Origin of the sequence: Nonomuraea sp. NPDC049486 (assembly GCF_040676925.1) — a bacterium.
GTDB lineage: Bacteria > Actinomycetota > Actinomycetes > Streptosporangiales > Streptosporangiaceae > Nonomuraea > Nonomuraea ferruginea.
Genome location: NZ_JBFAPV010000015.1, coordinates 1 through 57,671, shown reverse-complemented (window position 1 = coordinate 57,671; position 57,671 = coordinate 1). Strand labels below are relative to the sequence as shown.

Annotated in this window: 44 protein-coding genes (1 of these 44 running past the window's edge); 9 read left to right on the top strand and 35 right to left on the bottom strand. The window is 71.9% G+C overall.

The genetic code is table 11. The features are described from left to right. The 12 genes from AB0K05_RS34760 to AB0K05_RS34705 all read right to left on the bottom strand — a co-directional run. A protein-coding gene (locus AB0K05_RS34760) for a hydantoinase/oxoprolinase family protein (RefSeq protein WP_364234904.1) crosses the window boundary here: on the bottom strand, positions 1–1,569 show its 5' portion. 483 nt of this gene lie to the left of the window's left edge; the window shows 1,569 of its 2,052 coding nt (coding positions 1–1,569); its start codon is at positions 1,567–1,569; its stop codon lies off the left edge, out of view. 8 nt (positions 1,570–1,577) lie between these two features. Continuing rightward, positions 1,578–3,506 carry an ABC transporter ATP-binding protein gene (locus AB0K05_RS34755; RefSeq protein ID WP_364234901.1) on the bottom strand — a complete coding sequence of 643 codons (1,929 nt, stop codon included), beginning with the start codon at positions 3,504–3,506 and terminating at the stop codon, positions 1,578–1,580. Further along, positions 3,503–4,369, bottom strand: coding sequence for an ABC transporter permease (locus AB0K05_RS34750; RefSeq protein WP_219546262.1), 867 nt, complete (start codon positions 4,367–4,369; stop codon positions 3,503–3,505). Before AB0K05_RS34750 ends, AB0K05_RS34755 begins: the two co-directional genes overlap by 4 nt. Beyond that, entirely contained in the window at positions 4,369–5,379 is a 1,011-nt protein-coding gene (locus AB0K05_RS34745) for an ABC transporter permease (RefSeq protein ID WP_364234897.1), read from the bottom strand. The genes AB0K05_RS34750 and AB0K05_RS34745 overlap by 1 nt, the downstream gene beginning before the upstream one ends. Positions 5,380–5,381: 2 nt before the next feature. Then, positions 5,382–7,043: an ABC transporter substrate-binding protein gene (locus AB0K05_RS34740; RefSeq protein ID WP_364234894.1), complete on the bottom strand. Its 1,662-nt coding sequence runs from the start codon at positions 7,041–7,043 to the stop codon at positions 5,382–5,384. A gap of 145 nt (positions 7,044–7,188) precedes the next feature. Beyond that, entirely contained in the window at positions 7,189–7,740 is a 552-nt protein-coding gene (locus AB0K05_RS34735; protein ID WP_364234891.1) for a gluconokinase, read from the bottom strand. Then, positions 7,730–8,959, bottom strand: a complete 1,230-nt coding sequence (gene manD / locus AB0K05_RS34730) for a D-mannonate dehydratase ManD (protein WP_364234888.1) — start codon at positions 8,957–8,959, stop codon at positions 7,730–7,732. The genes AB0K05_RS34735 and manD overlap by 11 nt, the downstream gene beginning before the upstream one ends. Positions 8,960–8,983: 24 nt before the next feature. Further along, positions 8,984–9,607, bottom strand: coding sequence for a bifunctional 4-hydroxy-2-oxoglutarate aldolase/2-dehydro-3-deoxy-phosphogluconate aldolase (locus tag AB0K05_RS34725; protein WP_364234885.1), 624 nt, complete (start codon positions 9,605–9,607; stop codon positions 8,984–8,986). Between the two features lie 2 nt (positions 9,608–9,609). After that, positions 9,610–10,758, bottom strand: a complete 1,149-nt coding sequence (gene dgoD, locus AB0K05_RS34720) for a galactonate dehydratase (protein WP_364234882.1) — start codon at positions 10,756–10,758, stop codon at positions 9,610–9,612. 4 nt (positions 10,759–10,762) lie between these two features. Further along, positions 10,763–11,578, bottom strand: coding sequence for a carbohydrate ABC transporter permease (locus AB0K05_RS34715; RefSeq protein ID WP_148033094.1), 816 nt, complete (start codon positions 11,576–11,578; stop codon positions 10,763–10,765). Continuing rightward, positions 11,575–12,507, bottom strand: a complete 933-nt coding sequence (locus tag AB0K05_RS34710; RefSeq protein ID WP_148033095.1) for a sugar ABC transporter permease — start codon at positions 12,505–12,507, stop codon at positions 11,575–11,577. Before AB0K05_RS34710 ends, AB0K05_RS34715 begins: the two co-directional genes overlap by 4 nt. 57 nt (positions 12,508–12,564) lie before the next feature. Next, a complete protein-coding gene (locus AB0K05_RS34705) occupies positions 12,565–13,803 on the bottom strand; it encodes a sugar ABC transporter substrate-binding protein (protein ID WP_271276388.1) in 1,239 nt (412 codons plus the stop codon). Positions 13,804–13,987: 184 nt separating this feature from the next. Between AB0K05_RS34705 and AB0K05_RS34700 the strand changes: the two genes are divergently transcribed. Further along, positions 13,988–14,749 carry an FCD domain-containing protein gene (locus AB0K05_RS34700; protein WP_222709044.1) on the top strand — a complete coding sequence of 254 codons (762 nt, stop codon included), beginning with the start codon at positions 13,988–13,990 and terminating at the stop codon, positions 14,747–14,749. Between the two features lie 55 nt (positions 14,750–14,804). Next, positions 14,805–15,425 carry an L-threonylcarbamoyladenylate synthase gene (locus AB0K05_RS34695; protein ID WP_364234879.1) on the top strand — a complete coding sequence of 207 codons (621 nt, stop codon included), beginning with the start codon at positions 14,805–14,807 and terminating at the stop codon, positions 15,423–15,425. 6 nt (positions 15,426–15,431) lie between these two features. On the opposite strand, the gene AB0K05_RS34690 is transcribed toward AB0K05_RS34695, so the two are convergent. Next, a complete protein-coding gene (locus tag AB0K05_RS34690) occupies positions 15,432–15,893 on the bottom strand; it encodes a DUF1772 domain-containing protein (RefSeq protein ID WP_364234876.1) in 462 nt (153 codons plus the stop codon). Positions 15,894–15,972: 79 nt separating this feature from the next. Between AB0K05_RS34690 and AB0K05_RS34685 the strand changes: the two genes are divergently transcribed. Together AB0K05_RS34685 and AB0K05_RS34680 are read left to right on the top strand one after the other, a co-directional pair. Beyond that, positions 15,973–16,632 (top strand): helix-turn-helix domain-containing protein, encoded by a 660-nt coding sequence (locus AB0K05_RS34685; protein ID WP_364234873.1) that lies wholly within the window; start codon positions 15,973–15,975, stop codon positions 16,630–16,632. Positions 16,633–16,859: 227 nt separating this feature from the next. Next, positions 16,860–18,311 carry an MDR family MFS transporter gene (locus tag AB0K05_RS34680; protein ID WP_364234871.1) on the top strand — a complete coding sequence of 484 codons (1,452 nt, stop codon included), beginning with the start codon at positions 16,860–16,862 and terminating at the stop codon, positions 18,309–18,311. Positions 18,312–18,341: 30 nt separating this feature from the next. Here AB0K05_RS34680 and AB0K05_RS34675 read toward each other — a convergent pair whose 3' ends face one another. Both AB0K05_RS34675 and AB0K05_RS34670 read right to left on the bottom strand, forming a co-directional pair. Then, positions 18,342–19,157 carry a ChbG/HpnK family deacetylase gene (locus AB0K05_RS34675; protein WP_364234868.1) on the bottom strand — a complete coding sequence of 272 codons (816 nt, stop codon included), beginning with the start codon at positions 19,155–19,157 and terminating at the stop codon, positions 18,342–18,344. Positions 19,158–19,168: 11 nt separating this feature from the next. Continuing rightward, positions 19,169–20,923, bottom strand: coding sequence for an MFS transporter (locus AB0K05_RS34670; RefSeq protein ID WP_364234866.1), 1,755 nt, complete (start codon positions 20,921–20,923; stop codon positions 19,169–19,171). Between the two features lie 271 nt (positions 20,924–21,194). Between AB0K05_RS34670 and AB0K05_RS34665 the strand changes: the two genes are divergently transcribed. Further along, on the top strand, positions 21,195–22,388 hold the full coding sequence (locus AB0K05_RS34665; protein ID WP_364234863.1) for an MFS transporter: 1,194 nt from the start codon (positions 21,195–21,197) through the stop codon (positions 22,386–22,388). Here AB0K05_RS34665 and AB0K05_RS34660 read toward each other — a convergent pair. The 3 genes from AB0K05_RS34660 to AB0K05_RS34650 form a co-directional block, all read right to left on the bottom strand. Further along, on the bottom strand, positions 22,376–24,601 hold the full coding sequence (locus AB0K05_RS34660; protein WP_364234861.1) for a cellulose binding domain-containing protein: 2,226 nt from the start codon (positions 24,599–24,601) through the stop codon (positions 22,376–22,378). The two genes, AB0K05_RS34665 and AB0K05_RS34660, sit on opposite strands and share 13 nt — an antisense overlap. A 172-nt stretch (positions 24,602–24,773) precedes the next feature. Next, positions 24,774–25,817, bottom strand: coding sequence for a LacI family DNA-binding transcriptional regulator (locus AB0K05_RS34655; RefSeq protein ID WP_148033105.1), 1,044 nt, complete (start codon positions 25,815–25,817; stop codon positions 24,774–24,776). Between the two features lie 24 nt (positions 25,818–25,841). Next, complete coding sequence (locus AB0K05_RS34650; protein ID WP_364234859.1) at positions 25,842–27,137, bottom strand: aspartate aminotransferase family protein; 1,296 nt, start codon at positions 27,135–27,137, stop codon at positions 25,842–25,844. Between the two features lie 177 nt (positions 27,138–27,314). Between AB0K05_RS34650 and AB0K05_RS34645 the strand changes: the two genes are divergently transcribed. Then, positions 27,315–29,036 carry a DUF4132 domain-containing protein gene (locus tag AB0K05_RS34645; RefSeq protein WP_364234857.1) on the top strand — a complete coding sequence of 574 codons (1,722 nt, stop codon included), beginning with the start codon at positions 27,315–27,317 and terminating at the stop codon, positions 29,034–29,036. On the opposite strand, the gene AB0K05_RS34640 is transcribed toward AB0K05_RS34645, so the two are convergent. The 15 genes from AB0K05_RS34640 to AB0K05_RS34570 form a co-directional block, all read right to left on the bottom strand. After that, complete coding sequence (locus tag AB0K05_RS34640; protein WP_364234854.1) at positions 29,014–30,624, bottom strand: ABC transporter ATP-binding protein; 1,611 nt, start codon at positions 30,622–30,624, stop codon at positions 29,014–29,016. The two genes, AB0K05_RS34645 and AB0K05_RS34640, sit on opposite strands and share 23 nt — an antisense overlap. After that, entirely contained in the window at positions 30,621–30,878 is a 258-nt protein-coding gene (locus AB0K05_RS34635; RefSeq protein WP_364234852.1) for a hypothetical protein, read from the bottom strand. Before AB0K05_RS34635 ends, AB0K05_RS34640 begins: the two co-directional genes overlap by 4 nt. Beyond that, the gene (locus AB0K05_RS34630) at positions 30,827–31,429 is read right to left on the bottom strand and encodes an ABC transporter permease (protein ID WP_364234849.1); all 603 of its coding nucleotides are present in this window, start codon (positions 31,427–31,429) and stop codon (positions 30,827–30,829) included. The genes AB0K05_RS34635 and AB0K05_RS34630 overlap by 52 nt, the downstream gene beginning before the upstream one ends. 276 nt (positions 31,430–31,705) lie before the next feature. After that, on the bottom strand, positions 31,706–32,611 hold the full coding sequence (locus AB0K05_RS34625) for an ABC transporter permease (RefSeq protein ID WP_219546280.1): 906 nt from the start codon (positions 32,609–32,611) through the stop codon (positions 31,706–31,708). After that, positions 32,608–34,203, bottom strand: a complete 1,596-nt coding sequence (locus AB0K05_RS34620) for an ABC transporter substrate-binding protein (protein WP_271276399.1) — start codon at positions 34,201–34,203, stop codon at positions 32,608–32,610. The genes AB0K05_RS34625 and AB0K05_RS34620 overlap by 4 nt, the downstream gene beginning before the upstream one ends. Continuing rightward, a complete protein-coding gene (locus AB0K05_RS34615; protein WP_271276400.1) occupies positions 34,200–35,291 on the bottom strand; it encodes an LLM class flavin-dependent oxidoreductase in 1,092 nt (363 codons plus the stop codon). Before AB0K05_RS34615 ends, AB0K05_RS34620 begins: the two co-directional genes overlap by 4 nt. Continuing rightward, the gene (locus AB0K05_RS34610; protein WP_364234845.1) at positions 35,288–36,322 is read right to left on the bottom strand and encodes an LLM class flavin-dependent oxidoreductase; all 1,035 of its coding nucleotides are present in this window, start codon (positions 36,320–36,322) and stop codon (positions 35,288–35,290) included. Before AB0K05_RS34610 ends, AB0K05_RS34615 begins: the two co-directional genes overlap by 4 nt. Next, entirely contained in the window at positions 36,319–37,470 is a 1,152-nt protein-coding gene (locus tag AB0K05_RS34605) for an LLM class flavin-dependent oxidoreductase (protein WP_271276402.1), read from the bottom strand. The genes AB0K05_RS34610 and AB0K05_RS34605 overlap by 4 nt, the downstream gene beginning before the upstream one ends. Then, positions 37,467–38,786, bottom strand: a complete 1,320-nt coding sequence (locus AB0K05_RS34600) for an NtaA/DmoA family FMN-dependent monooxygenase (RefSeq protein WP_271276403.1) — start codon at positions 38,784–38,786, stop codon at positions 37,467–37,469. The genes AB0K05_RS34605 and AB0K05_RS34600 overlap by 4 nt, the downstream gene beginning before the upstream one ends. Continuing rightward, positions 38,783–39,694, bottom strand: coding sequence for a glutathione S-transferase C-terminal domain-containing protein (locus AB0K05_RS34595; RefSeq protein ID WP_271276404.1), 912 nt, complete (start codon positions 39,692–39,694; stop codon positions 38,783–38,785). The genes AB0K05_RS34600 and AB0K05_RS34595 overlap by 4 nt, the downstream gene beginning before the upstream one ends. Before the next feature lie 13 nt (positions 39,695–39,707). Then, entirely contained in the window at positions 39,708–40,226 is a 519-nt protein-coding gene (locus AB0K05_RS34590) for a flavin reductase family protein (protein ID WP_271276405.1), read from the bottom strand. A 318-nt stretch (positions 40,227–40,544) separates the two neighbouring features. Further along, a complete protein-coding gene (locus AB0K05_RS34585) occupies positions 40,545–41,021 on the bottom strand; it encodes a (2Fe-2S)-binding protein (protein ID WP_148033116.1) in 477 nt (158 codons plus the stop codon). A 15-nt stretch (positions 41,022–41,036) separates the two neighbouring features. Further along, positions 41,037–43,349, bottom strand: coding sequence for a molybdopterin cofactor-binding domain-containing protein (locus AB0K05_RS34580; RefSeq protein ID WP_271276406.1), 2,313 nt, complete (start codon positions 43,347–43,349; stop codon positions 41,037–41,039). Next, positions 43,349–44,569 (bottom strand): oxygenase MpaB family protein, encoded by a 1,221-nt coding sequence (locus AB0K05_RS34575; RefSeq protein ID WP_271276407.1) that lies wholly within the window; start codon positions 44,567–44,569, stop codon positions 43,349–43,351. Before AB0K05_RS34575 ends, AB0K05_RS34580 begins: the two co-directional genes overlap by 1 nt. A 40-nt stretch (positions 44,570–44,609) precedes the next feature. Beyond that, positions 44,610–45,824, bottom strand: coding sequence for an oxygenase MpaB family protein (locus AB0K05_RS34570; protein WP_364234840.1), 1,215 nt, complete (start codon positions 45,822–45,824; stop codon positions 44,610–44,612). A gap of 193 nt (positions 45,825–46,017) precedes the next feature. On the opposite strand from AB0K05_RS34570, the gene AB0K05_RS34565 reads away from it, so the two are divergent. Together AB0K05_RS34565 and AB0K05_RS34560 are read left to right on the top strand one after the other, a co-directional pair. Next, complete coding sequence (locus AB0K05_RS34565) at positions 46,018–46,671, top strand: TetR/AcrR family transcriptional regulator (RefSeq protein WP_271276414.1); 654 nt, start codon at positions 46,018–46,020, stop codon at positions 46,669–46,671. 100 nt (positions 46,672–46,771) lie between these two features. Continuing rightward, entirely contained in the window at positions 46,772–46,906 is a 135-nt protein-coding gene (locus AB0K05_RS34560) for a hypothetical protein (protein WP_271276409.1), read from the top strand. Positions 46,907–46,963: 57 nt separating this feature from the next. Here AB0K05_RS34560 and AB0K05_RS34555 read toward each other — a convergent pair whose 3' ends face one another. Continuing rightward, positions 46,964–53,011 (bottom strand): RHS repeat-associated core domain-containing protein, encoded by a 6,048-nt coding sequence (locus tag AB0K05_RS34555; RefSeq protein ID WP_364234836.1) that lies wholly within the window; start codon positions 53,009–53,011, stop codon positions 46,964–46,966. 204 nt (positions 53,012–53,215) lie between these two features. Next, entirely contained in the window at positions 53,216–56,476 is a 3,261-nt protein-coding gene (locus AB0K05_RS34550) for a LamG-like jellyroll fold domain-containing protein (RefSeq protein ID WP_364234834.1), read from the bottom strand. A 482-nt stretch (positions 56,477–56,958) separates the two neighbouring features. Between AB0K05_RS34550 and AB0K05_RS34545 the strand changes: the two genes are divergently transcribed. Next, positions 56,959–57,671 (top strand): RICIN domain-containing protein (locus tag AB0K05_RS34545; RefSeq protein ID WP_364234832.1); only part of this gene is annotated, 713 nt, incomplete at its 3' end.

Below are 57,671 nucleotides of genomic sequence, written 5' to 3'. Positions count from 1 at the left end.
CGCGGCGAGCGAGGCCGCCGCCTCGGTCGCGGCCTCGGCGAACACCGACTCCAGCGCGGCCAGGTCGGCGTCCTCCAGGGTGACCATGACGGTACGCGACACGTCGTCCACGATGTCGGCCGCCAGCATGCCCCACGCGGAGAACCCGGACGGCGCGAACGGGACGATCACCTCGGGGATGCCCATCTCGCGGGCGAGGAGCGGCGCCAGCAGCGGCCCGGCGCCGCCGAACGCCAGCAGCGAGAAGACCCGGAGATCATGGCCCCGCTCGACCGTGATCTGCCGGACCGCGCCGACCGTCCTGGCCAGCAGCACGTCGAAGATCCCGGCCGCGGCGGCCTCGACGCCGAGCCCGAGCGGCTCGGCGATCTGCTCGCGCAGCGCGTCCCTGGCCGCCTCGTCGTGCAGGCGCATGTCGCCGCCGAGGAAGCGGTCCGGGTCGACGTAGCCGAGGGTCACGGCGGCGTCGGTGACCGTGGGCCGGGTGCCGCCGCGGCCGTAGCAGACCGGGCCGGGGTCGGCGCCGGCGCTCTGCGGGCCGACCTTGAGCAGGCCGCGGTCCAGGTGGGCGACCGAGCCGCCGCCCGCGCCGATGGTGCGGATGTCGTAGGCGGGGATGAGCAGCGGGAAGTGCTCCAGCTTCGCCTCATAAGCCGCCACCGCCGCGCCCCGCTCGATCACGCAGGTGTCCAGCGACGTGCCGCCGATGTCGAAGGTCAGCAGGTTGTCGCGGCCGAGCGCGGCGGCGACGTGCGCGGCTCCGACGATGCCGCCGGCCGGGCCGGACAGCACGGTGTGCATGGGCGAGGTCTTGGCCACCCCCGAGGTCATCGAACCGCCGCCGGACCGCATGATCAGGAACCGGCCGTCGAAGCCGTCCTCGGCCAGGCCCGCCTCCAGGCGGTCGACGTAACGCTCGAAGATGGGGCGGATGTAGGCGTCCAGGACGGTGGTGCTGGTCCGCTCGTACTCGCGGTACTCGCGCACGATGTCCGTCGACACCGACACGGTGACCTGCGGGTACGCCTCGCGGATGAGCCGCGCGGCCTGCTTCTCGTGCTCGGGGTTGAGGTAGGAGTGCAGGAAGCAGACCGCGATCGTCCGGACCCCCTGCTCCTCCACCAGGATCCGGGCGGCCTCCCGCACGTCGTCCGGGTCCAGGTCCTCCACGACGCGGCCCTTGTAGTCGAGCCGCCCCCGCACCCCGATCGTGGCGGCGCGCCGGACCAGGCTCTCCGGGCGCTGGTACTGGAAGTCGTACATGTGGTCCGAGGGCACGTTGCCCCGGCCCAGCAGGAAGACGTCGCGGAAGCCCTCGTTGGCGATGATCCCGGTGGTCTCGCCGCGCCGCTCCAGCACCGCGTTCAGCCCGAGCGTGGTGCCGTGGATGAACAGCTCCACCTCGCGCAGGTCGGTGCCGAGCAGTTCGACGACGGTGAGCACGCCCTCCCAGGGGCGGGCCGGGGTCGTCGGCGCCTTGCGGAAGCGGACCGCGTGGGTGCGCGTGTCCAGCTCCATGGCGTCGACGAAGGTGCCGCCGATGTCGACGGCCAGCCTGATCGCGGGCATGGGATGTGTCACCTCTCTGGTCCTTCGAGATCGGGAAGCGCGCCGGCGCGGCGGCAGGCCACGCGGGCGCGGCCCAGGGTCCGCAGCTCCTGCTCCTCGGTGCGGCAGGCGTCCTCCGCGAACGGGCAGCGCGGCGCGAGCGCGCAGCCGCCGCCCGCGGCGGCCTCCTCCGGGTCCTTGGTCAGGCGCACCCGGCCGGTCTCCTCCTCGCCGTCCAGCGAGGGCACGGCGGCCAGGAGCGCCATCGTGTACGGATGCCGCGGCCGGGCGAAGACCTCCTCGACCGGGCCCTCCTCGACGATCCGGCCCAGGTAGAGCACCACGACCCGGTCGCAGAAGCCGCGCACGGTGGCCAGGTCGTGCGAGATGAACACCGAGCCGCGGCCCCGCTCGGCCGTCACCTCGCCGATCACCTTCAGGATCTGCGCCTGTACGGTCACGTCCAGCGCGGACGTGGGCTCGTCGAAGACGATCAGGTCGGGCTCACCGGCCAGCGCCCTGGCGATGCCGACGCGCTGCGCCTGGCCGCCGGACAGCTCGTGCGGGCGGCGCTCGGCGTACGTCCCGTCCAGGCCCATGCGCTCCAGCACCGCCGCGACCCGCCGGGCCCGTTCGGGCGCCTTGACCCCGGCGGCGCGCAGGGGCTCGGCCACCGCGTCGGCGACGGTGCGGCGCGGGCTGAGCGAGCCGATCGGGTCCTGGAACACGAGCTGGGCGCGGCAGCGCAGGGCGCGCAGCTCCCGCCCGCGCAGACGTGACGGCTCCTGCCCGGCCAGCGTGACCACTCCCCGCGACGGGGTGATCATGCCGAGCATGAGCCGGGCCAGCGTGCTCTTCCCACTCCCGCTCTCGCCGACCACGCCCACGGTCTCCCCCGCCCGCACAGTCAGACTGACCCCACGCAGCGCATGGTGCCCCCCCGCCCCGAACCGGCTCCCGTACACCACATGCGCATCCTCAACCCGCACAACCTCATCACCGGAACCGGCGGAAGGGACGGATTCGCCGGACTCGCCGGACTCGGCAGACACCCCCGCACCTACGGGCCGCGCACGGTCGGCGGGATCGGCGCAGTCGGCGGAACCTGCGGCCTGCCCGGCCTGCCCGGCCTCCCCGGCCTCCCCGGCCTCCCCGGATTCCCCGGACTCGGCGGGGTGGGGGGTTGGGGTGGGGAGGGTGGGGACGGCCGCGAGGAGGGTGCGGGTGTAGGGGGCGGCTGGGGTGGTCAGGATGGCGGTGGTGGGGCCGTGTTCGACGATCGCGCCCGCGTTCAGGACGACGAGGCGGTCGCAGATGCGGGCGATGGACGCGAGGTCGTGGGAGATGAGGAGCACGCCGCGGCCCTCCTCGTCGGCCGCCTCGCGGAACCGGAGCAGGATCTCGCGGGTGAGGGTGACGTCCAGGCCGGTGGTGGGCTCGTCGGCGATGAGCAGTCCAGGGGCGCAGCCGGTGGCGAGGGAGATCATGACGCGCTGCGCCTGGCCGCCGGAGAGCTCGTGCGGGTAGCTGCCGAACCGCCGGGCCGCCGCGCGGATGCCGACGCTCTCGAACAGGTCCACCGCCGCCGAGCGCGCCTGGGAGGCGTCCATGCCCTGGTGGGTCACCAGGCGGTCGGTGAGCTGGCGGCCGATGACGCGGGTCGGGCTGAGCGCGCCGCGCGGGTTCTGGAAGCAGATCGCCGCGCCCGCGCCGCGGTGCGCCGCCAGCGCCGCGGCGTCCATCGTCAGCACGTCCCGATCCTCGAAGAGGACCTGGCCGGTGGCGCGGGCGCCGTCCGGCAGGAGCCCCACGACCGATCTGGCGATCATGCTCTTGCCGCCGCCGCTCTCCCCCACCAGCCCGACGACCTCGCCGCGCGCGACCGTGAGGTCCACGCCGGCGAGTGCCTGTACGGAACCGATGGCGACCTTCAGGTCCCGGATGTCGAGCAGGGTCATCGGGTGACCCCCGCGCGTTCCTGCAGCCCTTCGCCGAGGAGGCTGAACCCGAGGACGCTGACCAGCAGGAGCAGGCCGGGCGGCACCGAGGTCCACCAGCGCCCGGCGACCACGTCCGCCGAGCCGAGACTGATCATGGCCCCCCACTCCGCCGTCGGCACGGTGACGCCGAGACCCAGGAAGGACAGCCCCGCCAGGGTGAGCATGGCCCAGCCGCAGTTCAGCGGCGCGATGACGCGTACCGGGGTGAGGCTGTTGGGCAGCACGTGCCGCCAGAGGGTGCCCAGGCCGGACGATCCCGACGTCCTGGACGCCTCCACGAACGGCAGTTCCCGCACCGTGCGCACCTCGGCCCGGACGAGACGGGCGTACGCGGGCGCGTTGACCAGGGCGATCACCAGGATCAGCTCGGGCACGCCGCCCCCGAGCAGGGCGGCGACCGCCAGCGCCAGGATGAACGCCGGGAACGCCTGGAACACGTCCAGGATCCGCATCAGCACGTCGTCGACCAGCCCGCCGCGGTACCCGGCGACGATCCCGAGCAGCGTGCCGAGCACCACGGCCAGGGCGACCGACGCGACGGCGACGCCCAGGTCCAGGCGGCCCGCATGCAGCACCCGGCTGAGGATGTCCATGCCGTTGACGTCGGTCCCCAGCGGGTGCGCCCCGCCGGGCGGGGCCAGCGAGGCCGCCGCGTCGATCTCCTCGGGTCCCCAGCGGACCAGCAGCGGCCCGATCAGCACGGCGAGCACGACCAGCCCAAGGATCACCGACCCGGTCCGGATCAGCGTGGTGGCGAAGCCGCGGTCCGCGGCGGCGGCGCGCGGCGGGCCGGCCTCCCCCGCCGTGGTCAGGTCGGCCATCAGATCCTCACTCTCGGGTCGAGGACGGCGTGCACCACGTCCGCGATCAGGAAGATCAGCGTGTAGCACAGCGCGATCACCACGACCGACGCCTGCACCACCGGGTAGTCCCGGAACAGCAGCCCGCGCAGCGCCCACTGCCCGAAGCCCTGCCAGGAGAAGACGTACTCCACCAGCACCGTCGACCCGATCGCGAACCCGAACACCAGCGCCGCCAGCGCGGGCAGCCGCACCAGGGCGGCGCGGGCGAGATAGCCGCGCAGCAGCGTGCGCTCCGGCAGGCCGTGCGCGGCGGCCGCCCGGTAGGCCTCCGAGCCCAGCACCTCCAGCGCCGAGGCGCGCACGCTGCGCATCAGCGGCGCCACGATGACGACGACCATGGTCGCCACCGGCAGCACCAGGTGGCCGGCGGCCGACGCGAACGCCGGGCCGTTGCCGGTGAGCACCGCGTCCAGCAGGTCCGCGCCGGTGATCAGCGACAGGTTCGTGTCCGGGTCGACCCGGCCGCTGGGCGCCGGCACCCAGCCGAGGCCGCTGTACACGACCAGGATGAGCACCAGGCCGAGCCAGAACTCCGGCAGCGAGTTGCCCACCAGGGCCAGCACCCGCAGCGTGTGGTCACCGGCGCGGCCCGCGCGGCGCGCGGACCAGATGCCGAGCACGGTGGCCAGCACCGTCGCGATCGTCACGGCGATCACGACGAGCTCCAGCGTGGGCCCGAGGCGGACGGCCATCTCGCCCATCACCGACTGGCCGCTCTGGATGGACAGGCCCAGGTCACCGGTGAACAGCCCGCCCAGGTAGTCCACGAACTGCTGCCACATCGGCTGGTCCAGCCCGTAACGGGCACGTGCCGCCGCCGCGTCGGCCTCCGTGGCGTTGGGGCCGAGGATCGTCCGGATCGGATCGCCGGGCAGCACGCGGACCAGCACGAACGTCACCACGACGACGCCGAGGAGGACGGGCACGGCCTGCAGCAGGCGCCGTGCGGTGAATCGGGCGATCCGCACAGTTATGCCTTGGTCAGGTAACGCAGGCGGGCCAGGCCGTCCATCGGCTGGACCCAGCCGGCGACCTCCTCGCGCACCGGGAGGGTGAAGTTCGGCTGGCAGATGATCGCCCACGGCACGTCGGCCGCGAGGATCTCCTGCACCCGGGCCCACAGCTTGAGCCGCTCGGCCTCCTCCACCGTGGTGTGCGACTGCTCGAAGATCTTCTCGATCTCGTCGTTGACGTAGTTGGAGTAGTTCAGGTTGGCGCCCTTGGTGAAGCTGGTGCCGAGCATGTACTCGACGTCGTTGACCCACAGCTGCCCGGCGGTGAGCTGCAGCGGGATGCTCTTCTTCTCGCGGCGCTCGCCGAGGGTCGCCGGGTCCAGCGGGGCGAGCTTCAGCTCGATGTCGGCCTTCCTGGCCTCGCTCTGCACCAGCACGGCGATCTGCTGCTGCTCGGCGTTGTCGGCCTCGAAGACGAGCTCGGAGCTGATCGACGGCTTGCCGGCCTCGGCCAGCAGGGCCTTCGCCTTGTCCAGGTCGTAGGCGTAGGGGTAGCCGGTCTCGGCGTAACCCGGCATGTCCAGCGGCACCAGGCTCTTGGCCGGGCGGGCGTCGCCGCCGTACACGTTGCTGATGATCTGCTCGTACGGAACCGCGCAGGCCAGCGCCTGGCGCACCTTGACGTCGTCGAACGGCGCGGTGGCGACCGACATCTGGATGGCCACCTGGTTGTTGCTGGGCGCCGAGATCACCTTGATGCCTTGGGCGTCCTTCAGGTCGGCGACGTCGCGGCGGCTCATCCCGAGGGCGATGTCCACGTCGCCCGCCTCCAGCTGGAGGCGCTGGGTGGCGGCGGCCGAGACCACGGTGAGGCGGATGGTGCTCAGCCTGGCCGGGTCCTGGCCGGGGTAGCCGGTGTTGGCGCTGAGCTCGATCTCCTGGCCCTGGACCGCCTTGGAGACCTCGAAGTAGCCGCCGGTCGGCGGGTTCTTGGCGAACCACTCCTTGGCCCAGGGGTCGGCGTCGGTGGCGTGCTTCTTGGCCTCGGCGGAGTCGAAGACGTACAGGGAGATGGCCTGGATCTGCCGGGTGAGCGCGCTGGGGAACGCCTGGTGGAACTCCACCGTGTAGTCGTCGACCACCTTGACCTGGTCGGCCTCGGTGAGCCCGATCAGCCGGTAGACGCCCGCGACGTTGGCCTTGGCGGCGAACGCCCGGTCCTTGGACCATTTGACGTCGGCCGCGGTCATCTCGTTGCCGCTGGCGAACTTGACGCCCTTGCGCAGCTTCAGCGTCCAGACCTTGTTGTCGGCGTCCGGCTCGAACGACTCGGCGAAGGTGGGGGCGATGCTCTCGGTGTCGAGGATCTGCGCCCCGCCGACGTCCTTCACGCCGTAGTCGATCATGTAGGGGAAGACGTTCTTGAACAGCATGAGCGCGGTGAGGTCGAACCCCACGAAGTCCTGGTCCCAGCTGCTGACGTAGCCGCCCACGGCGATGCGCAGCGCGCCGCCCTCCCCGCCGGACGCGGCCCCCGACGGCTGCGGCTGCTCGCCCCCCTTGGTCCCGGCGGCGCACCCGGCGGCGAGCAGCAGCGCCACGCCGCCGCCGAGCCGCAGCGCCGACCTGCGCGACATCGGCAGCGAGCCGGCGGCGACCGCACGTGAGAATCCGGCCATGGGGGTCCTCCTGGGGGACACGGAAGAGACGACGTGTTCAGTCAGGCCTTCCGTTCACTGAACGCTCCCGCGTGCCAGTTCACCGGTCAGAGTCCTGTCTATCTCTGACGTTGTACCGGTAACCGGGCATTAAGGACAAGGACGTTCAGATAATTTCACCAGAGGGAAACATCCCGGCGGGCAGGCCGAGACGGGTGAGCGCCGCCGCCACCAGCTCGTCCGGTGACAGCGCCACGTCCAGCACCATCCCGGACTCGTCCGGATCGAGGTGCTCCAGGATCTGCTGCTGCGAGTCGAGCAGGCTGGCCGCCATGTAGTGGCCGGTGCGGCGGGTCATCCGGTCCCTGATCAGCTCCGGGGCCCCGTCGAGGTGGACGAACTCCACGTCCGGCGGTCCCTGCCGCAGGACGTCGCGGTAGGCGCGCTTGAGCGCCGAGCACGCCAGGACGGTGGAGACGCCTTCGGCGTGCCGGTCGGCCATCCAGGAGGCCAGGTCGCGCAGCCACGGCCAGCGGTCCGCGTCGTCCAGCGGGACGCCGGCGCGCATCCGGGCCACGTTCGCCTCCGAGTGGAACTCGTCCGCCTCGGCGAACCGCAGCCCGGTCGCCTCGCTGATGCCGCGGGCCACGGTCGTCTTGCCCGCGCCCGACACGCCCATGACCACGATGTGCCGGGTGGGCGGACGGTCACCAGTCATGGACGGTGCCGTCCTTGAGCCGGTTGAACGGCAGGTAGGCCGCCTGGTACGGGAAGCGCGCCGCCGCCTCCTCGTCGAGCTCCACGCCGATCCCCGGCAGCTCGCCGGGATGCAGGTAGCCGTTGGTGAAGCTGAACGACTGCCGGAACACCTCGTCGGTGGCCGGGCCGTGCCGCATGTACTCCTGGATGCCGAAGTTGTGGATCGCCAGGTCCAGGTGGAGCGCGGCGGCCATGCCGACCGGCGAGATGTCGGTCGGGCCGTGGATGCCGGACTTGATCTGGTACTGGGCGGCGTAGTCGAGGAGCTTGCGCATGGCGGTGATCCCGCCGGTGTGGGTGACGGCGGAGCGGACGTAGTCGATGAGCTGCTCGCGGATCAGGGTCTGGTAGTCCCACACGGTGTTGAAGACCTCGCCGATGGCCAGCGGGGTGGTGGTGTGCTGCCGGACCAGGCGCAGCGCCTCCTGGTTCTCCGCCGGGGTGCAGTCCTCCAGCCAGAACAGGTCGTACGGTTCGAGGTCCTTGCCGAGCCTGGCCGCCTGGATGGGGGTCATCCGGTGGTGCCCGTCGTGCAGCAGCGGCAGCTCGGGGCCGAACTCGTTCCGCACCGCCTCGAAGACGCGGGGCAGGTGGCGCAGGTAGGCGCGGGTGTCCCAGTCCTCCTCCGCGGGCAGCGGGGTGCGCCGGGCCGGCTCGTAGTCGTACCGCATGCCTCCGACGCCGGCCTGGGCGGCGACGCCGTACACCGCGTCGACCCCCGGCACGGAGGTCTGCACCCGGATCGACCGGTACCCCAGCTCCAGGTGCAGGCGGATCGAGTCGAACAGCTCCGGCAGGTCGCGGCCCGAGGCGTGCCCGTACGCCATGATCCCGTTCCGGGAGGCTCCGCCGAGCAGCTGGTAGAGCGGCATCCCGGCGGCCTTGGCCTTGATGTCCCAGAGCGCCACGTCCACGGCGGCGATGGCGGCCATGGTGACGGGGCCGCGCCGCCAGTACGCCGAGCGGTAGAGGAACTGCCAGGTGTCCTCGATGCGGTGCGGGTCCCGTCCGATCAGCAGGGGGGCGACGTGGTCGGCCAGGTACGACGCGACCGCCAGCTCCCGCCCGTTGAGGGTGCCGTCGCCCAGCCCGGTGATCCCGTCATCCGTCGTGATCTTGAGGGTCACGAAGTTGCGGTCGGGGCTGGTGACGATGACGTCCGCTGCGGTGATCTTCACGTGGATGCCTTTCTCAACGAGGGGTCACGACGTCGCGGCCAGGAAGGCGCGGGCCCGCTCGCGCAGGGCGTCCAGGTCGCCGCCGGACGCCGCGTCGCCGACCAGCGGCCCCCCGACGCCGGCCGCGATCGCGCCGGCGGCGAGGAAGCCGGGCAGCTCGGCCAGGCCGACGCCGCCCACCGCGACGAACGGGAGGCGCGGGAACGGGTCGCGCAGCGCCTTCAGGTAGGCCGGGCCGCCCAGCGAGGCGGGGAAGAGCTTGACCGCGGCGGCGCCCATCCGCGTCGCGGTGTACGCCTCGGTCGGGGTGAGCGCTCCGGCGGCGACCGGGAGCCCTCGCCTGGCCGCCGCGCCGATGGAGTCGACGACGGCCGGGGTGACGACGAACTGCGCGCCGGCGGCGGCCACGTCGGCGACGTCCGCCTCGGTGAGCACGGTGCCGGCGCCGACCAGCGTGCCGGCCGGCGCGGCGGCCCGGATGGCCGCGATGGCGTCGAGCGCGCCGGGGGTGGTCAGGGCCACCTCCAGCACGCGGACGCCCTCGTCGAGGAGCGCGGTCCCGGCGGCGACGGCGGCCGCCCCGCCGGAGCCGCGGATGATCGCCAGCAGCCGGGTGTCGGCGAGGGTGGCGGTGAAGTCGGATGTCATGGTCACCATTCCGCGTAGGAGCCGTCCCGGTGCCGCCAGACGGGGCCGCGCCAGGCGTGTCCCCGCTTGCCGGCCGAGCGCACCGCCTGCTCGTCGACCTCGACGCCCAGGCCGGGCCCGGTGAGCCGCTCGACGTACCCGTCGACGAAGGTCAGCGGGGTCTTGTCCACGCAGTAGTCCAGCATGTCGGCGCCCAGGTTGTAGTGGATGCCGAGGCTCTGCTCCTGGATCAGGTAGTTGGGCGTGGCGAAGCCGACCTGCAGGCAGGCCGCGAGGGCGATCGGGCCGAGCGGGCAGTGCGGGGCGAGCTGCACGTCGTACACCTCGGCGAGCGCCGCGATCTTGCGCACCTCGGTGATGCCGCCGGCGTGCGAGAGGTCCGGCTGGGCGACCGCGATGCCGGCCTGGAGGACGGGCAGGAACTCCTGCCTGCTGTAGAGCCGCTCCCCCGTCGAGACGGGGATGGTGGTCGAGCGGACGAACTCGCCGATGAGGTGCGAGTTCTCCGGTACGACCGGCTCCTCCAGGAACAGCGGCCGGTACGGCTCCAGCAGCGGCGCCACCCGGCGGGCGCTGGCGAGGGTGAACCGCCCGTGCAGGTCGACGGCGACGTCACGGTGGTCGCCGAGGACCTCGCGGGCGGCGGCCACCCGGGCGACCACGCCGTTCAGCTCGGCGACCGACGCGACCGGGCTCATCCTGCCCGAGGCGTTCATCTTCACCGCGGTGAGCCCGGCCTCGACCTGGGCGGCGACGTGGTCGCGGACCTCGCCCGGCTCGTCGCCGCCGACCCAGCCGTACACCCGGATCCGGTCCCGGACCGGCCCGCCGAGCAGCTGGTGCACCGGGGCGCCGAAGTGCTTGCCCGCGATGTCCCAGAGCGCCTGGTCGAGGCCCGCCACGGCGCTGGCCAGGATCGGGCCGCCGCGGTAGAACGAGCCCTTGGTCAGCACCTGCCAGTGGTCCTCGATCCGCAGCGCGTCCCGGCCGATCAGCAGCTCCGCGAGCTGGTCCACGGCGGTCCTGACGGTCTCGGAACGCCCCTCGCAGGTGGCCTCGCCCCAGCCGACGATCCCGGAGCCGGTCTCCACCCGGACGAAGAGCCAGCGGGGGGCGACGAGGAAGGTCTCGACGCGCGCGATGGTCGTCATCGGCTCAGCCCTTCGTCGCGCCGGCGGTGAGGCCGGAGACCACGTACTTCTGCACGAACAGGGCGATCACCATGATCGGCAGGGTGACCACGGTGGTCGCGGCCATCAGGCCGCCCCAGTCGATGCTGGCGTACCCGACGAAGTCGAAGATCGCGACGGGCAGCGTCTTGGTGTCGGCGTCGGAGAGCACGAGCGCGAACATGAAGTTGTTCCAGGAGAAGATGAAGGACAGGATCCCGGCGGTGGCGATGCCCGGCACCGACAGCGGCAGCGTGATGCGGCGGAACGCGCCGATGTGGGTCAGCCCGTCGACCAGCGCCGCCTCCTCCAGCTCCGTCGGCAGGCTGTCGAAGTAGCCCATCATGATGTAGACCACCAGCGGCAGCGACACGAACATGTGGCTGATGATCAGCACCTCGTAGCCGCCGACCATCCGCAGGTTGGAGAAGACGTAGTACCAGGGCACCAGGAGCGAGACGCCGGGGATGATCCGGGCCATCAGCACCACCAGCGCGGACTTGCGCATGTTGAACCGGCTCATCGAGTAGGCGGCCGGCAGCCCGAGGATCAGCGACGCCACGGTGGCGGCGAACGCCACCCAGAGGCTGTTGACGATGAACGTGACGTAGTTCGCCTGCTGGAGCACCTTGCCGAAGTTGTCCAGGGTGGGCGAGAACACCAGGGCCTTGCCCGGGTCGTAGATGTCGACGTTGGTCTTGAACGCCGCGGCGACCATCCAGACCAGCGGCGCCACCAGGGCGAGCACCACGACGGTGAGCGCCGCCACCCGGAACACCCGGTACGCGAGACTGGGCCTCATCGCCGCGCCTCCTTGCGCCGGGCGGTCAGGGCCCACATCGCCCCGATGATGATCAGGAAGAACAGGATGAGGACGGTGGAGGAGACCCCGTACTCGTTGTAGTCGAAGCTGAGCCCGTAGGCGTACACGTTCAGGGTCTCCACCTCGTGGAACGAGCCGCCGCCGCGGCCCTTGGTGGCGTAGAGGATGTCGAAGGTCTTCAGCGCGTCGATGCCGCGCAGCAGGATCGCCACGGTCACCGTGGGCATCAGCAGCGGCAGGGTGACGTGCCGGAACCGCTGCCAGGTGCTGGCGCCGTCGATCCTGGCCGCCTCCTGCGGCTCCTCCGACAGCGAGGTGAGCCCGGCGAGCAGGATCAGCACCACCATCGGCGTCCACTGCCACACGTCGATGAAGATCGTGGTGGGCAGGGCGGTGTGCTCGCCGGCGAGCCACGGCTGCGGCCCGATGCCGATCCAGCCGAGCACCTGGTTGGCCATGCCGATGTTCGGGTCGAAGATGAGCCGCCACATCATGCCGACCGCGACCGGGGTGGCGACGAGCGGCAGCAGGATCGCGACCCGCACCCACTTCTGCCCCTTGAACGGCCGCCAGAGCAGCAGCGCGATCGCCATCCCGAGGACCATCTCGAACAGCAGCGCGACGCCGGTGAACGTGGCGGTCCGGCCGACGGCGGGCCAGAACCTGGTGGTGTCGGACAGCACGTCGAGGTAGTTCTGGAAGCCGACGAACTCGCTCTCGGCGCGGACCGATCCCTCGGCGTCGGTGAGGCTGAGGTACCCGGTCCAGGCCAGGGGGAACACGAGCAGCGCGGCGACGAAGGTCATCGCGGGCGCGGCGAACAGCCACTTGCGGTGGTCGTTGACCCAGCGCACCCAGCCGGGCGTGCCGGAGGCGCCGCTCGGCGCCTTGCTGGTGATCGTTGCCATGAGGTCTCCAGGGGTGGGCGGGCGGCGGGCGCTCGGCCCGCCGCCCGCGCGTGCCGCTTACTCGGCCTCGTCGTCCAGGAACTGCTGGAAGGCGGTGTGGGCCGTGTCGGCCGAAGCCGCGGCGTCCTTGCCGGTGATCGCGTCGACGATCGGCTGGCCGACGATCTCACGGGCCTCGGCGACCTTCACCACCAGCGGCCGGTCATGGCCGACGCCGTTCTCGGTGCTGGCCGCGATGGCCTCGGCCAGGTCCTCGGGGAAGGTCGAGACGCCCTCGGGGTCGGCCCAGACCGAGGTCCGGGCGCCCGGCACGCCGGACTTCTGCTGGGCGAGCGTCTGCTCCTTGCCCGTGGCCCACTCGATGAACTTCCAGGCGTTCTCGGTGTTCTCGGAGGCGTCGTTGATGCCCAGCGCCCACGACGGGATGTTGTACGGCTTCGAGCCCGCCGGGCCGGCCGGGAACGGCGCGAAGCCCACCTGGTCCGACACCTTGGACTTGTCCGCGTCGGTGGCGTTCTTGTAGAGCGAGTTCGCCTCGGTGTAGAAGGCGGCCTTGCCCTGGGTGAAGATCGCCATCGCCTCGGGCCAGCCCATGTCGGTGCTGACGTTCGCGGGGCCGTAGTCCTTGATCAGCTCGCCGTAGTAGGCGTACGCCTGCTTGGCCGCGTCGGTGCCGACCGCCGACTTGCCGCTCTGGTCGACGAAGTCGCCGCCGAAGCTGTAGAGGAAGCTGGAGAACTGGGTGACCGCCGCGGACTTGCCCGTACGGGCGACGAAGCCGGCGACGTCAGGCTCCGACTCCTTGATCTTGGCGGCGGCGGCCTTCAGCTCGTCCAGGGTCTTGGGCGGGGCACTCAGGCCGGCCTTCTCCAGCAGGTCCTTGCGGTAGTAGAGGACCTCCTGCTCGGTGATGATCGGGATGCCGACCGGCTTGCTCTCGTACGTGGTGGACTGCGCCGGGCCGGGCTGGAAGTCGCTGAAGTCCCAGCTCTCGGACTTAACCTGCTCCGTGAGGTCGGCCAGGTACTTGTTCCTGGCGAAGAGCTTGCCCTCCTGCAGGGGCCGGTACATCATCACGTCGATGTCGGCCGAGCCGGCGTTGAGCTTGACGTTGTACTGGTCGGAGAGCTGGTCCTCGCCGAGCTGGGTGATCTCCACCTTGAGCCCGGTCTGCTTCTCGAACTCGGGCAGTGCCTGCTTGACGTTCTCCGTCCACACGTGGTTGGCCAGGGTGACCCGGACCGTGTCGGACGCGCCGCCGCCGCCGTCGCCTCCGCCGCAGGCGGTCAGGCTCATGGCGACAACCACGGCCAGAGAAGTACCGGTTATCGATCGACGTCGCACGTCATCTCGCCTTTCTGGCATGGCCGCCGCCCCCCTGAAGGGCGCCACACTCGTCTAACATCTGACTAATGCCGGGATGTTAGGGCAAAAAAGCTGATTTATTCAAGGCTTGGCGTCAACTGATATGCTTTCAGCCGTGAACCAGTCCTCCCCAGGGGGCGCACCCACTCAGCGATCCCTTGCCGAGGCTGGGCTGCACGCACGAGTCCTCGACCATCTCGGCACCGCCATCTGCAACGGCGACGTGGCCGCCGGTTCCGTCCTGAGCATCGAAGACCTGGTCGACCGCTACCAGGTCTCCCGCTCGGTCATCCGCGAGGTGCTGCGGGTGCTCGCCTCCATGGGGCTCATCGAGACCCGGCGCCGGGTCGGCATCATGATCCAGGCCGCCGGCGCGTGGAGCGTCTTCGACCCGCAGGTGATCCGCTGGCGGCTCGCCTCCGGCGGGCGGATGGCGCAGATGCGCTCGATCACCGAGCTGCGGACCGCGATCGAGCCGCACGCCGCCTGGCTGGCCGCCGAGCGGATCGGCGACGACGAGGCGAGCGAGCTGGTCGGGCTCGCGGCCAAGATGTGGGCCGCGGGGAAGGCCGGCGATGAGTCGCGCTTCCTCAGCCTGGACATCGACTTCCACCGCCGGGTGCTGGCCGCCTCGGGCAACGAGATGTTCGCCAAACTGCAACTGATCGTCGCCGAGGTGCTGGCCGGACGTCACCACTACCACCTGATGCCCCACTACCCCCACGAGCAGGCGCTGCAGCTCCACATCGACGTGGCCCAGGCGCTCCAGCGGCGCGACGGCGAGCGGGCCAGGCAGGCCATGGTCGACATCATGGAGCAGGGGTTCGCCGAGATGCGGTCGATGTGGGAGCGGACGGCCGAGCCCGGCGGCGTGTGACCCCGTACGGGGGCCGCGTGTCGTGTCACCCCTTGCCCGCTCCTAAGATCCAAGGGTGGCGAAGTACCTGGACGTACACCCGGACAACCCCCAGCCCCGACTGATCAACCAGGTGGTGGATCTGCTGCACGCGGACGGGCTGATCGCGTACCCGACCGACTCGTGCTACGCCCTGGGCTGCCGGATCGGCAACAAGGACGGCATCGACCGGATCAGGGAGATCCGCGGCCTCGGCGACGAGCACCACTTCACGCTGGTGTGCCGGGACTTCGCCCAGTTCGGTCAGTTCGTGCACGTGAACAAGGCCGTGTTCCGCCTGGTCAAGGCGGCGACTCCCGGCGGTTACACGTTCATCCTGCCCGCCACCAAGGAGGTGCCGCGGCGGCTGCTGCACCCCAGGAAGAAGACGGTCGGCGTGCGGATCCCCGACCACGTCGTCACCCAGGCCCTGCTGGCCGAGCTGGGCGAGCCGCTGCTGTCGAGCACGCTGCTGCTGCCGGACGAGACCGAGCCCCTGACGCAGGGCTGGGAGATCAAGGAGCGGCTCGACCACGCGGTCGACGCCGTCATCGACTCCGGCGAGTGCGGCGCCACCCCGACGACCGTCGTCGACTTCTCGCAGGGCGAGCCCGAGATCCTCCGTCACGGCACGGGGCCCACGGACCTGTTCGAATAGCACCTTTCAGTCGGCGGTCCGGGCGACGATCAGGCACGCGAACGCCGCGAGGGCGAGCCCGGTCCGTACGAGGTGCAGGTTGAGCCACCGCTGACGGATCTCGTCCCAGCCGGCGGGCAGCGCGTCGGGGTCCCAGGCGTTCGCGACCTGGTTGAGGGGTTCCATCCCGGCGACGGTGAGGGCGACCGTGAGGACGACCAGGATCAGGGCGGCCGCGCTCAGGCCGAAGACGAGCCATCCGCGCTGCCATGACAGGACCGCGACGACGAGCAGGGCCGCGACGCTGATCAGCAGGAGCGGCGGCATGCGCTGGCCGTAGTCGGCGTTGAGCGCCTGCCAGTAGCGGACGTACGCGGGCCCCGGAATCCGGCCGACGGACGGGGCGAGCACCACGAAGAGGACACCGCCCGCGTACACGCCGACCAGTAACAGGGCCACCATCCTGGACGCGCTGAGAGCCAGGGACATAGCATGCCTTCCTTTTGGCTGGATCAGCACTTTTTCATTAGAGATGAATCCAGTCAATATATCTGGAAGCATGATGGCGATGACTGAGCCGAGGAAGCGCCGCTCGTACTCCAGCAGCCTGCGCCGCGAGCACGCGCAGGCGACCCGGCTGCGGATCGCGACGGCGGCGCGGGAGCTGATGGTCGGCAAGGGGTACGCCGACACCACGATGGCGCAGGTCGCGCGCGACGCCGGCGTGGCCGTCCAGACGCTCTACACGTCCTGCCCCGGCGGCAAGCCCGCGCTGGCGAAGCTGGTCTACGACATCACGCTGGCCGGGGACGCCGTGCCCGTGCCGCAGAGCGACCGGCCGGGGGTCCGGGCGATCATCGAGGAGCCCGACCCGGCACGCAAGCTGGCCCGGTACGCCGCGATGGCCACCTCGATCCTCCGGCGCGTCACCCCCGTGCACCGCGTGCTGCGCGCGGCGGCCGCCGCGGCCCCGTCCGACACCGGGCTGCGCGACGTGCTGGCGGGGATCGAGCGGGAAAGGCTGACCGGAAGCCGCGGACCGGCCGAGCATCTGCACGCTCTCGGCGCGCTGCGCCCGGGCCTCGGCCCCGGCGGGGCCGCCGCGCAGATCTACGTGCTCACCTCGACGGAGAACTTCGAGAAACTGACCGAGGTGTGCGGGTGGAGCGAGGCCGAGTACGAGGAATGGCTCGCCACCGTGCTCGCGGCGGCCCTCCTCGCCCCCTGACCCCTACGGCGACTCCTTGACGAAGCCGCTTCCCTATCTGGAGTGCATAGTTTTCTCGAGCGGAAAATCGGGTGACATTTCCTGGCGGGTGGCGGAAGGCTGGGCGTCGTCGATGAGTTTTGTCAGTGGCGTCCGTCAGTCTGTACATGACCACGACTTCCAGTGAGTCACAGTGCCGGGATGCCGGCCATGACCATGTCTCGCCTGACTATCCCGATCGAGGTACCGTGTCCAGCCGACTGCTCGACCCACCTGCCAAGCCCGTGGCCACCACCCCGGGCCGCACACCGGCCGTGATCCGGTTGCTGGTGCTCGCCACGTTCGTGGTCATCCTCAACGAGACGATCATGATCAACGCGATCCCCCAGCTGATGGCCGCGCTGCACATCACCGAGCAGACCGCGCAGTGGCTCTCGACCGCCTTCATGCTGACCATGGCGGCGGTGATCCCGATCACCGGCTGGTTCCTGCAGCGCGTCACCACCCGCGCCGCCTACTCGACCGCGATGGGCCTGTTCCTGGCCGGCACGGCGCTGGCCGTCGTCGCGCCGTCGTTCGAGGTGCTGCTGGCCGCCCGCATCATCCAGGCGTCCGGCACCGCCGTGATGATGCCCCTGCTGATGACCACGCTGATGCGGGTGGTGCCCCAGGAGGACCGGGGCCGGGTGATGGGCAACGTCACCCTGGCCATGTCGGTCGCGCCCGCGATGGGCCCGACGGTCTCGGGGGTGATCCTCCAGTTCGGGTCCTGGCGTCTGCTGTTCGCCGTGGTGCTGCCCATCGCCGCCCTGATCGCGTGGGGCGGCCTGAAGAGGCTGGAGAACGTCGGCACTCCCCAGCTCGGCAGCGTCGACTGGTTCAGCGTGGCAGCCGCCGCGACCGGCTTCGGCGGCCTGGTCTACGGGCTCAGCCGGTTCGAGGGCGGTGACGTCCGGGTGGCCGCCGCCATCGTGGCGGCCGGGCTGGCGACCATCGCCGTCTTCGTCTTCCGCCAGCTGTCGCTGCAGAAGCGCGGCGTGCCGCTGCTCGACCTGCGCACCCTGCGCCACCGCACCTACACGATCGCGCTGATCATGATGGCGGTGTCCTTCATGGCCATGCTCGGCTCGATGATCCTGCTGCCGCTCTACCTGCAGAGCGTCCGCGGGCTCAGCGCCCTGGAGACCGGGCTGCTGGTGATGCCGGGCGGCCTCGCCATGGGCCTGCTCGGCCCGGCCGTCGGCCGCCTGTTCGACAAGTACGGCGGCCGGGTGCTGGTCATCCCCGGCGCGATCGGCATCATGCTCACGCTCGCCGGCTTCACCCAGGTCTCGATGACCATGCCCTACTGGCAGATCCTCGGCCTGCACACGCTGCTGTCGGTCTGCCTGGCAGCGACGTTCACCCCGGTGTTCACCCTCGGGCTCGGCGCGGTCCCGCCGCGGCTCTACTCCCACGGCAGCTCGATCCTGAGCACGCTGCAGCAGGTCGCCGCGGCCTTCGGCACCGCGCTCGTGATCACCGTGATGAGCACGCGCTCCGAAGCGCTGGCGGCGGCGGGGGTCACCGAGGTGCTCGCCGACCTCGGCGGCATGCGGCTGGCCTTCGTGATCGGCGCGGCGCTGTCCGTGGTCGTGGTCGTCACCGCCCTGCTCCTCCCGGCCCGCGCCGCCTCCTCCGGCGAGGTGGACGCCGCGTAGGGCTCGATCGTCCGTACGGGGAAGCCCGCGTCAGGGCCACCAGCCCGCGACCACCTCGACGTCCTCGCGCCGGAGGGCGTCGTGCCAGACCGGGTCGCGCAGCAGCCGGGCCTCCCAGGACCGCACGACGCCGTCCGGTCCCTCGACCGCGTCCTCGCGTGACGGGTGCAGGAACAGCTCGCTCGTGCCCTCGGGGAGGGCTGCGAGCCGGCGGAGGTAGTCGTCCCGGAGTCGCTCGTACGCGCCGAGTTCAGATGCGGTGCTCCGGTTGGTCGCGATCGTCTCGGGGATGGCCACGCCGAGCGCGACGGCGTGCGCGACGGCGCGCTCGTGGAGGGCCGCGAGCGGCGGCGGGAGCGGCCCGCCGAAGTACGGCGCCGGGTCGCGGGGCAGCCTGAAGGCGAGGCCGTGGCGCGCGCACCACTCCAGCGCCTCGGCGAGCCACGACCTGCCGTGCAGGCCGTAGAGGGTGCCGGCGTGGGAGTCGGCGGCCACGGGGGTGAAACCCCGCTCCCGCATCCACCGCAGCTGCGCGTCCGCCTCCCCGATGACATCCTCGGCCTCCCCGCGAGCGCCCAGAGCCATCGGATCCTCGCTGAGCGTCCCGTCCGGTTCGACCAGGCTGGCCGCGCCGTCGAGCGGCCGCCACCGGGGGACGCCGCGCTCGCTCGTGAGCGTGACGTGCACCCGAGGCAGTACGCCGAGCTTCCGTACTTGTCCGGCCGCCTCCTCCGCGACCGGCGAGACGCAGATGAGCGTCGTCGCGCTGACATGCCCCTCGGCGAGCAGCGACACGATCACCTCGGTCGTCCCGCTCTCCCGCCCGAGGTCATCAGCCGTGATCACGACCCGGCGCCTCACCGCGGCCCCTCCACAGCCTCGTCCGCGACCCCGGATGACGGCTCCGCCACAGGCTTGACGGACGCCCCGCCCCCAGAACCGGGAGGCGGCTCCGCCGCCGCGCCGGGGGGTGGCCCATCCACCGAACCGGATGGCGGCCCGGCCACCGAACCGGTGGGTGGCTCCGCCGCCGAACCTGGAGGCGGCCCGGCCACCGAGCCGGATGTCCCGCCCACAGAACCGGAAGGCGGCTCCGCCGCCGAACCGAGGGGCGGCCCATCCACCGAACCGGATGGCGGCCCGGCCACCGAACCGGTGGGTGGCTCCCCCGCCGAACCTGGAGGCGGCCCGGCCACCGAGCCGGATGTCCCGCCCACAGAAGCGGAAGGCGGCTCCGCCGCCGAACCGTGTGGTGGCTCCGCGGCCGAGCCGGGGGATGGTTCGGAGGCTTCCGGGGGTGTTTCGAGGGGGACCGTGACGAAGCGGGCCGCGATCGCGCCGATCGTCGTCAGGATGAACGGGTAGACGCACAGGTACACGCGGAACGCGAGGCCGGGGTCGGCGCCGGGGTCGTCGCCGGAGTTGTAGCCGAAGAAGACGCCGAGCGAGGTGAGCGAGAGCCCGGTCACGATCCCGTTGAGCCGGCCGAAGAAGCCGAACGCCGACAGGAAGAGCCCTTCGCGGTGTTCCCCGTTGCGCGCCGCGTCGGCGTCCAGCACCCGCGCCACGATGAGGTCGTTCGTCGCGAGCATCCCCGACCACCCGGCCCCGACCAGCACCCCGGCGGCGATCGCGGTGACCAGGTCGGTGGCGAGGAACAGGGCGGCGAAGCTGGCCGCGAGGACCGCGAAGGCGACCCGCCAGGCCCACAGGGCGCCGCGGCGCGCGACGACGCGCGTCCACACCACGAGGCCGCCGGCCGAGACGAGGATGACGATGCCCTGCAGGTAGAGCGCGTTGCCGACCGGGAGCCCCAGCGAGTAGCGGACGTACAGCTGGATGCCCGAGAGCACGAGCGCCATGGCGATCCCGTAGCAGGCGCCGGTGAGCCCGACCGTCCAGAACATCCGGTTGCGCACGATCGACCACACGCTGCGCAGCAGCGGCGGCCGTTCGCGGGTGGAGTAGCGGGGGTTCTCGCGGGCGCCGAGCGCCATGAACACGATCACGACGAGCGCGATCACGCCGTAGATGATCGCGGTGGTCTGGAAGCCCTGGGTGGTCTCCTCGGTGCCGAACACCTGCGTGGTGAGCAACGGGGTGACCGCGAGCGAGATGACCAGCGCCACGAGCTGGAAGCCCTGGCGCAGCCCGTTGGCGACGGCGCGGTCACGCTCGCGCGGGTAGAGCTCGGGGAGCAGCGCTCCGTAGTTGGCGTTGAGCATCGAGTCGAAGGCCTCGCAGAGGATCGCGAACACCGCGAACCAGAGCAGGAGGCCGATGCCGTCCAGCGAGGCCGGTGCGGAGAAGAAGCCGATCATGCAGGCCGCGAGCATCGGCGCGCCGACGAGCAGCCACGGCCGGCGCCGGCCGAACCGGCTCCGGGTGCGGTCGGAGAGGTGGCCGAGCACGGGGTTGTCGATCGCGTCGATGATCGCGTAGATCACCATGACCACGCCGTAGGCGCGCACGTCGAGCCCGAGGATGTCGACGTAGAAGAGGATCATCGATCCCTTGATCATGTTGATCGGGATCGATGTGCCGAACATCCCGATGGCGTAGCGCCACGCGGGCGTCCGCGCCGGAGCGGGGGCCGTACCGGGCCGGGACAAGCGATCACCTTCCCTGCTGGTGCGACGCCCCACCGGATGCAACGCTCGATGGCTGCTCACACGTGTTCGACAACTCGCATAAGAAGATGCAGACAAGTGCCGTACGGCGTCAATAGCTGGGATCTTGTCGCGTACATCCGGCCCGGCACGACAAGATCGGATCGGGGCAGAATGTGCATCAACGTCCCCATTAACATGCATCTGTACGCTCGGTGGGCGCGGAAGCCCCAGACCTGCCGGACTGTCCGCACCCCCACGGAGATCTCCCCGCATGGACTTCGCCACGCGCCGGCGCCGGCACGCCCTGTTCCTGTTCTTCTTCCTCCCCGGGATCGCGCTGTCGTCATGGGTGACCCGCACCCCCGACCTCCGCGACCGGCTGGAGGCGTCCACCGCCCAGATGGGCCTGGTGCTGTTCGGCCTGTCGCTCGGCTCGATGATCGGGATCCTGTGCTCCGGCCGCTTCGTCTCCCGTTACGGGACCCGGCCGGTCATCGGCGCGGGCACCGGGCTGATCGTCGCGAGCACGGCGGTCATCGCGGCGGGCGCCCTGACGTCGTCCGCGCTCCTGGTCACGGCGGGCCTGTTCGCGTTCGGCGCGGGCATGGGAGCGGGCGAGGTCGCCATCAACGTCGACGGCGCCGACGTCGAACGCATCAGCGGCACGACGACGATGCCCACCATGCACGGCTGCTTCAGCCTGGGCACCGTCATCGGCGCCTGCGCGGGCATCGCGGCCACGGCCGCTCGCCTCCCGGTCCACTGGCACCTGGCCGCGGTCACCCTCATCACCGCCGCGATCCTCTGGTACGCCATCCGCGCCATCCCCGCGGGCACCGGGAGGAGCCTGCCGGACGAGACCCGCACCGGCCGGTCGAAGCCGCAGGTCTGGAAGGACGGCAGGCTTCTCCTGATCGGCGCGATCGTGCTGGCGATGGCCCTGGCCGAGGGTGCCGCCAACGACTGGCTGCCGCTGCTCATGGTGGACGGGCACGGCTTCAGCGCCGCGTCCGGCTCCCTGGTCTACACCGGGTTCGCCGCCGCCATGACCGTCGGCCGCTTCTGCGGCGCCTTCTTCCTGGACCGCTACGGGCGGGCCGCCGTCATGCGCGCCAGCGCCGTCTTCGGGGCGCTGGGCCTCCTCGTGGTGATCTTCTCGGACCACGCCGTCCTGGCGGGGACGGCGGTGCTGCTCTGGGGCCTCGGCGCGTCGCTGGGCTTCCCCGTCGCGCTGTCGGCCGCGGGAGAGTCGGGACCGGACGAGACCGCGCGCGTCAGCCTGGTGGCCACGATCGGCTACATCGCCTTCCTCGTGGGCCCGCCCGCGCTCGGCTTCCTCGGCGACCACTGGGGTCTGCGCGCGGCCATGCTGGTGGTGCTCGCCTTCGTCGTCTCCGCCGTCTTCCTGGCGCCCGCCGTCGGCGCCCGCTCTCCCGCGGCCTCCGCCGGTGATCAGCGCAGGTAGACGTCGGGCTGGGGTGGGGTGCCCATGCCGTCGCCGATGAAGAAGCTCGGGTGCGGCGGCTGGTTGTAGGCGGTGTTCTGCCAGGCCAGGGCCACCCGGTACTGCGGGTCGTGCAGCAGGGTGTGGATCTTGGTGGTGGTCGCGTGGGGCGTGGAGTAGATCCGCAGGGCGCGGTCGTCGGTGGTGGGCCAGATGACCTCTTCACGCCAGTCGCCCAGGATGTCGCCCGACAGTGACGGGGTCGCCTTGGTGCCGTTGTTGCTGTGCACCCCGGAGGCGGTCAGCAGGCGGGTCTCGCCGCCGGTGCCGTACTTGTCGATCCGGGTCTGGTCCAGCAGCTCGCGCACCGGGTCGCCGTCCCACCAGGACAGGAAGTTGGCCGAGGAGGGCTGGCGGCCGACCACCGTGCCGGAGGTGTTGCGCAGCCCGTTCTGTCCCGCGCCCGCGGCCCAGGACTCGGCGCCGGGGCTGCCGGCGTAGACGTCGCCGGCCACGCCGCGGCCCGGTCCCTCCCCGTCGGACCCGGAGCCGGTGCCGGTCTGCCACAGCACCTGGCCGTTACGGGCGTCGACCATGTACAGCCCCGGCCGGCTCGCCGACTCGGAGATCTTCACGTACTCCTGGCCCGCCCTGGCGGGGTTGAGGTCGCCCAGGTGGGCGGCGTCGCCGTGGCCCCATCCGACGTTCCAGAGGCCGCGGCCGTTGTCGTCGATGGCGGCCGCGCCGTACACGATCTCGTCGCGTCCGTCGCCGTCCACGTCGCCGATGGTGAGCGCGTGGTTGCCCTGGCCGGCGTACGAGCCGTTGCCGGAGGCGTTGGAGTCGAACGTCCAGCGCTTGACGAGCGCGCCGGCGCGGAAGTCCCAGGCGGCGATCACGCTGCGGGTGTAGTAGCCGCGGGCCATGATCAGGCTGGGCCGCCGGCCGTCCAGGTAGGCGGTGCCGGCCAGGAACCGGTCCACCCGGTTGCCGTAGTTGTCGCCCCAGGAGGAGACGGTGCCGCGGGGCGGGTCGTAGTTCACCGTGGACATGGCGGCGCCGGTCTGGCCGTTGAACATGGTCAGATACTCGGGGCCGGACAGGATGTAGCCGCTGGAGTTGCGGTGGTCGGCGCTCGCGACGCCGATGACGGTGCCGCGGCCGTCGATGGTTCCGTCGGCGGTCTTCATCGCGACCTCGGCCCTGCCGTCGCCGTCGTAGTCGTAGACCTGGAACTGCGTGTAGTGCGCGCCGGCGCGGATGTTGCGGCCCAGGTTGATCCGCCACAGGCGGGTGCCGTCCAGCTTGATGCCGTCGATGTAGACGGGGTCGGTCACGCCGGACTGGGAGTTGTCCTTGGAGTTGTTCGCCTCCCACTTCAGCACCAGGTCCAGGCGGCCGTCGCCGTCCAGGTCGCCCACGCTGGCGTCGTTGGCGTGGTGGCCGCCGCTGGGCGGCGAGATGGGCACGTCGAGATAGCCGCTCGCGAACCGGAGCGCGGGCTCCGAGGCCGGGCCCTCGGTCCCGCCGACAACCGGGCGCACCGTGTAGGAGGCGTCGCTCGCCGCGCCGGAGTCCAGGTAGTTGGTGGAGTTCGTGACGGTCGCGACGCGCGTGCCGCCCCGGTAGACGTTGAAGGACGTCGCGCGCGCCTCGTTGCCCAGCAGCCGCCAGGAGACCTGGTTGCCGCTGCCGAAGCGGACGCTGATCAGGCCGCGGTCGAGGTCCTCGGCCTGCTTGTTCCCCTCGGGCACGGGCGTCTGCGTGACGGTCGGGGTCACTGTGGGGGTCACTGTCGGGGTCGGCTCGCCGGGGTCGCCGGTGCAGGTGACGCCGTTGAGCGCGAACGAGGCGGGAGCGGGGTTGCTGGAGCCGTTCCAGGAGGCGTTGAAGCCGAACGTCGCGCTGCCGCCCTGCGGGATCGCGGCGTTGTGGCCGGCGTCCACGGCCCTGACGGCGGAGCCGTTCTGCGTGGCGGTGGCGTTCCAGGCCTGGCTGACCTGCTGGCCGGCGGTGAACGACCAGTCGAGGCGCCAGCCGTCGACCGCCTCGCCCACGTTCCGGATGGTCACGTTGGCGGTGAACCCGCCGGGCCACTGGGCGGCTACGGCGTAGTCGACTTCGCACGCCACCGCCGCGGCGTGCGAGGGGAGGGCGACGGCGCCCGCGACCACCAGGCAGACGGTGCTGCCGAGCGCCGCGACGAGGTGCGTTGGACGGGATAAACGTTTCATTGAGCGTCCAATCAGAAGGGAGGTTTCGATGGACCGCTGAGCGCCTACACCGTAGAAATCCCCTGCTCAGAGTTCAATCGTGGCCGGGCTCTCCTGACGGGCCGGGTTGTTACCTTTCAGGTCAGAGCGGCGGGCCGGGCGCGGAAGCGTGAAACTTTCGGGATCGGCGCGCTCAGCGGCGGGGCGCCGCCGTCGACTCGCGGACGACCAGCCGCGGCCGGTAGACGAGCTTCTGGTGCCGGTGACCCGGCCGGGCCTCGTCCAGGAGCAGCTCCGCCGCGACCCGGCCCAGCTCGCGCTTCGGCTGCCACACCGTGGTCAGCGGCGGGGCGAGCTGCGCGGCGAACGCCACGTCGTCGTACCCGACCACGGACATCTCCTGCGGCACCGCGATCCCCCGTTCGCGCAGGCCGCCGATCACCCCGAGGGCCGCCGCGTCGTTGAGGCAGAGGATCGCGGTGGGCGGGTCGGCGGCGCTCAGCACGTCCTCCAGCGCCGCCGCGGCGGTCACCGTGATGTCGGGCGACGGCACCCGGACGTCCAGCACACCCCTGCCGGGGTCCAGGCCGGCCCGCTCGAACGCCCTGCGCACCCCGGCGTGGCGCTCGGCGGTCTGCTGCACCTCGATCGACGCGCCCAGCAGGGCGATCCGCCGGTGCCCCAGCTCGATCAGGTGGGTGGCGACCTGCTCGCCGCCCCACTGGTTGTCGATCGACACCGAGCACAGCCGGCCGTCGGACCTGTGGTCCAGCAGCACCACGGGGACGCCGCGCCCGGCCAGGGTGACCAGCGGGTCCAGGTCGGTCTCGACCGGGGTGATGAGCACCCCGCGCACGCCCTGCTTCTCCAGCTCCTGGAGGTAGTGCTGCTCCCGCCCGGGCTGCAGGTCGGTGCTGCAGGTCATGAGCATGCAGCCGTCCTGGAGCAGCCTGTCCTCTACGCCTCGGCACACCTCGGTGAAGAACGGCCCGGCGATGTCGAGGGTCACCGCGCCGACCAGCGGGCTGGGCGCGCCCCGTAACCGCCTGGCGGCGTCGTTCGGCAGGTAGCCGACGCGCTCCATCGCCGCGTGCACGCGCCGGCGCGTCTCCTCGGCCACGAGCTCGGGGTTGTTCAGCACGTTGCTCACGGTCGTCGGGGACACGCCCGCCTCTTTCGCGACCTGCCGCATGCCGGCGCGGCGCGGCGCGGAAGCGGCCGAAGCGTCCCGGATCACCGCAGCACCATATCCGGGGTCATCTCACCCGGCCACGGCCTTGAGCGACGCTTCGAGGATGTCGACGCCGGTGTGCAGCTCGTCGTCGGTGATCGTGAGCGGCGGGGCGATGCGGAAGATGCCTCCCATGCCGGGCAGCTGGACGATGTTCATGTGCAGGCCCCGTTCGAGGCAGGCCGAGGTGACGGCGTTGCCCAGCGCGTCGGCGGGCGCCTTGCTCCGCTTGTCCTCCACGAGCTCGATGCCCTGGAGCAGGCCACGGCCGCGGACGTCGCCGACGACCTCGTACCTGTCGCGGAGATCGAGCAGCCGGTCGGCGAGCCGGGCGCCGAGCCGGGCGGCGCGCTCGACGAGGGCGTCACGCTCGATGACGTCCAGCACCGTCAGCGCGACGGAGGCGGCCAGCGGGTCGGAGACGTGCGTGGTGTAGAAGAGGAAGCCCCGGTCGTGGCAGACCTGCTCGATCTCGGCGGTGGTGACGACGGCCGCCACGGGCAGCCCGGCTCCGAGGGTCTTCGACAGCGTCAGGATGTCGGGGGCGACCCCGTCGCGCTCGAACGCGTACATGGCGCCGGTGCGGCCGAGGCCGGTCTGCGCCTCGTCGAGGATCAGCAGCATGCCGCGCTCGTCGCACAGCTCCCTGAGGCGGCGCAGGTAGCCGGGCGGCAGGTCGATGATCCCGCCCGACGACAGGATGGGCTCGACGAGACAGGCGGCGAGGCTCCCCGCCGACTGCTGGTCGACCAGGGCGAAGCCGTAGGCGAGCTCCGCCTCCCAGTCGTGCGACCCGTCGGAGGACCGGAACGGCGACCGGTAGGCGTTCGGCGCGGGCAGCGCGAGGTTGCCCGGCGTCGGCGGGCCGTAGCCGCGCCGCCCGGCCGAGAAGGTCGCCGAGGCCGCGCCCTGGGTCATGCCGTGCCACGAGCGGTCGAAGGAGACGATCTCGTAGCGGCCGGTGGCGAGCTTGGCCATCTTGATCGCGGCCTCGTTCGCCTCCGCCCCCGTGGTGAGCAGCAGCATCCTGCCCAGCGCCGGAGGCAGGGTCGCGGTGAGCCTGGCGGCGAGGTCCACGACCGGGGCGCTGAGCATGCCGCTGTAGAGGTGGCCGAGCGACGCGACCGCGGACGAGACGGTGGCCACGATGTCGGGGTGCGCGTGGCCGAGGATGGCGCTCATCTGCCCCGAGGTGAAGTCGAGGATCGGCCTGCCCTGGCGGTCGAAGACATGCGCGCCGGAGGCCCGTTCGATGACCCGCGGGGTGAAAGTGCCTCCGTAGCGGACCAGGAGGCGGTCCGCCTCCTCCCAGAACGTCGTGTCCATCGCCAGTCCTCTCCGGCCGCGCCGAGACGCCGCGTGCCTCGCCCGTGGCCATCTTCGATCAACGGCGGGAGCCGTCACAAGCCCGCGCGCAGCCGCCCGCCCGCGGCGGTCTCATTCTGTCGCCCGCTGCTGCTAGATCTTGCACCGCCGAACCCGCCTCCGACAGGGACGATCCGCATGCACCTCTCCCCCCTCGCGCAGCGTCTTCTCAACCTGCTCACCGGCACCGCGAACGACCCCACCTACTGGCCGGACGCCTCCCGGCTGAGCGTCGGGTTCGTCGGGCTGGGCGGCTCGCCGATCCCGGACGGCGACGGCATCCCGGTGTCGGTCCGGTACGCGCTCGGCGAGCCTGCCCGGCAGGTGCTGGTCGCGCCGGCCCGCGAGCTGGTCGGGCGCCTCCTGGAGGACGGGCGGCGGTCGGACGACCCCGTCATGGTCGTGGTGGCGGCGGGGCTGGCCGGCATGGACGCCGAGGTGCGCGCCCGGTTCGCCGGGGAGCGCGGGCCGATCGCGGTCGCGGAGCTGGACGTGCTGCTCGGCTGGGACGTGGAGCGGCGGTCGCTGTTCTGGGAGGCGGTGCGGCCGGACGGGCCGCCGCCGCCCGGCCTGGCGCCCTGGCTCGGCGGCCTGCCCGGCTACCCAGAGTTCGCCCGGACGGCTCTGGAGACGGCCGCGGCCCGCGTCGCGGCGATCCAGGCCGGCGAGATCCCGTACGAGGCGGAGAAGGCGTTCGGCAGCGGGGAGAAGGCTGCCATCGGCCGGGCCGTGCGGCTGGCCCTCCGGCGGGACGAGCCCTGGCTGCCCGGGTTGCTCGACACGCTGGTGCGCGGGGTCGCGGTGGCGCCCACCGGGGCCGGGACGCTGCCTTCCCAGGCGGTGCTGTTCGAGATCGCCCGCGCGGCCGAGGAGCACCCGACCCCCGAGGTGGTCTCCGCGCTCCGCGCCGCGAGCCGGGCCACCCGGCACGCCGGGGTGCCCAGGCAGCTCGCCCGCATGCTCAAGCGCGTCGAGCCCGCCCTGGCCGACCGGCTGGAGGTGGCGTTCCGGCTGCCCGACGGGCCGGTGCGGCAGGCCGTCGGCGAGCACACGGCGGTGATCTCGGCCGACGACGAGATCGAGCTGTCGTGGTGGCACGGCGACCGGAAGCTGAAGACGGTTCCCGTGGCGGTCACGCGGGAGCACCCCGAGGAGGTCGGGCGGCTGCGCGAGCTGGTCAAGCGGACCCGGCAGCAGCGGGCCACCCTGGTCAGGGCGCTGGAAGCCGGGTGCGCCGGCACGTCGGCTCCGCCGTACCGGCTGCTGGAGGGGCATCCGATCACGGACCGGCTCATCTGGGAGTTCGAGGTCTCGCCCGGCGTGTGGCGCGCCGAGCTGGGGCTTACCGTGCCGGACGTGCCGGTGCGGCTGTGGCATCCGGCCCGCGCGCGGGCCGAGGAGGTGCGCGCCTGGCGGGAGGTGGTGCGGGGCGAGGAGCTGCGCCAGCCGTTCAAGCAGGCCTTCCGCGAGGTCTACCTGATCACCCCGGCCGAGGAGGCGAGCGGCGTCTCCTCCCACCGGTTCACCGAGCAGGTGGTGCGTTACCGCAGGCTCCGCGCGCTGTTCAAGGAGCGGGGCTGGACGTCCGGCTTCCTGGGGGCGTGGGACGGCGCCGAGCTCGACGGCGACGCCCGGCGTGTGATGGCGGGCGGACGGTGGCGGGCGAGGCTGAGCCACCACCTGTACGACGAGGACCACGCGATCACGGGGGAGGTCGGCTTCGACCGTCTCGTGGAGGGCGGGTGGCGCGCCGCGCCGTTGACGGACGTGCCGGCGCCGGTGTTCAGCGAGGCCATGCGCGACGTCGACCTGTTCGTGGCCGCCTCCGGCCCGTCCATCACCGCCCGGCTCCAGGCTTGATCCACGCGGCGTCGGCCCGCGCCGGCCGGGGCACGGAGGCCACCAGGGCGCGTGTGTAGGGGTCGCGCGGCCGGGCGAACACCTCCGTGACGTCGCCCTCCTCCACGACCCGGCCGTCCTTCATGACCAGCACGCGATCGGCCACGTGATGGACCACACCCAGGTCGTGGGAGATGAACACCATCGCGGTGCCGTACTCGGCCTGGATGTCGGCGAGCAGGTCGAGCACCTGCGCCTGGATCGAGACGTCGAGCGCCGAGACCGGCTCGTCGCAGACCAGCACGTCGGGGCGGGGGCCGAGGGCGCGGGCGATGGCGACGCGCTGGCGCTGGCCGCCGGACAGCTCCCTGGGGTGGCGGGCGGCCGTCCCGGGCGGCAGGCCGACGCGGGCCAGCAGGTCGAGGACGCGCTCGCGGCGTCCGGCCCGGGGCAGGCGGAGCGGCTCGGCGATCAGGCGGCCGACGGTGTGGCGCGGGTCGAAGGAGTCGAGCGGGTTCTGGGAGACGAGCTGGATGCGGGGGCGCAGCGGGCGGCGGGCGCGTTCGGGCCGGCGGCTCCACGGCTGCCCGTGCAGGGTGACCTGGCCGGCGCCGGGTTCGAGCAGGCCGAGTACGAGCCGGGCGAGCGTGGTCTTGCCCGACCCGGACTCCCCCACGACGCCGAGCGTCTCGCCGGCGTGCAGGGTGAAGAAGACGTCGTGGACGACGCGGCGGGAGCCGTACGAGCGGGCGAGCCCGGTCCCGGCGAGGACCCGGGCGGACAGGTCAGGAGTGGCACGGGCGCGCGGGGCGCCGGTGGTGAGGCGGGTGCCGCGGGAGGCCACGGACGGGACGGCGGCCAGCAGCGCCCGGGTGTAGTCGTGGGCGGGCGCGGACAGCACGTCGCGGGCGGGGCCTTCCTCCACGATCCGGCCGTCCTTCATGACCAGGATGCGGTCGGCGATCGAGGCGACCACGGCCAGATCGTGGCTGATCAGCAGCAGCGCGGTCCCGGCGGCCCGGCGCTCGGCGAGCAGCCGCAGGATCTGGGCCTGGACGGTGACGTCGAGCGCCGTGGTCGGCTCGTCGGCGATGATCAGCGGCGGGTCGGCGGCGATGGCGGAGGCGATCAGGGCCCGCTGCCGCAGCCCGCCGGAGAGCTGGTGGGGATACTGGCCGGCGCGGGTCGCGGGCTCGGGCACGCCCACCGCGTCCAGCAGTTCCAGCACCCGGTCCGCGCGGCGGGCCCGGGGCACGACGTCGTGGACGGCGAGCACCTCGGCGATCTCGGCGCCCACCGTGCGCAGCGGGTCCAGCGAGACCAGCGCGTCCTGCAGGACGAGTCCGGCGAACCCGCCGCGCAGCCGCCGCCAGTCGGCCGGGGTGAAGGCGAGGGCGTCCCTGCCGGACACCCGGAACGCCCCGGCCCGGACCTCCGAGCCGGGTCCGGCGAGGCCGAGCAGGGTGCGGGCGGTGACGCTCTTGCCGGAGCCGGACTCGCCGACGATCGCCACGCACTCCCCGGGCGCCACCGACAGCGAGATGCCGCGCACGACCTCGGCGCCGCCGAAGCTCACCCGCAGGTCCTCCACGGTCACCAGCGAGGTCATGGTGTCCTCCCCTCGAAACGGCGTTGCAGGCGGCGTCCGACGACGGTCAGGCAGACGACGGTGAGCGTGATCGCGAGGCCCGGGAAGAACGCCTCCCACCAGGCGACCCGCAGGTAGTTGCGGGCCTCGGAGAGCATCGCGCCCCACTCGGCGGCGGGCGGCTGCGGCCCCATGCCGAGGAAGCTGAGCCCGGAACCGGCGATCACGGCCTGTCCGAGTCCGATGGTGGCCAGGACGGGGATCGGGCCGAGCACGTTCGGCAGCACGTGCCCGCGGTGATCGCCAGGCGGGAGCGGCCGAAGGTGACGGCCTGCTCGACGTAGCCGGAGCGGCGGACGACGAAGGTCTGGGCGCGGACCACGCGGGCGTAGCTGGGGATCTGGGCGACGGCGATCGCGAAGATCACGTTCATCGTCCCCGGGCCGGTGATCGCCACGATGAGCAGGGCGAGCAGCAGTTCGGGCAGGGTGGACAGCACGTCGAACGAGCGGGCCAGCGCCTCGTCCAGCCACTTCGGCGACAGCCCGGCGGCCAGGCCGAGCAGCACGCCGGAGGTGACGGCCAGGAAGGTGGCGGCCACGCCGATGCTGATGGAGTGGCGGGCCCCGTACACGACCCTGGCCAGCACGTCGCGGCCGAGGTGGTCGCTGCCGAACCAGTGGGCGCCGCCGGGCGGGGCGAGCGCGTCCATCGGGTCGGCGGCCAGGGGGTCGGCGGCCGTCAGCAGACCGGGCGCGGCGACAGCGAGGGCCAGCAGCGCGAGAAGAGCACCCGGTACGAGCCACCCCAGGACGTTCCCGCGCACAGCAGGACGGAAGAGACGGCGCAGCCCCACAGACCCGAACCGCCCACCACGCCCCCGGCCCTCACGCGAGGACCGGCCGACGCGGCGCGAATCTTCGGGAGCGGGTTCGACGGCGCGGCGCGAATCTTCGGAAGCGAGCCGGTGGGAGGGCTCGACAGCGCCGCCCGGAACTTCGGGAACGGGCCGGTGGGAGGACTCGACGGCCCGGCGCGGGTCGTCGGGAGAGAGGGCGTCGGCGGGGCGGGCGGTGCCGCGGGAGGTCGGGGACATCGGCGGTCAGCCCCTGATCCGCGGGTCGATGACGCGGTAGGCCAGGTCGAGCAGCGTGCTGACCGTGACGTACACGACGGCCGACAGCAGCACGACGGCCATCACGACGGGCATGTCCTGACCGGTCACGGCCTGCATGGCGACCTGGCCGAGCCCGGGCCGGCCGAACAACACCTCGGTGATCACCGCGCCGCCCAGCAGCGCGCCGGTGAACCAGCCGGCCAGCGTCACGGCCGGGATGAGCGCGTGCCGCAGGGCGTGCCGGGCGACCAGGGCGCGTTCGGTGAGCCCGCGCGCCCTGGCCGTCACCGCGAACGGCTGTTCCAGCGCCCGCTCCAGCCCGCCCCGGAGCACCTGGCCGAGCACGCCCGCGACGGGCAGGCCGAGCGCCAGCGCGGGCAGCACCAGCGCCGCCGGCCCGTCCGCCCCGGACACGGGGAACCAGCCGAGGGAGAACGAGAAGACCGACAGCAGCACGATCCCGATGAGGAACGGCGGCACGGACACCGACACCAGCTCGGCGGCCGAGGCGACGGCCCGCGGCCACCGCCCCCTGCCCGCCGTGCCGATCGCGATGAGGCCGGCCAGCACCACGCCGGTGGCCGCCGCGGCGAGCGTGAGCTGCGCGGTCGGCCCGATCTGGCCGGCCAGGATCTCGCCGACGCCGCGCTGCTGCTGGTACGAGCGGCCGAGGTCGCCGTGCAGCAGGCGCCACAGGTAGGACAGGTACTGCACGATCTCGGGCCGGTCGAGCCCCCATTCCGCGACGATCCCGGCCCGGATCTCCGGGGTGTCGGGGCCGTCGCCGACCAGGATGTCGACGGTGTCTCCGGGGGCGAGCAGCAGCGCGGCGTACGAGGCGGTGGCGGCGGCCCAGAGCACCGCCAGCCCGGCGCCCAGCCGTCTGATCATGTGCCGATCCGCACGTCGTACGCGCTCGCCGGGGTGCCGGAGGCGGGATCGAAGCCGAGCCCCTGGACGTTCTTGCTCGCGGCGATCTGGTCGGCGGGCACGTAGAGCGGGAACACGACAGCGTGGTCCGCCACGACCGCCCGCTGCGCCCTGGCGTAGAGCTCCTTGCGTTCGGCCTGGCCGGAGCTTGCGGAGGCGGCGGCGAGCCACTTGTCCAGGTCGGGGTCGGCGAAGCGGGTGCGGTTGATGGCGGCACCTTCCGGCAGGATGAGGTTGAGCGCGGCGCCCGCGTCGGAGTCGCCGCGGGAGTTGCCGAACACCTCGTAGGCGTCGTCGTCCATGGCCTGCTGCGCGCTGCCCTGGTCAAGGATCTTGACCTGGAAGTCGATGCCGGCGTTCTGCTTGACCTGGGCCTGGATGGCCTGGGCGAGGATGTCGCGGCGGTCCCGGACGAACGGCGCCGAGGCGACCTCGCGCACGGTGAGCCGCTCGCCGTCCTTGACCCGGAACCCCTCGGCGTCGCGTTCCTTCCACCCTGCGGCGTCGAGCAGGGCGTTGGCCCTGGCCACGTCGCCGCCGTAGGTGTTCTCCAGGGACGGGTCGTAGAAGGGGCTCTCGCTGCCGACGATGCTCCACGCCCTGGTGGCGGTGCCCTGGTAGACGGATCTCAGCACCGCGTCCAGGTCCACGGCCTCGCGGAACGCCTCCCGTACGCGCCGGTCGTCGAAGGGGGCGTGGGAGGTGTTGAAGTAGTAGGAGTAGGCGGTGCCGGAGTTGAGCGCCGTCCGCAGGGTCAGCTCCGGGTCCTTCTCGATGAGGGCGACCTCGGTCGCGGGGACGCCCTCGATGACCTGCACCTGGCCCGAGGTGAGCGCGCCGACGCGGACAGCGGCCTCGGGCAGGAACCGGTAGGTGATCTCGGAAAGGTGGGCGGGGCCCTGGTGGGCCGCTCCGGCGGGGGGCCAGGCGTAGGCGGGGTTGCGCCGGTAGTGGATCTCCTGGCCCTGGACGTACCGTTCGAGGATGAACGGCCCGGTGCCGACCAGGTCCGGCCCGCCGAACTTGAGGTCCTCGGCGCCCTTCAGCGACTTCGGCGAGACCTGCCCCGCGAGGGGTGAGGCGAGGAAGTCGAGGAAGAGCGCGTCCGGCTCCTTGAGGGTGATCCTGAGCCGGTGCGGCGACACGACCTCGGCCTCGTCGAAGGACCTGAGCTGGATCGCGGCCACCGACGGGTTGTAGCCGGGCACGAGGAACTGGTCGAGGTTGGCCTTGACGGCGGCGGCGTCGAACGCCGTGCCGTCGTGGAAGGTGACGTCGTCGCGCAGGTCGAGGGTGTAGGTCAGCCCGTCGTCCGACACCATCCACGCCGTGGCGAGCCAGGGCCCGAAGGAGCCGTTAGCGGCCTTCGACAGCAGCGCGTCGAACTGGTTGAACACCAGCAGCCTGGCCTTGTTCTGGGCCCACAGCTGCGGGTTCAGGGTGATCGGCTGCGTCTCGACGGCCCAGGTCAGCGAGGTGGTCCGCGCGGTCTGGACGGGTTGCGCGCCGCACGCGGCGAGGGTCAGCAGCAGGGCGGGGAGGATGCGCTTCACGAGCGGTTCCAGGCTTCGGCGAGCAGCTCGTACGAGCGCGCGCGGTCTTCGTGGTCGTGGGTGATGGTCGTGATGAGCAGTTCGTCGGCCCCGGTCACCCGCCGGAGCACGCGCAGCCCTTCGGCCACCTCGGCGGGCGGGCCGACGAACCGGGTGTCGAGGCGGTCCTTGACGAGGTCGCGGTCGGCGTCGGTCCAGACGTGCGCGTCGGCCTCCGCCGCCGTGGGGTACGGGATCGCGCCGGCGCCCGTCCGGATGCTGCGGACCCACAGGTCGTACCCCTTGGCCAGCTCGCGGGCCCGCGCCCGGCTCTCCGCGACGACCGCGTCCGCCGAGACGATCACGTACGGCTCGCCCAGCGCCTCCGACGGCTTGAACGCCTTCCGGTAGGCCTCGACGGCCTCCAGCACGCTGGACGGGCTGACGTGGTAGTTCGCCGCGAAGGGCAGCCCGCGTTCCCCGGCGACCTGGGCGCTCTGCCCGCCGCTGCTGCCGAGGATCCACACCCGCAGGTCCGCGCCCTCGCCGGGCACGGCGCGGGCCTCGTGCGTGCCGTCGAGCAGGGCGAGCACGTCGTCGATCTGGTCGGCGAAGTCGGGCGTCCGCGCGCCCGGCTGCTGGAGGGCCGCGATCTGGCGGGCGAGCCTGGGCTGCCTGGCGAGCGCCGACCAGTCGAAGGGCGGCGGGATCAGCAGCCCGTCCACGACCCGTGCCGCCTGCTTCTCGGCGACCGGGTCCGTGGCGAGTTCGGCGCGGCGCTGCCCGGAGCGCCCGATCCCCAGGTCGATCCGGCCCGGGTGGAGCGCGTCGACGATCCCGAACTGCTCGACCACCGACAGCGGCGTCTGGTGACCGAGCTGCACGGCGCCCGATCCGACCCGGATCGTGGAGGTGGCCGCGGCCACGAGGGCGATCAGGACGGCCGGCGCCGAACTGGCGACGCCGGGCGCGAAGTGGTGCTCGGCCAGCCAGTAGCGGCGGTAGCCGTACTCCTCGGCCCGGCGGGCGAGGTCGAGGGTGTTGCGCAGGGCGTCGCCCGCCGTGCCTCCCGACACGATCGGGGCGAGGTCGAGGATGGACAGCGTCACGTGGCACCTCCGGGGAACGGCCTGCTGGGGATCTCCGCCCGCAGCACGGGCGCGATCTCGGCCTGGAACAGCTCCAGCGCGTCCCGGTGCTGACCGGGCGTGAGCCCGTCGGCGTCGGCGTGCAGGTGCATGACCTCGTGGCCGAACCGCTTGTGGTAGCGCAGCACCTTGTCGACGATCTGCTGGGGGCTGCCGACCAGGATCGAGCCGCGCTCGATGGCGTCCTCCAGGGTCGGGAAGACCACCGGCAGGCCGAGCTTGCGCTGGAACGCCACCCGGGCGTCGTAGACGGGCCGGTAGGCGGCGACGGCCTCCTGCGAGGACCGGGCCGCGTAGTAGCCCGCCGTCCCCGCGCCGACCAGCGCGCCGGCCGGGTCGTGCCCGTAGTGCTCCCAGCGTTCCCGGTAGTGGTCGATCAGCTCGGCGTAGGGGCCGATGGGGTGGGTGACGTTGGCGGAGAACAGCGGGTCGCCGTGGCGGGCGGCCAGATCCACCGACTCCTGGCTGGTGGCGCTGCCGTGCCAGACGCGGATCGGCCGCTGCAGCGGCCGCGGCCAGGTCTCCGCCTCGGTCAGCGGCGGCCGGAACCGGCCTTCCCAGGTGACCTTGTCCTCCCGCCAGAGGCGGCGGAAGAGCTCGTACGACTCCCGGTTGCGTTCCCACTGGTCCTCGGCCGTGACGTGGAACAGCTGGGCCTGCGCCGCGCCGTTGCCCTTGCCGATGATCAGCTCCAGCCGGCCTTCCGACAGGTGGTCGAGCGTCGCGTAGTCCTCGTACGCGCGGACCGGGTCCAGCAGGCTCAGCGTGGTGACGGCGGTGAACAGCCGGATCCGGGTCGTCCTGGCGGCGATGTGGCCGAGCACCACCGGCGGCGAGGAGGAGAGGAAGGGGCGCTCGTGCCGCTCCCCCACGCCGAAGCCGTCGAAGCCGAGCTCCTCGGCCAGCACCGCGTTCTCGACGACCTCGCGGAAGCGCTCGGTGGGCGATCGGTCATCGTTATGGACGATCAACGTGATAGCCAGAAATTTCATGACACCTCCGCGTAGCGGCTGGCCGGGCGCGGCAGGCCGAGCAGCCCGCGCAGCGTGGTGGCCTCGTAGGCGCGCCGGAACACCCCGTGCCCGCGCAGCTCGGCCGTCAGCCCGCGGGTGATCCGCTCCAGGTCGTACGGCAGCACGCCGGGCCGCAGCCGGAACCCCTGGACCCCGGCCCGCCGCCACTCCAGCAGCACGTCGGCCAGCTCGCGCACGGTCCCGGTGAAGATCGCGGCGTCGGAGGCGAGCTCGGCCCCGTCCAGCTCGTCGAGCCGCGCCTTGCGCCGCGCCGCGTCCTCGCCGAGGAAGACGACCAGGTCGGCGAAGATCTTGATGTCGCCCGACAGGGCCCGGACCTCCTCGACGACGGCGCGGGCCTGCTCGTCGGAGTGCGGCGTGACGTACACGACGTCGGCGCTGCCCGCCGCGAACTCGTACGGCAGCCGCGCGTGGGCGAGCGCGGTCACCACCGGCTGCCCCTGCGGCGGCCGGGGCGTGATCGACGGCCCCTTGACCGAGAAGAACCGCCCGGCGAAGTCCGCGTAGTGCAGCTTGTCCCGGTCGATGAACCTGCCTGTGGCCACGTCGCGGATCTCGGCGTCGTCCTCCCAGCTGTCCCAGAGCCGCCGCGCGACCTCGACCGCGTCGGCGGCCTCGGCGAACAGGTCGCGCACGTGCGGGTCGGCGGCGAGGTCGCGGGCCCCCGGGTCGAGCGGCGGGAACCGCCTGCGGCCGAAGTGCCGCGCCTCCGAGGCGCGCGCGGAGATCTGTGCGCGCCAGCCGGCCCGCCCGCCGCTGATGTGGTCGAGCGTGGCGATGCCGACGGCCACGTGGAACGGTTCGGTGTGCGTGGTGGTGGCCGTCGGCACCAGCCCGATCCGGCTGGTGAGCGGCGCGAGGCGGGCCGCGAGCAGCACCGCGTCGAACCTCCCCCGGACCTGGTCGGTGCGTTCGTCGGGGCCGTCGGGCAGGGTCGACTGCGGGCCCAGGGCGTCCTCGATGGTGACGAAGTCGAGCAGCCCGCGCTCGGCCTCGGTCACGAGGGCCGCCCAGTGGCGGGCCGAGAAGACGTCCGCGGACGTCTCGCGCCAGGCGGCGGGGTGCCAGCCCGCGCCGTCCAGCGCCACGGCCAGGTGTAACGTCATGTCAGCTCCAGGTGGTCGCGGAGGGTGGCCCCGGTGTAGTCGGTACGGAAGACGCCGCGCTCCCGCAGCAGCGGCACCACGCGGTCGACGAACTCGTCCAGGCCTCCGGGTGTGAGGTGCGGGACGAGGATGAACCCGTCCGCGGCGTCGGCCTGCACGTGCTCGTCGATCTGCCGTGCCACGCTCCCGGGGGTGCCGACGAACGTCTGCCGCCCGGTCACCTCGATGACCAGCTCCCGGATCGACAGGCCCTTCTCCCCTGCCAGCGCCCGCCACTTGGCGGCGACGGCGGCGCGGTCCTTGATCGGCACCCGGCCCTGGGAGACGCCCTCCGCCGGGTCCGGCTCGATGTCGGGCAGCGGGCCTTCGGGGTCGTACGCCGACATGTCGCGGCCCCACACCTGTTCCAGGAACGCGATCGCGGTCCGCGGCCCGACCTGCTGCCGGCGGATGGCGGCGGCGTTCTCGGCGGCCTCCTCGTCCGTGTCGCCGAGCGCGAACGTCACGCCCGGCATGATCTTGAGCTGGTGCGGCTCACGGCCGTACCTGGCCAGGCGGCGCTTGACGTCGGCGTAGAAGCGCCTGCCGTCCTCCAGCCTGCCGTGCGGGGTGAAGATCACGTCGGCGTGGGCGGCGGCGAACTCGCGTCCCTCGTCCGAGTCCCCCGCCTGGATGACGACGGGGTGTCCCTGCGGGCTGCGGGGCAGCGTGAACCGGCCCTCGACGGAGAAGTGCGCGCCCCGGTGCCCGACGTCGCCGATGGCTCCCGGGCGGACGAACGTGCCCGTCTCCCGGTCGGCGGCGACCGCGTCCGGCCGCCAGGAGTCCCACAGCTCCCGTGACAGCCGCACGAACTCCGCCGCCCGCTCGTACCGGTCGGCCCGGTCGAGGTAGCCGCCGCGGCGGAAGTTCTCGCCGGTGAACGCGTCGGAGGTGGTCACCACGTTCCAGGCGGCCCGGCCGTCGCTCAGGTGGTCGAGCGTGGACAGACGCCGGGCCAGCTCGTACGGCTCGTTGAAGGTGGTGTTGACGGTCCCGGCCAGGCCGAGCCGGTCGGTGACCGCGGCCAGGGCGCTGAGCACGGTGAGCGACTCCGGCCGGCCGACCACGTCGAGGTCGTGCACGCGGCCCTTGAGCTCGCGCAGCCGCAGCCCTTCGGCCAGGAAGAGGAAGTCGAGCTTGCCGCGCTCGGCCGTCCTGGCGAGGTGGACGAACGAGGCGAAGTCGATCTGGCTGCCGGAGCGGGGGTCGGTCCAGACCGTGGTGTTGTTCACGCCGGGGAAGTGGGCCGCCAGGTGCACCCGCTTGCGGGTCATCGGTCCCGCCCGTGCGGCGCGTCCCAGCTCTGGGGCAGGCCCTCGGTCGTCTCGCGGAAGGCCGGCAGCCGGTAGAGGTCGCGGGCGTACGGCCACAGATGCTCGAAGCCGGACAGCCCCCGCTCGCTGATCAGGTGGCCGGGGTTGTGCTCGGCGTCGAACCTGGCCAGCGTCACCCAGAGCCGCACGTCGGCCTCGGTGATCGTGTCGCCGGCCAGGAACCGCTGCCCGGCCAGGCGCTCGTCCAGCCGCTCCAGCGCCGAGACGACCACCCGCCGCTCCCGCTCGCGGTCGTCCTCGGTGGCCGCGCGGGCCACCCGCGAGACGCCCGTGTTGACGTCGTGGTAGATCCAGGCGTTCAGCTTGTTGATCTCCGGGCGGAGCGCGTCCGGGTAGAGGTCGATCGGCGTGCCGGCCCACTGCTCGAACTGGGTGGCCAGGTCGATCGTGATGTCGGGGAAGTGGTTGCTGACGATCGTGCCGGTGTGCCGGTCCCAGAGCACGGGGACCGAGACGTGGCCGCCGTAGCCCTTCTCGGTGGCGTCGTACGCCTCCTCCAGCAGGGTGAAGCCGTTGACCGGGTCGGCGCCGCGGCGCTCCCTGAACGCCCAGCCGCGGCCGTCGCGCTCGTCGTCCACGTACGACAGCGAGATCACCTCCTCCAGGCCCTTGAGCTTGCGGACGATCGCGGCGCGGTGGGCGTACGGGCAGACCCAGGAGACGTAGAGGTGGTAGCGGCCGGGCTCGGCGCGGTGGCCGCTGGAGCCGTCGGCGGTGATCCGGCCCTGGAACGGGTAGACGGGGCGGTTCCAGTCGGGCGACAGGTGCAGGCGGCCCGGCCCGTAGTGGCCGTACGCGACGAGGTCGACGGGGCTCGCGTAGGCGCCCGTCCGGGTGGGTGTGGACACGGGATCTCCGGGTTCAGGAGTCGGGGTGGGCCAGGAAGCGGCCGAAGCGGCCCTGGTGGTAGAGGAGCGGGCGGCCCTGCCGGTGGACGTCGGCCTCGGCGACCAGGCCGACCACCAGCACGTGGTCACCGACCTGCGCCGTCTCGTAGGGCAGGCAGATCAGGTGCGCGGAGACGTCCTGCAGCAGCGGCGCGCCCAGCGGCCCCGGGCGCCAGCGGGTGGGCTCGGCGAAGCGGTCGACGCTCTTCCTGGCGAACCGGGCCGCCAGCTCGGACTGGTCGCTGGCCAGGATGTTGACCGCGAAGTGGTCGGCGGCGCCGAGTCTGGGCCAGGTGGTGGAGGAGCGGTCCACGTAGAAGGAGACCAGGGGCGGTTCGAGGCTGACGGAGGAGAAGGAGGTGGCGGTGAGACCGACGGGGACGCCGTCGCTCTGGGCGGTGATGACCACGACGCCGCTGGCGTGCACGGCCAGCGCCCGCCTGAACAGGGCGGCTTCGACGGCGTGGCCGTCGGTCAGGGATGAAACGGTCACGGGAGTTCCTCACAGGAGAAAGGCATGCTCGCGCGGCGCCCCGGTGACGGTCCGGGGTCGCGGAGAAGGGGAAGTCGTCGACGAGGGCGCGGGCGGCTTCGGCCGCGCCGGGAGCACGGAGGTGGCGGCTACGGATGCGTGATCAACGACACTGCGCGCTGGCGACGTGGCAGAAATCCACGTGGGAGCGCCTAGTCAGGAGGAGACCCTGCCTCATGGGAACGACGTTAGGCCGCGGTCCCGGGGAAGTCAATATTTCCTACTAGCTTTTAGGGGATTTAGGCGCGCGAAAGGCCGTGCCCCGGGCGGGGCACGGCCTCACATGTCTTCGGCGCCGGCTCTGATGGCTTCGCGGATGCGGGGGTACGTGCCGCAGCGGCAGATGTTGCGCAGGCCGTCGAGGTCGGCGTCCGTGATCGAGCGGCCTTCGGCGGCGACGCGGCGGACCAGCGCCACGGCGGCCATGATCTGGCCCGGCTGGCAGTAGCCGCACTGGGCGACGTCGTGGTCGAGCCAGGCCTGCTGCATGGGGTGCAGGTCCCGGCCGACCGTGGCCGCCAGCCCTTCGATGGTCGTGACCTCGTCGGTGGGCTGGAGATCCTGGACGGGGATCGCGCAGGGGTTGACGGCCTTGCCGTTGAGGTGGCTGGTGCAGGCTTTGCAGACGTTGATCCCGCAGCCGTACTTCGGCCCGGTGATGCCGAGGATGTCGCGCAGGACCCACAGCAGGCGGACGTCGCCGGCGACGTCGACGGTGACCTGTTCGCCGTTGACGCGGAACGTGTGCTCGGGCACTCAGATCTCCTTGCTTCAGCGGGCGTGGTCCAGGCCGTCGGTCGGCGACGGCGGGATCGGGGGGACGGTGGGCTTGGGGGTGAACGAGAGCGTCCCGTGGTTGATCGGGAAGCTGGTGGGCATCGTGCCGGTGGCGCGTCCGTACGCGCAGGCGACCGCGGCCATCGACGCGGCGACGCCCAGCTCCCCCGCGCCCCCGGGCTGGTCGGACGTGCTGGGCATGACGATGACCTGGAGTTCCGGCGGGGTGTTCCACTGGCGGGTGTAGAAGTAGTTGTCCCAGCTCGCCTCCAGGAAGTGGCCGTCGCGCAGGTGGAGGCTGGAGGTCAGGGCCAGCGCGATGCCGTCCATGACGCAGCCCATCATCTGGGCCTCCAGGCCGCGGGGATTGACGGCCAGGCCGACGTCCACGGCGAAGACGACCTTGGTGACGCGCGGCCCGGCCACGCCGTCGCGGATGGGCCGGTCGACCGTCGCGGGCCGGCAGTCGATCTCCACCAGCGCGGCGCTGACCGATTTGTACTCGGCGTGGAACGCGATGCCCTGGGCGGTGCCGGGCGCCATGGACCGGCCCCAGTTCCCGGCCTCCGCCACCTTCGCCAGCACCGCCCTGGACCGGTCGTCCTGGAGGAAGTCGCGCCGGAACCGGTAGGGGTCCTTGCCCATCCTCGCCGCGAGCTGGTCGACGATGAGCTCGCGGGCGCAGGTGACGTCGGGCGAGTAGACGTTGCGCATGCTGCCGGTGTTGAAGCCCTTGTCCGTCTCGCTGAGCAGCCGGCTGACGGCCCCGAACCGGTAGGACGTCGCCTGGCTGAGATGGAAGAACGTCTGGGCGAAGCCGATGTCGCCCACCGGGAGCCTCGCGGCCAGGGCGGTGATGATCTCCCCGAGCCCGTGGCCGAGGTCCGTGGAGACGCTGGTGTGCCGCTGCTTGTAGCTGAGCACGGTGTCGCCGAGGTAGGCGACGCGGACCCGCGAGGTGGCCATCGGGTGGGTGCGCCCCTGGCGGGAGTCGTCGGCGCGGTGCCACATGAGCTTGACCGGTTTGCCGATCTTCTGTGACATCTCGGCGGCTTCGAGCGCGGCGTCGAAGAACAGCTTGCGCCCGAAGGAGCCGCCGCCCTCGGTGACGTGCACGGTGACCTTGCCGGCGGGCAGCCCGAGCTTGGCGGCGATGGCCTGCTGGGCGACGATCGGCGATTTCAGCGCCGACCAGATCTCGGCCCGGCCGGCCCGCACGTCGGCGATCGCGCAGTTGGGTTCGAGCGCGCTGTTGCTGCGGAAGTAGAAGGTGAACTTGCCTTCGACGACCGGGGTCGGCGGCCTGAGCCCCATCGGCAGCTCCGCCGCTTCGAGCTGCCGCAGCACACTGGCGTCGGACTTCCCCTCCGCGGTGCCCGGTCTCCAGGAGACCTGCAGGGCGCGTACGGCGTCGACGCACTGCCCGAAGGTCTCGGCACGGACCGCGACCCCGGTGGAGATCGTCACCACGTCGGTGACGCCGGGCATGGCGCGGACCTGCGCGAGGTTCGCCACCGAGCCGACCTTGCCGTTGATGGTCGGCGGGCGGCACACCATCGCCGGCTTGGCGTCCGGGACGTCGAGGTCCATCGCGAACTTCTTGCGCCCGGTGACCGCGTCCAGGGCGTCGACGCGGTTGTGCGGCCTGCCGATGACGGTGAAGCTCTCCCGCGGCGCGAGCTCCACGGACACCCGCTCGGTCCGCGTGCTCGCGGCCTTCGAGGCGAGCGCGCCGATGCCGACGCTCCGGCCGGCGCGGTCCTTGACCACCCCGTCCTCGATCGTCAGGTTGCCCGCGTCGGTGCCGAGTTCGGCCGCCGCGGCGGTCAGCAGGCGCTGCCGGGCGACGGCGGCGGCGACCCGGATCGGGGTGTAGGTGGCGATGGTCGTGTTCGAGCCGCCGGTGAGCTGGTTGAACACCAGCTCGGGCCGGGCGTCGGCCAGCGTGACGCGCACCCGGTCCAGCGGCACGGACAGCTCCTCGGCGATCAGCATGGCCGTCGAGGTGGTGATGCCCTGGCCGACCTCGGCCCGCGGCAGCGCGAACGCCACCGTGCCGTCCTGCCGTACCTCGACCGAGATCAGGTTCGAGGTGGGCAGCGCCGCCGCCGTCATGAGGTCGTTGAGGTCGACCAGCTCGGTCAGTTCGGGCGCGGCCAGTGCCCCGGTCCCGGCCGGGGCACTGGCTCCGGCCGGCGCCGGGGCGAGCTCGGCGGCGGCCACCAGGGTCGGGGCCGCCAGCACGTACCCGAGGAAGCGCCGCCGCCCGATGGCCGAGCCCGGCCCGTCGTCCTGCGGTCCGGTCATCAGGTGCCGGGCCGGTTGGTCGTGGGGATCTCGATCTTGGTCTCCTTGCCCTTGGTGAGGAAGAACATGATGTACTGCCGGACCGCCTCGTCGATGACCCAGGCGATCTGCGGCACCAGCGGCAGCGGGATGAGCCCCTCACGGAACCTGACCAGCTTCGGCCAGGCCGAGCTGATCAGCGGGTCCCACACCGGCTCACGCTCGATACCGTCCCAGTCGGCCACCTGGTCGCCGACCAGGTAACGGGCGAGCGCGTTGCAGAGCGGCCGGCTGATGCTGCCGGGGCTGGTCTGCTCGGCGAGCTGGTCCAGCAGGATGTCGGTCAGCGCCACGCCCTCGGGGGTCGGCCCCATGTTGCGGGGCAGGACCTGGTCCGATTGCGCGTAGGCCTCGTCCCAGCTTGAAGGGATGTACTCGTCCTTGATGCCGAGCATGTGCGCGGTCACCTGCCACACGTGCAGGTACGCCGCGGAGTCGGCGGAGCTGATCGGCACCTTCCATTCGAGCATCTTGCGCATGGCGAAGGTCGGCAGGGTGTGCCAGGTGACCAGCATGTCCTCCTGGCTGATCGGGATGCCGTAGGGCCAGTGGGGCACCTGCCGCAGCAGGTGCCGCACCGCGGCGTGCACCAGCCGGGTCTTCACCGCCTCGACCACGCACGAGCCGTCCGGCCGGTAGGCGTTCAGCGACCCGACGGCGAATCCCAGGATGCTCGTCTTGGCCACGCGGTCCTCCATGTCCGCGCCGCCCTTGGAGTAGTAGACCGCGCGGGCCTCCTTGGGGATGGCGGTGCTCAGCATGCCGCCGCCCACGCCGTTGAGCAGGTTGAGGTACAGCCCTCTGGACTTGTTGAAGTCGGCCGCGGTCTCCAGCTTGCCGCGGTCCGCCCACGACGGCAGCCGGCGTGCCCGCTCCATGAAGTCCCGCAGATCCGCCGGCAGGCCGTCGGGCAACGGCTGGTCGTTCCGGTTCCAGTCCCACAGCAGGCGGTTGACCTCGGGCACGTCACCCCGGTCGATCAGCGAGGCGACCAGTGCGTCGGCCTCCTCGTCCCACACCCATCGCGGGTCCGTGCCGGCGCCGGAGCCCGCGACCGAGCCGCGCGCCGACCAGGTCCAGGGCGTCTGGCTCGCCTCCGCCGGAGGGGTGAGCCCCAGGGCGCCGAGCGCTCCCAGCGTTCCGCCCGAGATCAGGATCTTGCGCCTGCTCAACTCCGCCATTGCGCGTACTCCTCTCCGTGTGCCGGGTGAAAGGGGTCGATCAAGACGGCCGGTTGGTTTCCGGGATCTCGATCCTGATCGGCTGCGCTTCGGACAGGAAGAGCAGAGTCGCCTTGCGCAGGAACTCGTCGAAGAGCCAGTACGTCTCCGGCGCCAGCGGGAGGTTGAGCAGACCTTCGCGGATGGCGATGAACGGCCGCCAGGACAGCCGGAGCAGCGAGTCCCAGACGGGCTCCCTCGGGATCTTCAGCCAGCCGGCTATCTGGTCGCCGAGCACGTAGCGGGTGAACGCGCCGAGGATCGGCTTGGACAGGATGGCGCCGTCGACCTCGGCGCCGAGGTTGAGCAGGATGTCGGCCAGCTTGATGCCCTCGGGGGTCGGCGCCAGGATCGGGGTCAGAACCTGCTCCGCCTGGGAGTTCGCCTGCGCCCACGACGCGGGGATGTACTCGTCCCTGATGCCGAGCATGTGCGCGGTCAGCTGCCACGAGTGCAGGAAGGCCGTGGACTCGGAGGAGGGAATCGGCACCCTCCAGTCGAGCATCTTCTGCATGACGGTCGTGCCCAGGCTGTGCCAGGTGACCATCATGTCCGCCTGGCTGATCGGGATCTCCTCGTCGGCGACCGGGGGCCAGTACGGGGACTGCGGCAGCAGGTGCCGCACCGCGGCGTGCACCAGCCGGGTCTTGACGCAGGTCACGATCATCTCGCCGTCGGGGGCGAAGGCGTTGCGGGTCATGATGTCGTAACCGAGCTTGGCGGTCTTGGTGATGCGGTCCTTCATGTCCGCGCCGCCCTGCGAGTAGTAGACGGCGCGGGCCTCCCTGGGGATGACCGTGCTCATCATGCCGCTGGCCATGCCGTACAGGACGCCGAGGTAGAGTCCCCGCTTCTCGGTGAACCTGAACGAGGTGGCGAGCTTGCCGTGGTCGGTCCAGGCCGGAAGCCGCCGGGCGTCCTCCATGAACGCCCGCAGGTCCGCCGGGAGCCCGTCGGGCAGCGGCTGGCCGTTCTTGGTCCAGTTGCGTAAGAGCCGGTTGACCAGGGGCACGTCGCCCCGGTCGAGCAGCGAGGCGACCAGCGGGTCCGCTTCCGCGTCCCACACCCATCGCGGGTCGGCGCCGACGCCCGTGCCCGCCACCGAGCCCTTGGGCGACCAGGTCCACGCGTACGCCGGGGTGGTGGCGCTCAGCGCGCCGAGCGCGCCGAGCGCGCCGCCCGCCTTCAGCACGTTGCGTCTGCTGGGTTTGTCCATGCCGTCGTTCCTCCTCTTCTCGCCGGGAGAGCGGGATGACACCCGTTGATACGATGAAACAGGGAACGAGTCCGTGTATCATCATCATGAGAGCACAACGTGATGCCCATCACAAGACCGCGGCCACCGTTGTGGGGGAACGAGTCAGAACCGTGTACGTGAGGTGATCGTGGAATCCGCGCTGTCCGCGCTAATGCCGCCGTCGGACTCCGAGTCGTTGCTGGAACGCGCCTACATCGACGCGGTCGAGCAGGTCGACGACACCGACCCGACCCGGGCGCGCATCCTCGACGCGGCGTACGAGCAGTTCTGCCGCACAGGCATCCGGCGCTCCACGATGGAGGACGTGGCCCGCCGGGCCAAGGTCTCCCGCGTCACCGTCTACCGGCGCTTCGCCACGAAGGACAGGCTGGTCGAGCACGTCGTGCGCCGGGAGTTCCGGCGCTACTTCGACCAGTTCCTGATCGACATCGAGCAGGCCCGCACCGCCGCGGACCGGGTCGTCCTCGGCTTCGTCAGCTCGATGCGCGCGATCCGGGGCAACCCGCTGATCGGCGGCCTGATCGAGGCCGAGCCCGAGCTGCTCGTGCCGTCCATGATCAGCGACGGGGGCCGGACCCTCGCCACCGTGCGGCAGTTCGTCGCGGGCCAGCTCCGCCGCGAGCAGCGCGCGGGCCACGTGCCGGACGACCTGGACGCCGACCTGGTGGCCGAGCTCATGGTCCGGGTCTCCGCCTCCTTCCTGTCGACCCCGAGCCACATCGTCGACCTCGACGACGACGAGCAGCTGGCCGCCGTCGCCCGGCAGTTCCTGGTGCCCATGCTGGGCGGCTCCCGGCCGTCCTGAGAACGGTCCGGCGCCGAGGCGGCCAGGTTCGAGGCGCTGCTGCTCGGCGTGCTGGCCGCCGGCCCCGCCCCGATCACGCTGGTGAACGGGGAGGGGCGGGGTGGTGGCGACCAACTCGCCGCGGTTACCCGCCGGCTCCCTGCTCCTGGACCCGGGCCCCGACCGGCACCCGCTGCCCGGGCTGCCATGGAGCATCGTCACCTCGGCCAGGGACCGGGCGATCAGCCCTAGATAGCCGCCCGGATCTTCCGGAGAATGCCCGGCCGGTACCAGACCGGCCGGACACCCTCGCTCAGTACATCGGCTTGATGAAGCCCTTGATGAAGCCGGCGATGAACGCCCCTACCTGCCCCGCTGGGGCGAGAGATTCGCCGTACTTCGGGAAGTGCCCGACGGGGGTGGCCCACTTGTCTCGGTACACTTTTTCAAACTCGAGCCCCTTCTGCACCCCCGAGGTCAGCCGGTTGTGCCGGATGGCGGCCTGCTCCGCGCGGCCCTGGTTGCGAGCTTGGGTCGCGGGGGGCGACTGCTGTGGCCTCACCGGCTCCCGCCGCGCCCTGGGCGGCGACTGCCGTTGGGCCGCCCGATGACTGGTCGGACGGGTGCCAGGCCGGTGCCGCTGCTGGGATCTGGCCGGAGACCTGCTCGCGCGCCTGCTGTTCCGCACCTTGGCCGCGAGTTGCCTGCGCTGGGCCATGATCTCCTTCCGGCGTTTCGCCGCCGCCGCCACCCTGCGCTTCTGCGCCGCCTGCGCCGCCCGCTTCCGCTTCTCGGCCGCCCTCCTCTTGGCCGCCTCCGCCCTCTTCTTGGCCGCGGCTGCCTGCCTGCGCTTCGCGGCCTCCTCCGCGGCCTTCTTCCTCTTGGCCTCAGCGGCCTTGCGCTTGGCCGCCTCCGCGGCTGCTCTGCGCTTGGCCGCTTCCCTGGCCGCGCGCCTGGCAGCCTCCTGGGCGGCGCGCCTCCTGGCCAGCCAGGCCGCCAGCCGCCTGGCTGCGGCTCTGGCGGCGAGTATCATCGCGACCCGTGCCGCGACAGCGAACCAGACCCACTGACCGTCGGGGTCGCTGAGGGTGACGGGGCTGTTGTTGGCGTAGGCGTAGGCGTTGAGCTGCTGCGGTTCCTCCGGGTCGATGATCGGGTCCACGGAGAGGAAGCGGCCGTTCCTGGGGTCGTACTCGCGCGCGCCGAGGTGGACGAGGCCGATGGTCTCGTCCCGGGTCCCGCCGACGAAACCGCGCTGCCCCGGCCACCAGGAGGGCGGTGATCCGCGGTCCTCGCCGAACGGTGTCGTCCTCCTGACCGCGAGTTCGCCGGTGCTCGCTTTCACGGCCGCCTGGGCGGTGCCCTGGTGGTCGCCGGCCAGGAAGTACACCTGGTTGTCCGGCGTGCGCACCGCGATGGGCTGGCCGCCGACGGTGTAGTAGCGGGTCTGCTCGACGGCGTCCTTCGCGTAGTCGAAACGCAGCTCCATGTCGTCGATGTAGAGGGTGGCGTCGGTCGGGGTCTTGCGCAGCAGGCGGTCACCGTCCGCGTCGTACACGAACGAGGTGACCTTGCCCGCCTCGGTCACCGACTCCAGGTTGCCCTCGGCGTCCCAGACCAGGGTCTGGTCGGAGTTCCCGACCTTGCGCCTGGTGGTGTTGCCGGACGCGTCGTAGGCGAACAGGTCCTGCCCGACGGACTGCAGCGCGTGCGGCCGGGGGCTGCCCGCCGCCGGGTAGGCGGAGGTGAGCACGGTGTCGGGCGCGCCGCCCCAGCCGTGCCTGGTTTCCTTGATCCGGTTTCCGGTGACGTCGTAGGCGTAGCTGAACGCGTACGGGGCCACGCCGCCGATCGTGGCGGCCTGCGGGCCGGCGGTGGCGCAGCCGTCCGTGGCCGTCCACGCCGAGGTCAGGCGGCGCAGGTGGTCGTGCCTGAAGCACTGGGTGTCCTGCCCGCCGGCCCGTTCCTCGATCTTGGTGATGTTGCCGGCCGGGTCGTAGCTGTAGCGGAGGTCGAGGTCGGTGGCGGGGGCGCCGGCCCGGTCCAGCCGGATGCCGGTCGTCCTGCGGGTGCCCTCGTCGTGGGTGTAGGTCAGCCAGGTCTTCCCGGCCCCCTCGCCCAGCTCGTACTGCAGGGTGTCGCCCATCTTCGAGTAGCGGGCCGCGCTCACGTACGGCGACAGGCCGGCGACCCTGGTCGGCTGGGCGAGCTCGTCGTAGGTGTAGACGACCGACTCTTCCGCCAGCCCGCCGGCGGCGGGGAAGCTGACGGACTGGACCTCGTCGTCGAGCGTGTAGCGGGTGTTGAGCACGTACGAGCCGGCCAGCTTGCCCTCCCGCGCGGGGATGGTGACGGTCTGGCGTAACGTGCGGTAGTCCGCGTCGATCGCGTTGATCTCGGCCTTGTACGCCTGCCCGCCCACGTAGCGGATGGCGGCGTTCAGCTCGCCCTTGGCCAGCGCGTCGTACTTCCACTCGGCCAGCAGCGTGCCGGTCGCCGAGCCCTCGCGCAGCTGCGTCTTGCGGCCCAGCGCGTCGTAGCCGTGCCACAGGGTCCTGCCGCGGGCGTCGGTGGTGGTCACCACCTCGTCGGCGTCGTTGTACGTGGTGGTCGTGACGCCCTTGTCCGGGTCCTCCGTCCTGATCTCCCTGCCGCGCAGGTCGTAGTGGTGACGCCACACGTTGCCGGCCGCGTCGGTCACCGTGGACAGCCGGCCGGCGGAGTCGTAGGTGTACTTGGTGGACTCGTACGCGCCCGTCGGGGTCGCGCCCTTGTACTCCCGCAGCTCGACGAGCCGGTCCTCGGCGTCCCCGATCCGGGTGGTCGCGGTGCCGCCCGGCGGCGGCGTCAGGTGGAGGCGGTCGCCCTCCATCTGGGCGCTCACCCGGAACTTCTCCACGCCCTTCGCCTTGAGGATCTGGGTGTCGAGCTCGCCTGCGCCGTCGTACAGTGACACGACCTGGTTGGGCACGTCGGCGTCGGCCACCGCGATCAGGTTCGTGGACGGCGTGCCGACGGCGAAGTAGCCGGTGTTGGCCTTGTGCTCCTCGCCCTGTGAGTTGTAGAGGGTGTCGGTGATCGTCCGGCCGTCACGCAGCGCGGGGTCGCTCGCCTGGTCGTCGCGGGGCGCGGGCTCCTGGGTCTGGCGCTCGCGCAGCAGGCCGTCGTACAGCTCGTGACTGGTGGTGTAGCCGCCGTCGGCGCGCAGTGTCTTGGTGGTCACGACACTGGGGCCGTCGTTGCGGGTCAGGTAGGTGTACTCGGTGCTCGGCGACTGCCCCGCCGCCTTGCTGCGGTCGGGCTGCCACACCTTGGTCAGCCGGCCCAGCGGGTCGTACTCCAGGTCGACGCGGCGGTTGTTGGCGTCGACCTCGGCGACCGGCTCGCCCCAGGCCGGTTCCAGCTGAGTGCGCTCGGTGTGGCCGAGTGCGTTGGTCTCGGTGGTCTCCGTCACGGGGGCGCCCGAGGCGGGGCTGTAGGCGGTGACGGACCGGGTGCCGACCGGGTCGGTCTCGCTGGTCTCCCGGCCGTAGACGTCATAGGTGTGCGCGCTGCCGGTGATCGTCCGGCCGTCTGCGGAGACGAGCTCCTGAACGGAGGTCACGTCGCCCTTGGTGGGCGGCTGGCCGTTCGCCTTCCCGTCGTACTGGATGCGCTCGTCCGAGAGCACCTCACCGGCGGCCAGGGCCGCGACCGGAGTGTCGCAGCCGGCCGAGACCGACTCGATCCGGCTCGTGTAGTCGAGCATCCAGGAGGTGTCATTCCTGGCGTAGCTGTACCGGACGCACTCGTCGTCGCCGGCGTCGGCCAGGTCGCCCTTCTCGTGCACCCGCAGGAGCAGGCCCGTCTCGTCGTACGAGCGAGCCTCGCCGGTGCGCCGCCACCGGCCGTCCTGGAGCGCGGTGCGGGTGACCATGGAGGCGGGCTGGATCACGTGCGCGGCCTTGGTGACGCCGTCATGGGTGGACTCCGCCGTCTTGACCGACCACGGCGCCTCCAGGGTCGCGGTCAGGATCGCGCCACCGTCGCCGTCGAAGAGGATCTCCTCGCGCTCGAAGCCGGCCAACTGGTCGAGGTCGTCCAGCTTGCCGCCTTCGGAGTCCTCGACCTCCTCGCTGCGCCGGGAGCCGTCCGACCGCTTGTCGCCGTGCAGGCCGCGGAAGTACCGGTACTCCTTGAGCGTCCGCTCCGCGTCCTGCCCGTCGCCCTCCCTCACGCGTACGCGGCCGTACCCCCGCCAGTCGGACCACGTCCGGTGCGCGGGCTTGACCAGGATGTTCTCGGCGTAGCGCCAGCCGGCGCCGTCCAGGTACTCGTAGCCGGTGACCACGTCGGGCGAGCCCGCGACCCGGTCGACCTCGACCGTCTGGGTGACCAGGTACTTGTGGAACCAGTCGGTGACCTCGGTCTCGTCCGGGGGCGCCCAGCGCTGCGGGAAGCAGCGTCTGGCGTTCCGGTCCGCGACCGGCGTGTCACCTGGGGCGCAGTCGGCGGGCGAGTAGTTGATGCGCAGCTCGCCGCCGGACTCGTTGCCGATCGCCTGCACCCGCCACTTGATCAGCGGGGGACGCCCTTCGAGCGCGTCCACCCGGTTGGGCAGCTGCTTGCCCGTGAACGTGATCGGAGGCAGCGTGAGCGAGCCGCCCACGTGGCCGGACTGCTGGATCGAGGCCAGCCACAGCGCCGGGCTCATGCCGTCCCCGGAGGCGGGGAAGGTGTGCGTCAGCTTCCACGAGTCCACCGGCTGGTACTGGCCGGAGGCGTTGCGGATCTGGGTGGTGACCTTCGCCAGCCGCTTGCGTGAGAAGAAAGTCGGCGCCAGCCGGTCGGTGCACTTCACGCCGGCGTCGCAGATCTGGTCGAACGGCACGTCCGGCCAGTGCTTCGCGGTGTCCTTCTTCAGCTCGCCGGGTGCGCATGTGACGGCGCCGGAGGGGACGCAGCGCTCGGCGTGCTCGAACAGCACGCGGGCGGCCGGAGCCCTGGTGAACAGCTCGTCCTTCAGGTATCCGTAGTCGATGCGGGCGAGCGGGGCGGCGCGCACGTACCGGGTGCCGAGCTCCGGCTTCATGCTGCGGCCGTAGTGGTTCGTCTCGTGCTCGTACCAGTACGTGGTGGCGTTGCCGTGGGTGTCGGCCACGTAGTCGAGGTTCCACCGGTAGGCCTGGTGGCACCAGGCGTTGGCGGGGGTGCCCGAATGGCACGGCTCGCCGCTGTTGTTGCCGAACACCGGTACGGTCTGCACCGACTTCGTCTCGGGGTTGCCGGTGGTCTCGGCCCAGCGGGGGAGGCGGTTCAGGCCGAAGGTGTACTGGGTGCCGTCGGGGCTCGTCATCCGCCAGTACTCGCCGTTGTTGTCACCGTTGGTGGCGCCGACGAGCGCTTCGATCCTGGTCCCGTCGTCGCGCTTGGGCCGCCACCGCCCGCTCACGGCGTCCTTGACGAGCTCCATGGCCGTGCCGTCGAGGGACATGGTGGCGTTGTCCTGGTCCCAGCACAGGTCGCCGGTCTTCTTGCCGTCGAGCATGCAGGCCTTGTAGCGGCGTTCGATGTAGCCGCCCGGGTTCAGCTCGAAACCCTCACCGGCCCAGGACGCCTGGTTGTTGGTGGAGGCGGTGCGGCCGTCCACGCTCTGCGAGGAGTAGGCCAGCGCCGGCTCCGGCTCGTCGCCGCCCAGGGCGGGCGGGGTGCGCAGCTCGTACCCCCAGGTGAAGTCGCCGGACTGGGCGCCCACGCTCCACGTGGCCGTGGGTGACAGGGAGGTGGCGGCGTGGTCGCCGGACGGTCCGGAGGGGGCCGCTGTGAGCGCGTACAGGCCGTCGGTCCCGACCTCGGCGGTGACCGTGCCCTTGGCCGCGTCGTTCTCGCTCTTCACCGGCAGCGACGGGGCACAGCCGGTGGCGGCGGCGTCGAGCGCGCACTCCTCCAGCTTGACCACGCGCAGGCGGGAGCCGTAGTCGCCGCCGTACGCGTGCCGGAAGCCTGAGTAGTCGATCTCCAGGCGGGTCGTGGCCGCCGTCTTGACACCCGCTCCGGGCTTGAGCCGCAGGGCCAGGCCGGGCAGGTCGGTGTCCAGCAGTTCGACGCTCACCGGGGCCTGGGCGGCGGCGGTTTTCGCGGTTCCGGGCGCCAGCCTGACGGGGAAGTCCTCCACCTGGACGGCGGCGGAACCGCCCAGCACGGCGCTGCGCGTGCGGGGCCAGCGGACCTCCGGGGGCTTCTGCCACGCCTGCTCGGCGGCGGGGTCGGCCATGGGCGGTCTGACGGGGACGTCAGTGCCCTTGACCGGCGCTTCCCGCTGCACGGCAGGGTCCTGGCGGGGAGCCGCCTGGGCCGGTGTGGCCTGCACCAGCTGCACCACGAGCAAGATCGTGAGGGCGGGGGCAAGCTTGCGGGGCCAGCGGGCTTCGGGCTTGTTCTCTCCCTCGAAGCGGTTCCATGAGCTGTCGGGGATGTCGGGCTGCCGAGGGGCCTGCTGGAGGCCGTTCCATCGGGATTCGGGTAACTCTAACTCGCCTGGAACATCCATGAGCGTCTCTCCAGTGGGGGGTTCTGGATGGGTGTTCTACTGCGCGGCCAGTTGGGCGATCTGCTCGACGCTCAGCACTCCGTCGTAGAGGCGGATGTCGTCGATCGTCCCCGGCCAGTGACCGGTGAAGACTCCCGCGGTCTTGGTACGGCCCAGTTGCAGCGGCCTTGAGGCGTTCCATTGGCTGAGATGGTCGGTGTGGGTGGTCGACAGGCGGCCGTCGACGTAGACGCGGAGCTGTCCGGCGAGCGGGTCGTACACGCCGGCGACGTGCGTCCACACCATCGGCACCGGCACGGCGTCGGAGCGGGCACGCACGAGGGCGGCGGTGTCGGTGTCCGCGCCCGCCATGCCGAGCATCCACCGGCTCCGCGCCCCGTCGTAGCCGAGCTGGAAACCGGCGGCCCGGTCGCCCGGCTGGGCGACGAGCGCGGCGTCCCCGGCGGGGAGATAGTCCAGCTGCGTCCAGCCCGCGACGGTGAACCCCGTCCGGGTGTTCACGGCGGGGCCGGCCGTCTGGGCGTGGCCGGTGACTCCGTCGAGGGCGAGCCCGCCGCCGAGCCAGCCGCCGGTCCACGACGCGCCGCCGGTCACAGTGGCCGGCGTCGACCGGCCGGAGGAATCGGCCGCGGACAGGCCCTCGGTCTCGTCCATCTTCCAGTGGCCGACGAGCGTGGTGGCGCTGTGGATCAGGTCGGCGACCTCTCCGGCGAAGACGGCCCGGCCGTAGACACGGACCTCGTCGACGTCGCCGGGCCAGAACTCCGCGGCGCCGCCTGCCTGGCCGCGGCCGATGGTGAGACTGCCCGTGGCGGCCCACGACCGCGCCGCGACGGTCGATTCCAGCCTGCCGTTGACGTAGAGGGAGACCCGCCCGGCCGCGGCGTCGTACACCCCGGTCAGGTGGGTCCACTCGCCGAGCCTCGGCGGTGCCGCGGAGAGCGCGCGCACGGCCGGGGCGCCGGCGGTGTCCGAGCCGGCGACGGCCAGCGCCCAGCGGTCGTCGGGCTTCGAGTACTGCAGGGCGAACGCTCCCGTGCCCGTGCCTTCCTGGGTGAGCGCGGTGGCCGTGGCGCCGGTGCCGGTCAGACGGACCCAGGCGGCGACGGCGAAGTTGCGGCTGGTGTCCACGACCGGGCCCTGGGTCTGCGCGTACGAGCTCGCGAGGCGCAGGGCGGCGCCGTTCCTGCCGGAGGTCCATGTGGCCCCGTGCAGCGTCACGGGATGGGAGCCCGCGGCGTCGGCGGCGAGGGTGCCCTGGCCTTCGTCCAGTTTCCAGTGGGCCGCCGGATCGGCGCCGGGGTTGACGTTGAAGATGTAGGCGCGGATCGGGCCGAGCCCGCCGGCGTGGTCCTTGCTGCGCACAGAGAGGACGTTGGGGCCGTCGTGGCGCGGGGTGAGCCGGATCGTGGCGGTGCCGTTCTGCCCGGCGGCGACCTCAGCGCCGGGCGTGGTGTCGAGCCCGTAGAGGTAGCCGGCGACGTCGGCGACGCCGTTGGGCGCGAAGGTGAACGTGCCCGCGAGGCCGACACCGTCGCTCCAGGCGTTCTCCCCGTACTCGGCCGAGGTCACCACGGGCTCCCTGACCGGTGCCGAGGAATCCACCCTGATCTCGCACCAGGGGCTCCACGCGCTGCCGACGGTGCCGTCCTCCGCGAGCACGCGCCAGCGGACCACCGAACCGTCGGTGTACGCGCCCTGCGGCACGAGCGCGGAGAACGCGTTGCCCGTCGAGCCCATGGGCGTGACGTACTCGCCCAGTTTGGTGACCCCGTCGGCCGCGTACCACTCGAACCGGCCCCGGACGGAGTTGTCGGCGTCCCTCAGCTTGGCCCAGAGTCTCGGCGTGGCGGTGCTGCTGACGGGCCGCGCGTCACCGGAGACGCAGGCGCCGCCCGGGTCCGACCACACGTCGCCGGTCCCGGGCGTGGCGGGCAGCGAGTTGTACTCGATGACCAGGACCGGGTTGTTCCTGAACTTCTTCCAGGCGTACACGTCGGACTCGCTGGTGGCCCGCAGGCCGATGGTGGCGTAGGTCCAGCCTTCGGACGCGGCCCGGACGACCCACGGCGTGGCGTCGAACTCGACCCCGCCGGGCTTGCACGCCGTGCCCCAGCCCTTGGCGACGTTCACCGTGGCCAGCTTGGTGGACCAGTACGGCTGTTTGCTCCAGGTGGTGCTCTTGCTGATCGCGCCGGTCCCCCAGGCTTCGACCTTGCGGGCCTGGCAGGAGTACGACCACGTCTCGTACGTGCGCAGGGTCGCGTTGATGATCTGCTTGCCGTGGACTGTCGGGCCGACGGTGAACTGGAAGAACGAGCGGTTCGTCTGGGAACTGCTGATCTTCCCCACCCGGGCGATGTCGCTGGCGTTGAGGTAGTTGCTGCCGGCGTGGTTCTTCCAGACCGCCGTCCACGAGCCACGCGCGGCCGAGAAGTAGGGGTCCAGGTAGACGGGGAACGTCGTCTCGGGGCCGGTCAGCAATTTCTTGTCCGGCTTGAGGAGCAGTTTCCCGCCGACGAGCTCGACGCCCATGGTGGCCTCGCGCGCGTCCGGGGAGCGTCCCTCCTTGAGCGCCCGCGGGCTGGTGACGCCCTCCGAGTCCCACATCTTGGGGGTGGGTGCGATGAAGATCGTGCCGCCGTTGCGGTCGACGGCCTCCAGGTTGCCGACCTCGTCCGTCTTCAGCGACAGGCTCTCGGCCGACAACGGGTAGGCGAGCTCGGTCAGTTCTGCCGCGGCGGCCCGCGACTTGACCACCAGGATGTGGGAGAAACCGTCCACGTCGGCGGTGACCTGGAGGTCCACGCCCGGCATGACCTCGGGGTAGGTGGCGGTGTCACCGTCCAGCACCGGCTTGGGCAGTGTGCCGTGCCAGCCGAGCTCCATCGACTTGCCGCCCCGGGCCAACCGGGCGAGGGGGGCGGTGCCACCGCCGGAGAACGTCATGTCGACTGCCGTGGCGACCGGTTCGACCGCCCCGTCGGGGCGCGTGCGGAGCGTGGTGTCGACGGGCACCCAGCCGTCCCCCTCGCGCACGCGCACCGGGCGGACGTGCTGCTCCAGGAGGAAGGTCCCGCCGGGCTGGGCGAAGACCCGGGCGGTCTCGCTGCGCAGCGACTCGACCTCGACCCGCTTCCCGGTGCGCTGGGCGCGCGCCAGCGCGGCGGGCTCCGGCTCGACCGCCGACCCGCGGTCGACGGCCTGTACACGGCCGGCCCCCGCATCTTCCGGCGGGGGGACTACCAGGATCGCGGTGATCAACGCCGTCGTGATCAGGCCATGCACTGCACGCATAGGTTCCTCGCCCGTCGGTGAGCAGCAGTTGTCGCCCGGTAAACGATTACCTGACGTAGCCCCGATCTCGTGTGTCGATCGGATTGTCATCCCCTGTCAGGGGCGCGTCCATAGTCTCGCCACCCTCTATTTAAAATATTTTCATGAATCATTCTCGTCCGAAAATATCCTTCAAGGCGTCCGGAAAATTATCGAGGCACGTGGCAACCGGTTGCAGAGACAGCTGGAATATGGCGGATAAAGGCGAGTGCTCTCGCAGCAACCCCTTGCACGAGCATCGATGAAAGTTTCATCGTCCGCACGCTTCCCACCGCCCTCCCCAGGGCGGCTGACCAGCCAAGACGGTAGGCGGACCAGGCGGCTCGCCCGGCTGGGCCTTCCCGGCCTCGGCCGCCTGTGCTTCACTGCGAAGCACTGACGGGAAAGCGCTTACCCACTACCACCCCGCTCGCCGTGCTCCCCCTACCGAACTGGAGTTCTCCGTGCGCGAAAAAAGAAGATTGGCGCTATCGCTGGCCGCCGCTCTCGTGACGAGCAGCGGGCTGGTGGCCGTGATGGCGGGCGCCGCCTCGGCGGCCCCGTCCAACGGCTCCTACACGCTGGTCAACGCGGGCAGCGGGCTGTGCGCCGCCGTGCCGGGCGCGAGCACCGGCGACGGTGTGCAGCTCACCCAGGCCACCTGCACCGGCGCCGCCGGCCAGGTCTTCACCCTCAGCGGCGGCCAGCTCAAGGCGGCGCACAGCGGCAGGTGCCTCGGCGTCAAGGACGCCTCCACCAGCGCGGGCAAGGCCGTCCAGCAGGAGACGTGCACCTCCGCCGCCTCCCAGAGCTGGCAGTTCACCACCTCGGGCAGCAACTACCGGATCGTCAACGCCAACAGCGCCAAGTGCCTCAACGTCAAGGACAACTCCACCTCCTCCGGCGCCGCGCTCCAGCAGAACAGCTGCGACTCGGTCGCCACCAAGCAGTGGACGCTGCGGCCCGCGAACGGGGGCGGCAACCCTGACCCTGACCCGACGCCGACCATCACCCCCACCAGCGGCGGCGGCGACGGCAGCGGCGCCTGGCCGTCCGACACCGGCAGCGTGCACCAGACCACCACCCGCAACGCCGGCACGTTCTTCGACGGCGGCATGAAGCGCTACTACGGCATCGGCGACGGCGGCCAGAGCGAGAGCCAGGACCCCATGTTCGT

What these genes read in the sequence shown, in the direction of transcription:
- AB0K05_RS34580 (WP_271276406.1), bottom strand. Translation starts at nt 43,349, where the DNA reads ATGACCGGACCGCAGGACGACGGGCCGGGCTCGGCCATCGGGCGGCGG.
- AB0K05_RS34640 (WP_364234854.1), bottom strand. Translation starts at nt 30,624, where the DNA reads ATGACCTCGCTGGTGACCGTGGAGGACCTGCGGGTGAGCTTCGGCGGC.
- AB0K05_RS34665 (WP_364234863.1), top strand. Translation starts at nt 21,195, where the DNA reads ATGGACTTCGCCACGCGCCGGCGCCGGCACGCCCTGTTCCTGTTCTTC.
- AB0K05_RS34605 (WP_271276402.1), bottom strand. Translation starts at nt 37,470, where the DNA reads ATGACGTTACACCTGGCCGTGGCGCTGGACGGCGCGGGCTGGCACCCC.
- AB0K05_RS34735 (WP_364234891.1), bottom strand. Translation starts at nt 7,740, where the DNA reads ATGACTGGTGACCGTCCGCCCACCCGGCACATCGTGGTCATGGGCGTG.
- AB0K05_RS34565 (WP_271276414.1), top strand. Translation starts at nt 46,018, where the DNA reads ATGCCGCCGTCGGACTCCGAGTCGTTGCTGGAACGCGCCTACATCGAC.
- AB0K05_RS34660 (WP_364234861.1), bottom strand. Translation starts at nt 24,601, where the DNA reads ATGAAACGTTTATCCCGTCCAACGCACCTCGTCGCGGCGCTCGGCAGC.
- dgoD (WP_364234882.1), bottom strand. Translation starts at nt 10,758, where the DNA reads ATGACGACCATCGCGCGCGTCGAGACCTTCCTCGTCGCCCCCCGCTGG.
- AB0K05_RS34575 (WP_271276407.1), bottom strand. Translation starts at nt 44,569, where the DNA reads ATGGCGGAGTTGAGCAGGCGCAAGATCCTGATCTCGGGCGGAACGCTG.
- AB0K05_RS34645 (WP_364234857.1), top strand. Translation starts at nt 27,315, where the DNA reads ATGCACCTCTCCCCCCTCGCGCAGCGTCTTCTCAACCTGCTCACCGGC.
- AB0K05_RS34650 (WP_364234859.1), bottom strand. Translation starts at nt 27,137, where the DNA reads ATGGACACGACGTTCTGGGAGGAGGCGGACCGCCTCCTGGTCCGCTAC.
- AB0K05_RS34610 (WP_364234845.1), bottom strand. Translation starts at nt 36,322, where the DNA reads ATGAAATTTCTGGCTATCACGTTGATCGTCCATAACGATGACCGATCG.
- AB0K05_RS34705 (WP_271276388.1), bottom strand. Translation starts at nt 13,803, where the DNA reads ATGAGCCTGACCGCCTGCGGCGGAGGCGACGGCGGCGGCGGCGCGTCC.
- AB0K05_RS34570 (WP_364234840.1), bottom strand. Translation starts at nt 45,824, where the DNA reads ATGGACAAACCCAGCAGACGCAACGTGCTGAAGGCGGGCGGCGCGCTC.
- AB0K05_RS34725 (WP_364234885.1), bottom strand. Translation starts at nt 9,607, where the DNA reads ATGACATCCGACTTCACCGCCACCCTCGCCGACACCCGGCTGCTGGCG.
- AB0K05_RS34750 (WP_219546262.1), bottom strand. Translation starts at nt 4,369, where the DNA reads ATGGCCGACCTGACCACGGCGGGGGAGGCCGGCCCGCCGCGCGCCGCC.
- AB0K05_RS34550 (WP_364234834.1), bottom strand. Translation starts at nt 56,476, where the DNA reads ATGCGTGCAGTGCATGGCCTGATCACGACGGCGTTGATCACCGCGATC.
- AB0K05_RS34690 (WP_364234876.1), bottom strand. Translation starts at nt 15,893, where the DNA reads ATGTCCCTGGCTCTCAGCGCGTCCAGGATGGTGGCCCTGTTACTGGTC.
- AB0K05_RS34740 (WP_364234894.1), bottom strand. Translation starts at nt 7,043, where the DNA reads ATGGCCGGATTCTCACGTGCGGTCGCCGCCGGCTCGCTGCCGATGTCG.
- AB0K05_RS34715 (WP_148033094.1), bottom strand. Translation starts at nt 11,578, where the DNA reads ATGAGGCCCAGTCTCGCGTACCGGGTGTTCCGGGTGGCGGCGCTCACC.
- AB0K05_RS34710 (WP_148033095.1), bottom strand. Translation starts at nt 12,507, where the DNA reads ATGGCAACGATCACCAGCAAGGCGCCGAGCGGCGCCTCCGGCACGCCC.
- AB0K05_RS34755 (WP_364234901.1), bottom strand. Translation starts at nt 3,506, where the DNA reads ATGACCCTGCTCGACATCCGGGACCTGAAGGTCGCCATCGGTTCCGTA.
- AB0K05_RS34685 (WP_364234873.1), top strand. Translation starts at nt 15,973, where the DNA reads ATGACTGAGCCGAGGAAGCGCCGCTCGTACTCCAGCAGCCTGCGCCGC.
- AB0K05_RS34625 (WP_219546280.1), bottom strand. Translation starts at nt 32,611, where the DNA reads ATGATCAGACGGCTGGGCGCCGGGCTGGCGGTGCTCTGGGCCGCCGCC.
- AB0K05_RS34600 (WP_271276403.1), bottom strand. Translation starts at nt 38,786, where the DNA reads ATGACCCGCAAGCGGGTGCACCTGGCGGCCCACTTCCCCGGCGTGAAC.